This is a genomic window from uncultured Aquimarina sp. (genome assembly GCF_947496855.1).
Lineage (GTDB): Bacteria > Bacteroidota > Bacteroidia > Flavobacteriales > Flavobacteriaceae > Aquimarina.
In genome coordinates, this window is record NZ_CANMED010000006.1 from 346,029 (window position 1) to 403,699 (window position 57,671).

Sequence of the window (57,671 nt, forward strand, 5' to 3'; positions counted from 1 at the left end):
CAGATAAGATACTTCAGATTATTGAAAAGGCACTAAAAGCTAATGTCAAAGAGCCTGAATTTGATAATAGAAAGCAACCTAAAAAAGAAGAGAAGATTGCTCGTACAAATAATTCTTTTGTAAAAGGAATAAGTGATGCATCTAAAAAACTGAATGAATATGTTGCATTGGTAGCTCCCACTCGTATGTCTGTGTTGGTTATTGGCGATAGTGGTACAGGAAAAGAGTATGTGGCGAGCAGTATTCATAAGACAAGTAAAAGAGCAGACAAACCTTTCGTTCCAGTGGATTGCGGAGCGATACCAAAAGAAATTGCGTCAAGTGAGTTTTTTGGACATATCAAAGGGTCTTTTACCGGTGCGGTAAATGACAAAGTAGGTCATTTTGAAGCAGCTAATGGAGGAACTCTGTTTTTAGATGAAATAGGTAATCTTAGTTATGAGTTACAAGTTCAGCTTCTTAGGGCATTACAAGAAAGAAAGATTAAGCCTGTAGGAAGTAATAAAGAAATAGAGGTGGATATTCGTGTTATTGCGGCAACAAACGAAGATCTTAGTAATGCGGTAAAGGAAGGGGAGTTTAGAGAGGATCTATATCACCGATTGAATGAATTTTCGATAAAAGTACCACCATTAAAGGATAGAATTGAAGATTTGATGCTATTTGCAAACTATTTTCTTGAGGAGTCTAATGCAGAGCTGGATAAGAACGTTGTTGGATTTGCTGATGAAGTATTAGACACATTTAAGAAATACGATTGGCCGGGAAACTTAAGAGAGTTGAAAAATATTGTAAAAAGATCAGTATTGCTTTCTCAGAATGATATGATTACGATGGATGAATTACCAAATGATGTTGCTTATGCTTCTCATAATTCAAAACAAACCTATGGCTTATTTAAGAATCAAAATGAACAAGAATTAATTTTGGATGCTTTAGAAAAAGCAAACGGGAATAAGGCAAAGGCAGCAAGGATGCTGGATATAGATAGGAAGACACTTTATAATAAGTTAAAACAATACGATATCAGTCTTTAGTTTTTGACTTTAAGTTTGTCAATTAAACCTTCTATTTTATGTACTCCTTCCTCTGTGAGTGCAATGATTTCTTTACTGTCAAACTCATAGTCATCCTGATGTTCTAGGGTATCTAAAATAGGTATGATTTCTTTTGCTTTTATTTGTTTGAACATGGGTAACATTTTATGAGCCAGTCTTTTAATCTGTTCGAAATTTTGATTATTAATAGCCGATTTTAACTCTTTTATATGATCAACAGTGCTGTTGCAAAAAGTTTCTAAAATTGCATAAAGAGATTCGGTGTCTCCTTGAGCAAAAAGCATCAGATCACTTAAAGAGTAATTAGTTTCTTTTTCATGTTCAGATATAGAATTTTCATAATCAAGGGAGATAGCATCAAGCTTTAAAATACTTGCAATTAAATCTATCAAAGCTTGTGGAGCATATGGTTTACGAAGACTGCCAGAAAAACCCGCTTTTTCGTAATCCGATACGGAAGTATCCGTTCTACCGGACAAGGCAATAATTGGGAGGTCAGAATAGCTTGGATTGTTTTGAATGTTCTTTAGAAGTTCAAACCCATCCATTTTGGGCATTTGTATGTCTGTAAGAATTAGATCATAGCTGTTTTTCTTCAAAAGGTCTAAGGCATCTACACCATTTTCGCAAATATCATATGATAAGCTGATTAAGGATACCACTTCACTAGTTAAATCTAATTGACTAAGATCATCATCTACAATTAGTGCTTTTTTGTTGGAAAAATGTCTAATTTCTAAAGGTTCACTTTCTTCTTCAGTAATTTGTATTTTGGCAAGTTTAATAGGAATACAAAAACTAAAGTTACTACCCTTTTCTGGTTCGCTTTCTAGTTTAATTTTTCCGTCAAGAAGTTTAATTATTTTTTTAGTGATAGCTAACCCTAAACCAAAACCGCCATATTTTTTTTCAGTATCATCATCTCCTTGCGAAAATTCTTCAAAAATAAATTTTTGTTGTTCCTTGGTTATTCCTATACCAGTATCTTTTACAGAAATTAAAAGCTCTTTTTCTGCAAGACCGTTTTGTGTAATCTTACTATCAATTGTAATAGATCCTTGATCTGTAAATTTGTACGCGTTATTTAATAAATTAGTGAGTACTTGTTTGATTCTAAAAGGATCTCCTAAATATTGTTTATTTACCTCTCTGTCTATATTTATAAAGATTTCTAAATTTTTACTATCATTTACAGGAATAACGCTTGTAATGGTATTTTCAATTAGTTTTTTAGGAGAAAACGGTAATTCTTCTATTACCATTCTGCCTGCTTCAAGCTTGGATAAATCAAGTAGATCGTTTACTAAATGGAGGATATAATCTGATGATTTTTTGAGATGACCCAAATAATGTTTTTGCTTATTAGTTAAGCCTGTTTTTTCCAACAAATCAGAATATCCAATAACGGTATTCAAAGGAGAGCGCAGGTCGTGTGTTACTGTGTTTATTAAAGATTCTCTGGTTTTTAATAGTGTTTCTTTGTATGTTTTTTCTGCCTCTAATTCATTTCGATATTTTTGACTCTTTGATACATCTTTGGTGATTAAAAATAGAAAAAGAATAGCTATTAGTAAACTGATAGCAGTAATAATAATGATGAAATTGGCAGTCTTATCAAGAATGCTGTTGGAACGTTCAAGCTTTGCAACATATTCTTTTCTTTCACTATCTTCTATAGCAGCCATTAAATCACGAAGCTGTCTGGTGATAATTTGATCATTTTTTAAAAGTTTATTTTCTCGAGCTTTGATCTGTCTTTGATATCTTCTTTCTTTTTCCTCAGCATCCGAAAGTGCCTGATAAATAGATCTAGCAATAGAATCGATAGTTTGATTAGTTAAACGTTCTTCATTATCTTTTCTAGTATATTCCAACCAAGCTATAATAGCTTCTTTTTTCTGAGGGCTATATTTCCTAAAGCGTTTATTATAATCGGTATAATTTCCAAAATTTTCGTTCTTCTTTAATTGGTCCATTACGTTTTCCTGCAACCCTTTTTCTTTACTTTGCTCATAAATTGCAATAAGTTTCCCAAAGTTTTGGTTTTTATTGTCAATTAAGATTTTAATGCTATCAATTTTTCTGGATTGTAATGTGTCGAGAGACATTGCACTAACTTTATCTATAGTACTTATGATAGAATCAATTTTTGCTTTATAGTTTTTGAACTTTTCTGTATCCGAAGTTTGGATAATATTTCTTGTTAAACTTTCTGCCTCGTAAAGACCTGTTATGGCTTCGCCAACTAAGAAAAGTTTTTCGTTATTATCATTTTTTATTTTAGTGATTTCAGAATAATTACTAAACTGCCTGTAGATTACCCAAAAAGCAATTACTGCAAGTACAATTGCCAGTGTATAACCAGCAATTATTTTTAACGTAATAGAACGTTTTGTGTTTTTCATACTATACTAACTTCAAAAAAACCGAAGCATTGTTTTTATGTCTAAATAAAGTTACAATAAATCAATTAAACATAGTACTTTTGCAGCAAAATCTCAAAGGGGTGCTTTTTTCTTGTTTTGAGTTTTAGATTAAAAGGTTTAAGTAATTCGACTTATAATTGACAATTTAAAACGTATAACTTTAAAAGGCTGAGATCACACCCGATGAACCTGGGCAGGTAATGCTGCCAAGGGACAGCCGTAAGTTAATAATATCTGTTTGATATATTAGCTCAATAGGGAAACAATAAACAATATTATATAGTCAGTATAATATTGAATTAATTTAATTTTAAATCTTAGAATAATTACCCCTTTTATTTGTAATAATTTTTACGAATGAAAAACATATTACTTTGTCTTACCATATTGTTCTTAAGCATATCGTTATCCGCTCAAGAAAAACAAAAAGATTCTATAACGGGTACAATTGAAAAACTAGATGAGGTTTTAGTAAAATCTGTTCGTGTGGAAGCGGATTCTCCTATTACACATTCTAATCTATCTAAAGAGGAATTAGCGACTCGTAATCTTGGTCAAGATATTCCGATTTTGTTAAACTATTTACCAGGTGTTACTACTACTACAGATGGGGGATCAGGAGTAGGATATACCTATATTCGTGTAAGAGGTAGTGATGCATCAAGAGTAAACGTAACTTTGAATGGGATTCCCTTTAATGATGCCGAAAGTCAAGGTACTTTTTGGGTGAATTTACCAGATTTTGCATCTTCAATAGAAAATTTACAACTTCAACGAGGAGTGGGAACTTCAACTAATGGTTCAGGAGCATTTGGGGCAAGTCTTAATCTATTAACCGATGCCGTTTCTGAAGAGGCAAGTGGAGAAATTTCTAATTCATTTGGATCTTATGGCACAAGAAGGCATAATCTTAAATTTAGTACTGGATTACTAAATGATCATATTGAAATTGCAGGACGTTTATCTGCAATTGCGTCTGACGGATATATTGATCGAGCCTCGTCTGATCTGAAATCTTACTTTTTACAAGGTTCTTATGTGGATGATAATACACTAATTAAGGCAGTAACTTTTGGAGGACATGAAATTACTTACCAATCTTGGTTTGGGATTGATCAAGAAACCTTAGAGAGTGATCGTACTTTTAATCCTGCAGGTCTATATACGGATGAGAATGGGAATACTCGGTTTTACGATAATGAAGTAGATAATTATAAGCAGGATCATTATCAACTGCACTGGAATCAAAAATATAATAATAACTGGTCTACTAACATAGGTCTTAATTATACTTACGGTAGAGGTTTTTTCGAGCAGTATAAAGAAGATGAAGATTTTGCAGATTATGATTTTACTCCAATCGTTTTAGGTGGAGAAACTATTAATACTACAGATTTAATACGTCGTAGATGGTTAGACAATGATTTTTATGTAATAAATGCTACCGCTAATTATAAAAACAATAATCTGGATGTTGATTTTGGTGCGTTTTATAGTCTGTATGATGGAGATCATTTTGGAGAAGTAATTTGGGCCCAAAATGCAGGCGGATCGGAGATAAGAGATAATTATTATTTCGGTAATGGAAAGAAAAATGAATTTACAATTTTCGGAAAAACTACATACAGAGTAAATGATAAATGGAGTGCATTTTTGGATTTACAAGGTCGTTTTGTAGGGTATAAAACTTCAGGGTTAACTTCAGATAGAGTTCTTTTAGAAGTTGACGAGAATTATGATTTCTTTAATCCAAAATTAGGAGCAACCTACCAAATTAATAGCTCTAATCAGCTATATGCGTCCTATGCTCGTGCAAATAGAGAACCGAGAAGAAGTGATTTTGAAAATGGAATCAACACCCCAGAAAAACTGAACGACATAGAATTAGGTTGGAGATTTAATAAAAAGAGAACGATTGTAAACGCTAATTTATATTATATGTGGTATAGAGATCAATTAGTGCTTACCGGAGCATTAGATGATGTAGGTGCGCCAATAAGAGCTACAAGCGGTCAAAGCTATCGATTGGGTGTTGAGATTGATGCAGATATTACAATAACAGATAAGTTTATTGTAAAACCTAACATAGCTATTAGTGCTAATAAAAACAAAGACTTTTTTGCCACTGTAGATGGGGTTTTAACTAATCTTGGATCAACTAATATTTCATATTCTCCAAATATTGTTGCAGGAAATATTCTTGTATATCAGCCACAAAAAAACCTTCAATTGTCTTTTCTTTCAAAATTTGTGGGAGAACAACATCTTAGCAATTTAGATAATGATGATCTGAAACTAGATAGTTTCTTTGTTAATGATTTAAATATAGTTTATGAAATAAAAGATATTCCGGTTTTTAAGTCTATTGTATTTACTGGGTTGATAAATAACATATTCGATATTGATTATGAGTCTAATGGGTACTCTTTTTCACTTGGTGATGTGGCAGATAATCAAAGCCCAACAGGACTAAGGACGGAATATTTTACTGGATTTTATCCCCAAGCAGGAATTAATTTTTTGATAGGAGCAACCTTGAAATTTTAATAAAAAAACTAAGAAAGTCTTTATGTCTTAGTGCAGTTTTTCTGAGTTTTTACTATTTTTATAAAATAAACTTTAGGGGTGTCTTCTAATATTGAAGTCTGAGAAATACCCTTTGAACCTGATGCAGTTAATACTGACGAAGGGAAAAGTTAATATCATTTCTTATATAGTTTGTAAGCATTTGATTTTTCTTCTCAAAATAGGTCTTTACCTAAAGTTTATGGATTTAAATCTAAAAAGATGACCATAAACGTTAATAATCAAGAGCAAATTGTTTCAGCCAATAGTTCTATAGAATCTTTATTAGAACACTTATGTCTTTCCAAAGACGGAATTGCTATTGCTGTTAATAATGAAATTATTTCTAAAAGTGAGTGGAGTCAAACCCGTATTCGAGGACAAGATAATATTACCATTATACAAGCTACACAAGGAGGATAAATACAAATAGAAATAAAGCCATTACTAAAAGCTAAAATGATATATTTATGAAGAAAAAAGATACTGCACCACAAGAAGGAAGAATTACAACAACTCCTTTTCCAAGCTCTAAAAAAATCTATGTAAAAGGAAATATCTACCCACAGATTAAAGTTGCAATGAGAGCGATTGAACTGAGTGATACTGTGGATTCTATGACTAGTAAGAAAACATCAAACGAGTCTGTTGTTGTATATGATACTAGTGGGCCATATACAGACCCTAGTAAAGAGATCAATGTACATAAAGGGATTGAACGTATTAGAGAGCAATGGGTTATGGATCGCGGTGATGTAGAAGAGTTGAATAGTTTTTCTTCAGAATATTGTAATCAACGTTTAAATGATGTTAGTTTAGATCATCTTAGGTTTGGTCATTTACAAATGCCGAAGAGAGCTAAAGCGGGGAAGAATGTTTCTCAGATGTATTATGCAAAGCAAGGAATTATTACCCCTGAAATGGAATATGTAGCCATTCGAGAAAATCAAAAAATTGAGGAAGCAACCAGAATAGCCAATCAACATCCAGGTCAGGATTTTGGAGCAAGTATACCAGAAAAGATTACTGCAGAGTTTGTGAGAGAAGAGGTGGCAAGAGGAAGAGCAGTTATACCTTCTAACATAAATCATCCAGAAGCAGAACCAATGATTTTGGGGCGTAATTTCTTAGTAAAGATCAATGCTAATATTGGTAACTCTGCTACGACCTCTAGTATAGAAGAAGAAGTAGAAAAGGCTGTTTGGGCCTGTCGATGGGGAGCGGATAATATAATGGATCTTTCTACGGGTCAGAATATTCATGAAACCCGTGAGTGGATCGTTCGTAATTCTCCAGTTCCAATTGGTACAGTTCCGATTTATCAGGCTTTAGAGAAGGTAAATGGTAAGGCAGAAGATCTTACTTGGGAAATTTTTAGAGATACTTTGATAGAGCAAGCAGAACAAGGAGTTGATTATTTTACAATACATGCGGGGGTTCGCTTAGCATATGTACCAATGACAGCAAAAAGAGTGACAGGAATTGTTTCTCGTGGAGGTTCGATAATGGCAAAATGGTGTTTGGCACATCATAAAGAAAGTTTCCTTTATACACATTTCGAAGAAATTTGTGAGATTATGAAATCTTACGATGTAGCATTTTCGTTGGGAGATGGATTACGTCCAGGAAGTATTGCTGATGCTAATGATGAGGCTCAGTTTGCAGAATTAGAAACGTTAGGAGAACTTACTAAAATTGCGTGGAAACATGATGTTCAGACTTTTATAGAAGGACCAGGTCACGTGCCAATGCATATGATCAAGCAGAATATGGATAAGCAATTAGAAGCTTGTGGAGAAGCACCTTTTTATACTTTAGGCCCATTAACTACGGATATTGCACCAGGATACGATCATATTACTTCAGGAATTGGTGCAGCAATGATTGGTTGGTATGGTACAGCTATGTTATGCTATGTAACTCCTAAAGAACATTTAGGTTTACCTAATAAAGAAGATGTTCGTGTTGGTGTAATAACCTACAAGTTAGCAGCGCATGCTGCTGATTTAGCAAAAGGACATCCAGGAGCGCAGCACAGAGATGATGCATTGAGTAAAGCCCGATTTGAGTTCCGTTGGGAAGATCAATTCAACTTAGCTTTAGATCCAGAAAGAGCAAGAGAGTATCACGATGAAACATTACCTGCAGAAGGAGCGAAAATTGCACATTTTTGCAGTATGTGTGGTCCAAAATTTTGTTCTATGAAAATTTCACAAGAAGTTCGTGATTATGCAGCAAAAAAGGAAATCGAAGATCAAAAAGCAATAGAAACAGGAATGCAGGAAAAAGCAGAAGAGTTTAAAGAAAAAGGAAGCGAAGTATATTTATAGGAATAAGGTTTCTGGTAACAGGTTTCAGTGATTCTGATTCCTATACCTGTTACTAGAAACCTATTACCCAATACCTAAAAAATGATAATAGTTCTTACATCAGAAAAACCAGTGCTAAACGAAGCGGATCAGATTAATTTATTGTTCAAGGCAGGTTTACAAATATTGCATCTTCGTAAACCAACATTTACAAAAGATGGGTACCGTTCCTTATTAGATCAAATAGAAACGAAATATCATAACAGAATTATGACCCATCAGTTTCCAGAGCTAACTCATGAGTATGGGTTGCGTGGAATACATTTACAAGAACAACCACGGATAGATTTAGAAGATGCATTAGATATAACAATTCAGGTGTATAAAAACAAGGGTTTCTCTGTTACAAGTTCTTTCCATTCTAAGTCAGCTATTGTAGCGTGTAAGGCAGATTTCGAATATGTTTTGTTGAGCCCTGTTTTTGGATCAATTTCTAAAGTTGGTTATAAAGGAAAAGGATTTGATGTAAACGACCTAAAACATATTGTGATTGGAATGGGAGGAATTAATGAAGCTACATTGCAGAAAACGTATGATTTAGGGTTTAAAGGAGTTGGAGTTTTAGGAGGTGTTTGGAATACTGAAGACCCTTTAGATAGTTTTATCAAAATAAAAGAAGCTAACAACAAAGTCATAAAGGATATCAACTAAGGTTCTTATGGGAAATCGTCCAAATATACTTACCATAGCAGGCTTTGATCCATCATCAGGAGCCGGATTAACGGCAGATATTAAAACTTTTGAATCTTTAAAATGTTATGGTCTAGCTGTTTGTACAGCAAATACAATTCAGAACGATACTGATTTCGAAGAATGCAATTGGGTGGGTGTTGAGGTAATTAAAAGTCAGATATCTATTCTTTTTAAAAAATTCAATATTGATTATGTGAAGATTGGGATTATACAGAATTGGAGTGTATTAAATGAAATTATTGATTTTTTGTTAGAAAAAAATAAGAATGTAAAAATTATTTTGGATCCTGTGTTAAAATCTAGTTCTGATTTTAATTTTCAAAAACAGTCACTTCAAACGGAATCCAGTAGTAATGTTTTAGATTATAAGTTTGAACAAATACTAGATAAGATATATTTGTTAACTCCTAATTACGATGAAATTGAGATGTTTTATACAGGTAGAACTATAAATGAAACGGTAAGACACATTAGTGCTAAAACTAATGTGCTACTTAAAGGAGGACACCGAAAAGAAATGTTGGGGAAAGATGAATTATTTACCAGTAAAGGGAAATATTTTGTATTAAATCCGAAAAATAAAAATATAACAGAAAAACATGGTAGTGGTTGTATATTATCCTCAGCAATAACTGCACAATTAGCATTAGGTTTTACTTTGTTGAAATCATGTTTTAGGGGGAAACGATACATTGAAAAAGTATTAAGCTCCAATACCACTCTTTTAGGATATCATAGAATATAAGGGTTAAAAAGCACTGATAAAAAAAATTAATAGTTGTTACTGAAAGTTAAAAAACACAATGGATACATTAAAAATAGCAGATAAAGAGTTTTCCTCTAGATTGTTTACTGGAACCGGAAAGTTTAGTTCTTCTGACCTGATGAGAAAAGCATTATTAACTTCAGAAAGTGAGCTGATAACTGTAGCACTTAAGCGGGTTGACGTCACTAACGATAAAGACGATATACTAAATCATTTAGATCATCCCAGAATTAATTTATTACCCAATACTTCAGGGGTTAGAGATGCTAAGGAGGCTATTTTTGCAGCTCAATTAGCAAGAGAAGCATTAGAAACAAATTGGATTAAATTAGAAATTCATCCAGATCCAAAGTATTTATTGCCAGATCCTATTGAGACTCTAAAAGCTACGGAAGAATTGGTAAAAAAAGGATTTGTAGTTATGCCATATATTCATGCTGATCCAGTTTTATGTAAGAGATTAGAAGAAGTAGGTGTTCAATGTGTAATGCCATTGGGAGCACCTATAGGAAGTAATAAAGGTCTGAAAACAATAGATTTCTTAGAGATAATAATTGATCAAAGTAATGTTCCTGTAATTGTAGACGCTGGTATTGGTAGTCCATCTCATGCAGCTCACGCAATGGAAATAGGTGCCGACGCAGTTTTAGTGAATACTGCTATTGCGGTTTCAGAAGATCCAATTGCTATGGCTAAAGCTTTTAAAAAGGCAGTAGAAGCAGGTCGGTTAGCTTATAATGCCAAGTTAGCTCCTGTCAAACAACACGCAGAAGCAAGTAGCCCATTAACTAGTTTTTTGACTGAAAAAATGAAATAATAAATAAGGTCTTTTACCCTCTAGGGTGAAGGTTCGGATAATGGTGATAGACTAAAGTTTCCTCACCTTAATACTTTCTCTAAGTAGAGAAAACTCAATGCGAATACATATGAAATCCTTCAAAAATATATTTGATCAATACAATTGGGATCATATCTTATCCGATATCTTTCATAAAACCGAACATGATGTTCAGAAAGCGTTAAGCGCTAGTAATAGAACTATTGAAGATTTCAAAGCACTAATTTCTCCAGCAGCTAAACCTTTTCTAGAGCAAATGGCTCAATTAAGTTATCAGATTACTAAGAAGCGTTTTGGTAATACTATCCAGATGTATGCTCCGATGTATTTAAGTAATGAATGCCAAAATATTTGTACATATTGTGGGTTTAGTATGACTAATAAAATTCCAAGAAGAACCTTATCAGATGAAGAAATTTTACAGGAAGTGGATTTCCTGAAGTCTAGAGGATACGATCATATTTTATTGGTAACAGGAGAAGCAAATCGAACAGTTGGAGTAGATTATATTAATAATGCCATTAGATTAATTAGATCTAAGTTTGCTAATATTACTATAGAAGTCCAACCAATGGATCAAATAGATTATGAATTATTAATAGATAGTGGTTTATATGCTGTGCTGGTATATCAAGAAACTTATCATAAGGATGAATACAAAAAACATCATCCAAAAGGGAGAAAATCGAATTTTGACTATCGATTAGATACTCCGGATCGATTAGGAAAAGCGGGTATTCATAAAATAGGTTTGGGAGCTCTATTTGGATTGGAGGATTGGAGAGCTGATAGCTTTTTTACTGCCTTACATTTACAATATTTACAAAAAACATATTGGAAGACAAAGTACTCTATATCATTTCCAAGACTTAGACCACATAGTGGTGGACTAGAGCCCAAAGTAGAAATGACAGATTCAGATTTAGTACAATTAATTTGCGCATTCCGTTTATTAGATGAGGATGTAGAATTATCTATGTCTACCAGAGAGAGTGAAGTATTTAGAGAAAATATAGTGAACCTTGGAATTACTTCTATTAGTGCAGAGTCTAAAACAAACCCCGGAGGATATGCAGTAGAATCCCAGTCGTTAGAGCAATTTGAAATTTCTGATGAGCGCTCGACAGAAGAGGTTGTAACGATGTTAAAATCTAAAGGGTTAGAAGTCGTTTGGAAAGATTGGGCTCATAATTGGCAATAAATTGTAATATCTTTATAAGCTAGTTTTGTAATATGCTGAGTAAAGAAGAAAAAATACAGTACAACCGTCATCTTATCCTTGATGAAATTGGAGAAGAAGGACAAAATAAACTAACATCTGCTAAAGTTCTGGTAATTGGTGCAGGAGGCTTAGGTTGTCCAGTTCTACAGTATCTTACAGCAGCGGGTATAGGAACAATTGGGATTATTGATGATGATGTAGTAGATCAAACGAATCTTCAACGGCAGATACTCTATACAATTGATGATATAGGAAGGTCAAAAGCTAAAGTAGCTTCAGAAAAACTATCCAGACTAAATCCTTTTGTGTTTTTTAAAGTATATGAAGAGAAATTAGATAAAGATAATGCTTTAGAACTTTTTTCTGAATATGATATTATTGTGGATGGAAGCGATAATTTTCCAACGAGATACTTGGTAAATGATGCCTGTGTATTAACTGATACACCTTTGGTGTTTGGTTCTATTTTTAAGTTTCAGGGACAAGTTTCTGTGTTGAATTATGAAAATGGTCCTACATATCGTTGTCTATTTCCTAATCCTCCTGCTTCGGGAGCTGTTCCAAATTGTTCAGATATAGGTGTCCTAGGAGTATTGCCAGGAATTATAGGAAGTCTTCAAGCGAATGAAGTTATTAAAATGATTGTTGGAATAGGTGAAGTTTTGAAAGGGAAACTACTCTATTTAGATGCGCTTACCTTACAGCAACAGGTTCTCAGTTTCAAAAAGAATAATGATATAGAAGTAAACCAGTTGGTAAGTGATTATGATTTTTTCTGTGGGATTACATCAAATGCTCTTGAAGAAATTACACCTTCAGAATTAAAACAAAATCTTGAGAGTTATCAAATTCTAGATGTTAGAACATTAGAAGAATATAATAACTTTAATATTGGAGGAATACATATACCTCTAAACATAGTTTCAGACCGATCTATAGAATTAAATAATAACAAACCAATCGTAGTTTGTTGTCAATCAGGTGTACGAAGCAAAAAAGCCATCGAAATTATTTACAAACAAAGAGAAGACTTGCATCTAATAAACCTTAAGGATGGTTTATCGTTATATTAATTAGAAATTACCAAAATATTTCCCTCTCTTCTAATTTGGTATGCTAAAAGAGGAAAGCCGCCTTCTCCACTTGACTGTTGACCAAATGAAGCAATTTGATATTCGTTATCATTTCCACAGTTAGAAGAAGCTATAACTCCTGTGACATTAAGCGCTGAACAACTACTAGGAGTAATATTAGGATCACTTAATTCAAATGCTGAATACAATGTGTCATTTATATTATATACAATAACACCTTTTATACCTACGCCACCCGTAGTGATAACTTTAGCATTTCCGGGAAATTTAAGCTCATTAAATTCTGGTAAATCTAAGTTTACAGTGAAATTAAAACCTATTGATGGTAAGTTAGGATTGTTAATACGATTATCATCACTACTGCAAGAAAGTATGCTTATTGAAAAACAAATTAGTACTATTATTTTTTTCATTATTTTGAATTATTTATAAGAAAAACATGGTTATGTAACCGAAGTATCATTTTTAAAAAGACCAAATTAAGTAAAAATGTGATTCGGTATTATTTTTTATTATATTTGTTTACAGTTAAAGTCCCATAGCCATGGGATTTTTTGTATTTATATAAACGATGAAGTTATGAGCAAAGTATCTTATTACACTGCAGAGGGGCTAAAAAAATTAAGAGACGAATTAAATAACCTTAAAGACATAGAGCGGCCGAAGGCATCACAGGATATCGCGGAAGCTCGTGATAAAGGTGATTTAAGTGAAAATGCTGAGTATGATGCAGCAAAAGAGGCGCAAGGATTATTAGAGATGAGAATTTCTAAATTAGAAGAAACATTGTCGGGAGCGCGCTTAATTGATGAGTCTCAATTGGACACCTCAAAAGCATTAATACATTCAACGGTTAAAATCAAAAACCAAACGAATGGAGCACAGATGACCTATAAATTGGTAGCACAGAGTGAGGCAGATCTTAAAACAGGTAAAATATCTGTAGACTCTCCTATTGGTAAAGGGCTTTTAGGTAAGAGTGTGGGCGAAGTAGCAGAAATTCAGGTTCCTAATGGAATTATGAAATTTGATGTTGTAGAAATTACACGAGAATAAAATATAACTTACAATAACGAAAACCTTTCTTAAAAAAACTAAGAAAGGTTTTTTTATGGTCTTGTTTTTGCCAGAAATACCCTATATTTCGTATCGATAAACCAATCAAAATTTTAACGAATGTCTACCCTGTTCACTAAAATTATAAATGGCGAAATACCCTCATATAAAGTCGCCGAAGACGATAGTTTTTATGCTTTTTTGGATATAAATCCTAATGCTAAAGGACATACTTTATGTATCCCTAAAAAAGAAGAAAACAAAATCTTTGATCTTGATGAAGAAACTTATGTGGAATTGATGCGGTTTTCAAGAAAAGTTGCTAAAGCGTTAGAAAAATCTGTAGCATGCAAGCGCGTAGGTGTTGCTGTGGTAGGTCTCGAAGTTCCTCATGTTCATGTACATTTGATACCACTTAATAACATGAAAGAAATGACATTTCAGCAAAAGGTATCAATGACTGCAGATGAGTTTAAAACATTAGCAACGAAGATTCAATCGAATTTATTAAAATGAAGACGGCTTCTGATTTTAAATTGTCATTACAACTCAGAATTGATTGGAGTGAAATGGATACCTATCAGCACGTAAATAACGTGAATTTCATGAAATATATGCAAAGTGCTCGTGTTCAGTTTTGGGAAGTATCCGGATTGGCTAAATTATATTCTGAAACTAAGAAAGGCCCTATGCTTGTATCCACAAAATGTGATTTTAAGCACCCTTTGTTTTTTCCAGGAAACGTATTGATTAAAACAAAAGTAGGATTTATAAAGAACTCTAGTTTTGGATTATATCACGAGTTGTATAACGATGATGGTGTTTTATGTGCAATTGGAAATGATGTAGCAGTTTGTTTTGATTTTAATACTGATAAAACCTTTATAATCTCTGATGAATTACGAGAAGTAATGAGTCAATATACATAAAGATATATTATGCTTGAAAAAACTCCGGACGAAGAAGAAATATATATAATACTATACTTATAGTAATGATTAAAAAAATTATTAAATAAAATAATCTAGTAAATTTAATATTAGATGGTTTTAAGTCAATTGTTTTTTTGTGATAATTGTATACTCTTTCAATATCATCCGTCCAGCGTCCAGGAAAGATAGTTGTTTCACATTTTCTACAATCCATACTTTCAATAACTTCTTTCTTTGTTTTGATAAAAAGTTTTGATAGTTGTTTTTGTTGCTTAAATGATAGTAAAAGACCTTCTGTAGAATAACATTCAGGACAGTTATTATTAAGCACAGCTTCTTTTAAAACAATATACTCAGTTTTCACGTTGTTTGGTTTTTTTACATATAACGCTTAGAAGATAATTATGTTATAAGAGACTCATCTGATTTATCCAAGGTAATCTGGAAAGTAGTGCCTTTACCCATTTCGGATCTAAGTACTTTAATTTTTCCAGAATGATAGTCTTCAATGATTCTTTTGGCCAACGAAAGTCCAAGTCCCCAACCTCTGGTTTTGGAAGTATAACCGGGTTCAAAAATCTTAGTAAACTTGCTTTTAGGGATTCCTTTTCCGCTATCGGTAATTCTTATAAATACACGTTTAGAGTCCTGAGACAGTTCAATGTTTAGATCTCCTTTTCCACGCATCGCGTCAATTGCATTTTTTACCAAATTTTCTATGGTCCAGCTGTATAGTTGAGAATTTAGATGTACCTGAATAAATTCTTCTGGCAAATTGAGTGAAAAATTAATCAATTTCGAACTTCTAGATTGTAAATAAGTATATGCCTCTTTTGTTTCTTTTACAATATCTACTTCTTCTAATTTAGGAATAGATCCTATTTTAGAAAAACGTTCGGTAATTACTTTTAGTCTGGATATATCTTTTTCTATCTCTACGATGTACTCGGGATTTACGTTTTCTACTTTTAGAATTTCATTCCAGCCAACTAAAGACGATAGCGGAGTTCCAATTTGATGTGCAGTTTCTTTAGCCATACCTGCCCAAAGTTTGTTCTGCTCACTAGCTTTAGAGGTAGTAAAAAAGAAATAAATCACTCCAATTAACAAAAAAATGATTAGCGCAATAGCAATGGGATAGTATTTTAATTTTTGCAGAATAGAAGAATTTCCATAGTAAACGTATTGCACAGTCCCCTTTAGGTCTAAAACTATTGGTTCATTTTCAGACTTCATCTGCTCCAGATAATCTGCTAATTCTTTTTCGGTAATATCGTCAGGTAAATTTAGTGTTGATCCTGAAATATCTATATTACCAGATTGCCCCTTGATAAAATCGCCATTAGAATTAGTAATGATTGTAGGAATGGTATTATTAGTACTATTGATTAGATTGGATAACTCTAGGTAGTCATCCAAATTAATATCATTAGATCCATCTATTCCTGAGCTACTTAATGCCTTGAATGACTGAGCCCATACTTGCATTTTTATGCTTTCATCTTTTTTTAATCGCTGAAGAAATATAGAGGTATTCCATAATATTAGGCCAGTAATTACAAGAACTGCAAAAATTATAAAATAACTAGCCAGATTACGCTCATCAGAAAAATTCATAGAAAATGTGTGTTACCAAACCCTAAATATAAACGTTATAAAACTATTTTATTGTTTCTATTACAAGGTAAGTAAAACCAAACAATAGTGTGTTGATACCTTTAAACTTTAATTATCTTTGTGTAATAGATTTATTTATGTTACGTATAGACCCTTTAGAAGTTTCCACAGGAAAATTACACGGAATGATGTTAGGAGCTATTGGACCAAGACCAATAGCATTTGCTAGCACTATCGATAAGGAAGGTAAACCTAATCTTTCACCTTTCAGTTTTTTTAATGTATTTAGTGCTAATCCACCGATTCTTATTTTTTCTCCAGCTAGAAGAGTTAGAGATAATACTATTAAGCATACACTAGAGAATGCAATAGCCACTAAGGAGGTTGTTATAAATGTTGTTAATTATGATATAGTGCAGCAAATGTCTTTATCTAGCACTGAGTATCCAGAAGGAATTAATGAGTTTGATAAAGCTGGTTTAACTATGGTAGCCTCAGAAAAGATAAAATCTTTTAGAGTTGCTGAAGCTCCAGTGCAATTTGAGTGCAAAGTAAATCAAGTGGTTCCAATGGGAGAAGAAGGAGGAGCCGGAAACCTTATTATTTGCGAGGTATTACTGATGCATGTCAAAGAAGAGGTGCTTGATAACGACGGTAAGATTGATCAATATAAAATTGATCAAGTTGCTCGCATGGGAGGGAACTGGTACACAAGAGCGAATATGGGCATGTTCGAAGTTCCAAAACCATTAAGTGCTATTGGAATTGGTGTCGACTCTTTGCCCGAAAGTGTAAAAAACAGCATGATTTTTACAGGAAATGATCTAGGTAAGTTGGCTAATGTGGAAAGAATACCTACAAATACCGAGGTCCAAGATTTTGTTAATAACAATAGTGATATTAAGGATAAAATTCAGGATGTTAACCTAATAGAAATTCATAAATTTGCACAGCAGTATTTGGATAAGGATGATATTAATACTGCTTGGAATATTTTAGCAGCAATACAATAATTAAAAAGATGGAAGTACAAGGTAAAGTAAAGATGGTCGGTGAAACGCAAACTTTTGGAAACAATGGTTTCAGAAAACGTGAGGTAGTGGTTACTACAGAAGAACAATACCCACAGCATATAATGGTAGAATTTGTTCAGGATAAATGTGACTTATTAAACACCTTTCAGGTGGGTCAGGATGTAAAGATAAGTATTAATTTACGTGGTCGCGAGTGGGTAAATCCACAAGGAGAGACTAAATATTTTAATTCGATCCAAGGATGGAGAATTGAGAATTTACAAGCAGCAGCTCCTTCGGCAGGGGCTCCGATGCCTCCTGCTGATGCATTTGAACCTGCAACAAACCTTACAGAAGAAGATCATGATGATTTACCATTTTAGGTAAATCAATGTTATAGATATTACGCTAGTCCTTTGATAGACTTAGGATGAGACCTGTCGAAGTATAAAGTAAAAAGTCCGATACATTGTATCGGACTTTTCATATTGTGGTTTTAGGTTAACCTTTTAATAAAACTCAAAAAAGCAATGATGAACAAAATTTATCTTAAAAGGTTATAACAAATATTGTGATTTTTTTGGTTAATTCAAACAACTAATTGATATTTAACGTTGTAGAAACATATAGAATTCTGTTTTGTATATACTTAATCATTCCATAGACTTTCCGATAGTTTCTGACGCCAATGAGGATGGGTTGTTGGCACTAGGAGGAGATCTTTCTATTCCTAGATTACTAAATGCATATCATAACGGAATTTTTCCTTGGTATGATGAAGATCAACCTATTTTATGGTTTAGTCCTGATCCAAGAATGGTACTTTTTCCCGGAGATCTTAAAATAAGTAAAAGCATGCGACAGTTGTTTCGTAAAAACCGTTTCGAAATTACTTTTAATAAGGATTTTAAACAAGTTATTGATAACTGTGCTAGTATAAGTCGCTCTGATCAATTTGGTACTTGGATCACATCAGACATGCAAGAAGCATACATACAACTTCATAAAATGGGATATGCTATTTCTGTAGAAGTATGGGAAAACGAAGTAATTGTAGGAGGTTTATATGGAATATGGCTGGAGAATAAGAAGATGTTTTGTGGGGAGAGTATGTTTTCTAAAGTAAGTAATGCTTCTAAATATGGGTTTATTAAATTAGTTGAAAACTTAAAAGAAAAAGGAGTAAAATTGATAGATTGTCAGGTTTACACCGATCATTTGGCTAGTTTAGGAGCAAAAGAAATTTCCAGAGATACTTTTATGGAATTTTTAAAGTAGTTTTATACATAATAAACAAGTTTAGAACAAGCCTCGGAGAATTAGACCCTCAATGAGTGTTAAATTTATCATCAATGATTATTCACAACCTCGAAACCGAAAACTCTATTTTAAATCAATTTATTAGCGAGATAAGAGATAGTGGCATACAAAAAGATACTATGCGTTTTAGAAGAAATATAGAACGTATTGGAGAGGTTTTGGGTTATGAATTAAGCAAAACATTAGAATATACTTCAAAAACGATCAAGACACCTTTAGGGACTAAGGAAATTTCAGTACCAGAGAAAGGGTTGGTACTTTGTTCTATTTTGCGAGCAGGTTTGCCATTACATCAGGGACTTCTTAATTATTTTGATACCGCAGAAAATGCTTTTATTTCAGCATATAGAAATCATCCTAAGGGTAAAGATGATTTTGAAGTCGTTGTCAATTATTTAGCATCACCTTCTTTAGAGAATAAAACACTGTTGTTGGCAGATCCTATGCTTGCCACAGGGAAAACTTTGGAAAATACAATTAATGCTATGAAAAACCATGGAGAACCCAAACAGATTCACATAATTTCTGTGATTGGTTCTGCTGAAGGGGTGGAGTATATTAAGGATGTTTTTCCTGAAAACACCCATCTTTGGATAGCGGCTATTGATAAGGAATTAAGTAACAGAGGTTATATAATCCCTGGCCTTGGAGATTCGGGTGATTTGTCTTTTGGAAAAAAATTATGACATAAAGAGTTATCCTGTATAGTTTTGAGATAATTTTTTAAGAACCTCAATGGTTTTTTCACCATCTTTTTTATGAACAAATATATGATCATGATAATATCCTGCAATCACGTTGCAACTGATTTCATTTACTGCTAGTTCTGTAGAGAATATTGCAGTAAGACCAACCGCATCAAGTGAAGAATGTATTTTTAATGTTATCCAAGATGCAATATATTCATATTTCAAGTTAAGGTTATCGGCTTTTGTGCGTTCTAGAATAATTGTAATACCTTCTTTTTCTTTAAATTCACATATAATATCTTTCCTGGGTATAGTATCTGATGTTTTAACTGTAGTAAAGACATATTCTCCAAGCTGTAACTCTGGAGTCATTTTTTGGATTAGAGTTGCCAAATTCTTTTCGCCAGCCATATTTACACTTCTTTATACCTGAAACAATTTACCGTATGATCGTTTACCATACCAATAGCTTGCATAAATGCATAGATTACTGTAGATCCCACGAATTTAAAACCTCTTTTTTTTAAATCTTTACTAAGTAAATCTGATATTTCTGTAGTTGCAGGACAATCTTTATGATGTTTCCAAGTATTTACAATAGGTTTTCCATTCACAAAATTCCAGATATAAGAGTCAAAACTTCCAAATTCTTCTTGAATTTTCATAAAATTTTGTGCGTTGCTGATCGCAGAATTAACTTTGAGTTTATTTCTGATGATACCAGCGTTTTGTAACAATTCTTCTTTCTTGGTATCATTGTATTGGGCAACAATTTTGTAATCAAAATTATCAAAAGCTAGTCTAAAGTTTTCTCGTTTTCTAAGAATTGTAATCCAACTCAATCCAGCCTGAAAAGTTTCCAAAATGAGGAATTCAAACAAAAGACGCTCATCATGCAATGGCACTCCCCATTCATTATCGTGGTAAGATTCATATAAAGAATCACCAATACACCATCCACATTTATGTTTTTCCATAAAAGTAATTTCTAGTAGATTTACTTTTTAAAAATAAACTATTTTGATGTATCTATAGGATTCGAGTGTAGTTTGTTTTTATATTTTTCATTTATTTTCCTGATCCAATAAGCTATATAGATTCCTCCTGCAATTCCCGGAATGAACCAGCCATAAAAACTAGGAAAAAATTGATTCACAACTACAAATGCAGTTGCAGCAGAAATATAACCACCAATCATATTTCCAAGATGGAGCTTTAACCACTTGCTTTTTAGTTTTTCAGGATAAGTATATAACCTTAAGTTTATCAAGGAAAATATAAATCCTATAACTCCAAAGACGAGGAGTACTATATTGATAATAGGATAATTTATTAAAGCATATATAATCATGCCTATAGAAGTAAATAGCATAATTGAAGAAATGAGTTTATCAATTTTTAGATTGGGATTGTTTTTTTTGAAATGTAGAGCTCTATATCCGGTAATAATAAAATAAGAGCTAAATATACCTATAGCAAACAGAAAAGGGCTCTCATGGTTTGGTAGAAAAGCTATTATCATCGCGGAGACTGCAGAAGAAAGCATCGTATAGTAGAACAGTACCCCGGCTTTTTTATGAGTATTGTTTCCTTTTTTAACAATTAAAGATACCAGCCCGGATAGTAAAGCTATTCCTCCTAATCCAGCGTGTATATAAATGAATACAGTAATAATTGATTCCATAAATTATAGTGTGTGTGATATTTACATCAAAGATGTGTGTTATAATTTCGCAACTAAATATAATCTTACTAAAATGAAGAAAATAGTAGATGAATTGTATTTTTGATATTTTATTTCCTTATTCACTTGAACATAGAGATATGTAAGTTTTAAGAATATATATCGTCCTATACAATGAGATATAAATAAAATTATGGAAACAACTACGATGACTATAAATGAATTAATAGAAAAAGGAATAAGTAATTCATATTCCTATAAAGAATATAGAAATACTGTAAGTAACTTAGTATCTGAAGGAAAATCTACAGGAAATGAACAATCAGAATCGCTTACCAACTATAGTATGCTGAATGATCGCAGAATGAAACGTTTGGATAAAACGTTAAAAATTAATGAATCTATTGCAGAAAATTTTTCTAGTGCGACTACTAGTATTACGTGGTTAGTATTAACAGAAGGTTGGTGTGGTGATGCTGCACAGTCGTTACCAGTTATTAACAAGCTTTCTGAAATGAATGAAGGTATTGATTTAAGAATTTTATCCAGAGATTTGCATGATGAGTTGATGAATAATTTTCTTACGAATGGAGGAAAGGCAATTCCAAAATTAATAGCATATAATAAAGAAACTCAGGAAGTAGTGAATACTTGGGGACCAAGACCTTCTATTGCTACGAAAATGGTAAACGACTATAAAGAAGCACATGGTGGTTTAGATGCAGAGTTCAAACAAGATCTACAGGTTTGGTATAATAAAGATAAAGGAAATAATATCGCTGAAGACCTGGTAAAACTAATATAAAGTTAACCTCCGTAATTAAAATAATACGTGATATAACCTTTTTGTTCTTTTAGTTCCGAAGACGAAAATAATGCATCTTGTGCATAGTCTAAAGCATTATCAAAAAGGCACTCGTTTCTGGTTGAGGATTTCTTTTTGTCAATCTTAGCATCAATGACATAACCATTCTGATTTACTTCGATTTTCACCACTACTTTTCCGCTTCCGTTACAGGTGTAAATAGGATTTGGGATATCTTTCTTCTCTCTTCCTTTTAATGTAAAAGTAACAGAGCTATTTCTATTATTAACTTCTTCAGGTATTGGTTTTTCTTCTTTTTTATCCTCTGGGACTTCTTCGGTAGTAATGTCTTCGTTGATAGCTTCTTGACCTTCTGTTAGTTGTTCGTTGTTAGAGGTTTCTTCTGTTGTTTCTTCTGTCTCTGTAAGAGATTTTATTCTTTGTTCAAAATCTTCTGAATCCTCAAAATCTTCATTAAATGCGTCATGAGTTCTTTTAGAAGCAATCAATTCACGTTCTTCTTCTGGTGTCGCTTCGGGTTCTTCTTCCCTAGTAAGTTCCTCCATGAGTTCTTCCGGAATTTCCATCATAATCTCGGATTGCTGTTTTTTCTTGTTCACCATATTGATATTATAGAGTGACAACACAAAAATACCCATTAGCATGGATGTAATAATTAAAGCCTTATGTTTTTCTATAAATTCCATAGGTATCTATAACTTCTTTTTTTCTACAATATTTTATGTAGTTTCGATTTCGGTGTGCAACTGATTTTCAAATACTTCCGGACTAATTGCATCGTCCACAGAGAATTCTCCTATTTTCGTTCTTCTTAAAACACTTAAGTGACCTCCACTCTGTAATGCTTTGCCAAAATCATGTGCTAATGATCTAATGTAAGTTCCTTTTTCACAAACTACTCTAAAATCAACTTCAGGTAATTCGACTCTAGTAATTTCGAACGTTGAAATGGTGATTTTTCTTACAGATATTTCTACCTCTTCGCCTTGACGAGCATATTCGTATAATCGTTTTCCATTTTTTTTTAAAGCTGAAAAAATAGGAGGATATTGTTCAATCTCACCAATAAATTGCTTGGTGGTTGTTTTTATAACCTCTTCAGAAATATGATCAATAGGAAAAGTCTCATCGATTTCTGTTTCTAGATCATATGAAGGAGTAGTTGCTCCTAATGTAATGGTTCCTGTATATTCTTTAATCTGTCCCATAAATTCTTGTATACGTTTTGTGAATTTACCGGTACAGATAATAAGCAATCCAGAAGCAAGAGGGTCTAATGTTCCTGCATGTCCTACTTTTATTTTTTTTATTGCAAAATTTCTACGAATGAGCCAACGTAGTTTGTTAACAACCTGAAAGGATGTCCATTGTAGAGGTTTATCGATCAAAAGAATTTGACCGTCTTTATAATCTTGTTCGGTTAGCATTATTGGGGACTATTTAATAAAACCAAAGATGATGGCAATAACGCCAACAACAATACAATATAAGGCAAAATATGATAATTTACTCTTTTTTACTAAGGAAATCATCCAAGTACAGGCAAAAAGACCTGAAATAAATGCAGCAATAAACCCCAGAATCAAAGGTGTACCGCTTCCTGTAGAAATAGTAAAGTCTCCACTTAAAAGGTCTTTACCAATTTTACCAAAAATTAAAGGAATTACCATTAGGAATGAAAAACGGGCCGCTTTGGTCTTGTCATTTCCTAGTAGTACAGATGTAGAAATAGTAGCACCACTTCTCGAAATTCCGGGTAACATAGCTATTGCTTGAGCAATTCCGATAACAAATGCATTAGAAGTCGTAACTATTTTTGCTGTATTTTTTGCTTTGTCCGCTAGCCATAGTAAAACAGCAGTTATAATTAGCATAAAACCTACAAACATGATGTTTCCACCAAAAAGTTGCTCTAATTGTTCTTCAAAAAATAAACCAATAAGAACAGCAGGAATCATGGAAACGATAATTCTTAAAGAGAACATGGTTTCATCATTTTTTTTGAATTTCAGAAGCCCTTTAATAATCTCCCAGATATCTTTTCTGAAGACTACTATAGTGCTAAGTGCTGTTGCAAAATGTAAAATAACTGTAAAAAGTAGTGATTCTTCAGGTACACTTTTGTCCCCTAGAATAGCTTTTCCTAGCTCTAGATGACCACTAGAGGAAACTGGCAAAAACTCTGTAAGTCCTTGAATAATACCTAAAATAATTGCATCAATAATCTCCATAAAGAAGTATTTCTAAAATTCGATGCAAATATATAATTACCAGAAGATAAATTGTTTAATTACTGATTTTTCTTCCTATCTGGGTTTAATAAAATAGCATATACTTCTATTCCAAAACCGATTAAAACAACTGTAGGTGCTAATCTAATCCTTCTAAAATTATAGATATCGGGATTAAAGACATTAGGATCATCACTTCCTCCTCCTGCCATAAGGATAAAACCGAATGCTATCACAGCAATACCTATCGCCATTACAACATAGTTCTTTTTTCCAAAAACGAAATCTGGTTTGTGCGGTATGTTATTATTGGATTGTTTGTTCATGAATGTCGTTGTTAATTTCATTAAATATAACGCGATCTCCAACAATTAATTTTGAGACATGTCCCAAAATCTTGTCGCGTGTAAATATAGTCCATCTATGTATAGGATACAAAGCAACTTTTTTATTTAGTATTTCTTTAGTTAGCTCATCTATAGTTAATCCGTATTGTAATCCACGATTAATATAATAGTAATGACTATCATTTTCTAACGTTATTACAATGTCAAAACCACTACCCTCTTCTATTTTTATTACTTTTCCAGTAATTTCTATTACTTCGTCTGGTTGTACATTGCGTACAGGCTTAAAAGTCTGAATCATTATCCACATAAAAATAACAAATGATACAAAGGATATAGAAAAGAATATTTTACCAGTTTTTTGCATAATCATTAAAGTTAAGAAGTTGCGACCTTCTTTTTTAATATTCTAAGTGTTATTAAAATAATTCCTACTATGATAAAAGGAATGCTTAACCATTGTCCCATATTTAATGTCATAGTATCTTCAAAAGCTACTTGATTTTCTTTAGAGAATTCAATAATGAATCTTGCCGAGAACATTAAAATTAAAAATATGCCAAAAATGACGCCGTTTTGCTCAAAGAAAATCTTCTTTTTGTTTAGATACCAGAGTGTAATAAAAATAGTTAGAAAAGAAAAGGCTTCATATAATTGAGTTGGATGTCTGGCGATTAGATCATCCTTTACGAAAACTATTCCATAATTACTATTTGTAGGCTTTCCGTAGATTTCAGAATTCATAAAATTTCCAAAACGAATAAAGGCACACCCAATTGGGATGACAATACTCACTTTGTCCATAATCCATAAGAAGGGAGTCTTGGTCTTTATAACAAACAATGTGATAGCAATTAAAATTCCGATAGCACCACCGTGACTAGCCAGACCTGCAAAACCGGTAAATGTCCAACCATCAGAAGATATTTTAAAAGGTAAGAAAATTTCTAACAGATGATTTGAGAAGTATGCAAAATCATAAAATAAACAATGCCCTAATCTTGCTCCAACCAAAGTGCCAATAAATATGTAATTGGTAAGAGTATCCAGATTTTTTAATGAAATATTTTCTGAAAGAAATATCTTTTTTAGAATGGTATAACTTAACAATAATCCGATGACAAAAAATAACCCGTAATATTTTATTGGAAAAATACCAAAGAGAGTAATGATTTCTGGATCTACGTTCCAATGCAGTGGTTCCATAAATCCTAGTAATACAATTCGTCAGTTCTGAGATTCAGAAAACGTTGCGTGGCAAAAAATGTGCTTATCCACGTGATCAAAATACCAACTCCAAAAACTCCTCCAAACAAACCAATCAGCAGTATTTTATCACTAAGTAACGCTAATTCTGGGAAAGCTTTATCTAGGTAGTATAAAACGACTCCAACTCCAATTAGAGCGACAACTGCTCCGATCATTCCTAGGCGAACACTTTTCCAAACAAAAGGTCTGCGAATAAATCTTTTGGTTGCGCCTACCATTTGCATAGTTTTAATTATAAAACGTTTAGAGTATACAGAAAGCCGGATGGAGCTATTAATCAGAAGTACGGCGATAAAAGTAAAAATCCCACTAATCAGCAGCACCCAAAAACTTATTTTTTTAATATTATCGTTTAATAAAGAGATCAAAGGCTTGTCATAGGCTACTTCATCTACAAAATCTTTTTTGGTAATAGAGGCTGTGATTTCATCAATCTTTACTTGATCTACAAAATCAGCTTTTAGATATACGTCGATCGAATTCTGAAGCGGATTGTATCCAAGGAAATCCATGAAATTTTCACCGATATCTTTACTATGTTCTTCTGCAGCTTCATCTTTGGATATATAAGTAGTGGATTTGGTATATTCTGCCAGTGCTAAGCTTTTTTCTATTTGTTTAATCTCCACTTCTTTGGCAGTATCTTTTAGGTAAATAGTAAGTGCAATTTTTTCTTTGAAATGATCAGCAACTTTTTTTGTATTTAATACCAAGAGTCCAAGTAAACCTAATAAAAAAAGTACCAGAGAAATACTAATAATCACAGAGAAATAAGAGGAAATTAGTCTGCGTTTCTGATATTTTTCAAAAGATGAACTCATAAAAATTTATTTTGCAGGTAAAAATAATAAAGTTAATGAGACTTTTAATTCTAAAATGTATCTCATTTTAGAATTAATTCGGCTAATTAATTCCGCTGTAAAGCAGGATCTGTTTATTATGACGTTTTAATTAACTTTGATCTATAAGCGTAACGTATAATAAGGGTTAAAATTTTTCGAAATCATAATAAAGATTATATTTCGTAAAAATGAATTTTGGAATTAACTAAAATTCTAAGGCCGGAGCAATTTAATTATCTAAAAAGAATATGCATACAGTTGTTATAGGTATTGGTGGGGTCGGAGGATATTTTGGAGGAAAGATTGCTAACTCTGGCCAAAAAGTATCTTTAGTTGCTAGAGGAGAACATCTAGAGGTTATTCGTCAAAAAGGATTAAAAGTCAGAAGTATTGAAGGGGATTTTGTCACCAGACCTTTTTTAGTTACTGATGATATCCATAAAGTTAAAAAAGCAGATTTGATTTTAATCTGCACCAAATCCTGGCAGATCCAAGAAGCTACTGAATTTATCAAACCAATCCTAAAAGAGGATACTATTGTCATTCCGCTACAGAATGGTGCAGATAATGCAGAGAAAGTAATGTCTGTGATTGATAAAAAACATGTGCTCGGAGGATTATGTAAAATTTACAGTAAAATAGAAGCTCCAGGCATTATTTCGCATTTTGGTCATACACCAGAAGTTATTTTTGGAGAACTGAATAAAAATAAATCTGATCGTTTACAAAGTGTAAAAACTGTTTTTGATAAAGCTGGATTTAAAAATAAAATCTCTGGGAATATCCAAGTAGATATCTGGAGTAAATTTATGTTTATCGCTACCGTTAGCGGTTTGGGAGCACTCACCAGAGCAACAATAGGAGAAATGTATGAGAATCTGGAGCTTAGAGAGGTACTTAGAGCTACTGCGACAGAAATATATGAGATATCCTTAGCTAAAGCGATTGAGATGCCTTCTAGTATTGTCGATGGAATAATGACTTTTATAAACAAACAACCTTTTGATGCAACCACTTCGACTCAAAGAGACATTATGGAAGGCAGACCTTCGGAATTGGACAATTTTAATGGGTTTGTTGTAAAAGAAGGTAAAAAACTGGGGGTGGATACACCTACAAACACATTTATTTATAGTTGTTTACAACCGATGGAGGCAAAAGCTAGAATGCCTAAAAACTAAAGTAAAAAAGTATACTAAACTCGCATAAAATCGTAAATTTGCGGTCTTAATTTCAGATGATGAATTACGATTTTAATACGATTGAAGCCAGATGGCAAGCCTATTGGGCAGAGAATGGAACGTTTAAAGCTGAAAACAACAGCGATAAACCAAAATACTATGTACTAGACATGTTTCCTTATCCTTCGGGAGCAGGATTACACGTTGGGCATCCTTTAGGATATATTGCCAGTGATATTTATGCTAGATATAAACGCCATAAAGGTTTTAATGTATTGCATCCACAAGGATATGATTCATTCGGCCTACCAGCAGAGCAGTATGCTATCCAAACAGGACAACATCCTGCAATCACTACCAAAGAAAATATTGCTAGATATCGCCAGCAATTAGATAAGATTGGGTTTTCTTTTGATTGGAGTCGTGAAGTAAAAACCAGTGATTCTAAATTTTATAAATGGACGCAGTGGATCTTTACAGAACTTTTCAGTTCTTGGTATGATAATGATGCGGATAAAGCAAGACCAATTAGCGAATTAGAGAAATTGTTCTCTGAGGAAGGTAATGCAAAAGTAAATACTGTTTGTGATGAGGATATAATTCCATTTAGTGCTGATGATTGGAATGGATTTTCATTAAAAGAGAAACAAGAAGTATTATTAAAATATAGACTAACCTATTTAGCAGAAACAGAAGTAAACTGGTGTCCACAATTAGGAACAGTGTTAGCCAACGATGAAATCGTAAACGGAGTTTCGGAACGTGGTGGTTATCCAGTCATTCGTAAAAAAATGACACAATGGAGTATGCGTATTTCTGCGTATGCCCAACGTCTAATCGATGGGTTAAATACTATTGATTGGCCGCAGCCGCTAAAAGATTCACAAACCAATTGGATTGGTCGTTCCGAAGGGGCAAGTGTGACTTTTAAGGTGAAAGATCATGATGAGGTTATCGATGTATTTACTACACGTCCTGACACTGTTTTTGGGGTGAGTTTTATGACATTAGCCCCAGAACATGAGTTAGTCGCTAAAATCACTACACCAGAACAAAAAGAAGCAATTGATACATATATAGAAGTAACAGCAAAACGTAGTGAACGTGATCGTATGGCTGATGTAAAAACCATTAGTGGTGTGTTTACAGGAGCGTATGCTGAGCATCCGTTTACTAAGGAACCAGTTCCAATCTGGATTGGAGATTATGTCTTAGCTGGGTATGGTACTGGAGCTGTAATGGCAGTACCTTGTGGAGACCAACGTGATTATGATTTTGCAAAACATTTTGGGATTGCTATTCCTAATATTTTTGAAGGTGTAGATATCTCCTCAGCAGCTTTTGCGGATAAAGACAATACAATTATAGCCAATTCAGATTTCCTGAATGGTTTGAAATATAAAAAGGCAGTAAAAACTGCTATTTATGAGTTAGAGAAACTAGGGCAAGGAAAAGGTAAAATCAATTATAGATTACGAGATGCCGTATTTAGTCGTCAACGATATTGGGGAGAACCATTTCCGGTATATTATGTTGATGGAATGCCGCAGATGATCGATCTGAAACATTTGCCAATCGAATTACCGGAAGTAGAAAAATATTTACCAACCGAAACTGGTGAACCGCCATTAGGTCGTGCCGATGTTTGGGCTTGGGACACCCTAAAGGGTGAGTTGGCAAGGAATGAGGATATTGATAATGTAAATATTCATCCATTAGAATTAAATACCATGCCAGGTTGGGCAGGAAGCTCGTATTACTTTAATAGGTATATGGACCCTACTAATGAAGATGAGGTTTTTTCACAAGATGCTATTAACTACTGGAAAGAAGTAGATCTATATATAGGAGGAAGCGAACATGCAACGGGTCATTTATTATACGCACGTTTTTGGCAGAAATTTTTATTTGACAGAGGAGTTGTTCCTGTAGATGAATTCGCTAAAAAATTGATCAATCAAGGAATGATTTTGGGTACTAGCGCTATTGTTTATAGAGTTAGTGGTGCAAATAAATACGTTTCCAAAGGATTGAAAGCTCGGTACGATGTAGAAGAACTTCGAGTAGATGTAAATATGATAAATGCTTCAGATGAATTACTACCTGAAGATTTAAGAAATTGGCAGCCGCAGTTTAAGGATGCTGAGTTTGAGCTTGAAGATGGTAAATACATTGTTGGGAGAGAAGTAGAAAAAATGTCTAAACGTTGGTTTAACGTTGTAAACCCTGACGGTATCTGTGATCAATATGGAGCAGACAGTTTGCGTCTCTACGAAATGTTCTTAGGGCCACTAGAGCAAGCTAAACCTTGGAATACGGCAGGAATTACAGGTGTTCATAGTTTCCTAAAAAAACTTTGGAAACTGTATCATAATGGAGATGTTTTCAGCGTAAGCGATACAGAGCCGACAAAAGATAACCTAAAGACCTTACATAAGACTATCAAAAAGGTAGAAGAAGATATAGAGAACTTCTCTTTTAATACTTCGGTAAGTACTTTTATGATTGCAGTTAATGAATTAACTGCTCAGAAATGTAATTCTAGAGCTATTCTAGAGCCTTTATTAGTATTGGTTTCGCCATATGCTCCTCATATTGCAGAAGAGTTATGGAGCAAATTAGGACATAACGAATCTATTGCTACAGCGGTATTTCCAATTTTTGAAGAGAAGTATTTGGTAGAAAGTACAAAGCAATATCCAATCTCCTTTAATGGTAAGATGCGTTTTATGATGGAATTATCATTAGACCTGAGTAAAGAAGATATTGAAGCAGCAGTAATGGCACACGAAAAAACACAACAGCAACTCGCTGGAAGAGAGCCAAAAAAGGTGATTGTAGTACCTGGTAAGATCGTGAATGTGGTTGGGTAAACGAAACATTGTATAATAAAAAGTCGTCAAATCGAGTGATCCCAATTTTGATTGGGATTGTATCGAGATTAGGCTTTTGATGAAAAACAACTGATTTTCGATACATCCGCCCTAGGCGGACACTCAAACTGACGCTGTTTTTTTTAGGTGGATATTTTTCTTAAAATAATATATGATCGACTCAATAGAAGTTCTAGGATTAATAGCGGCCACATTAACTACGGCTGCCTTTTTACCGCAAGTATATAAAACTTGGAAGACAAAATCAGCAGAGAGTTTGTCGCTATCTATGTTATTAATTTTTGAGAGTGGAGTGCTTTGCTGGTTGATTTATGGTTATTTGATAGATAGTCTACCTGTGATTTTAGCAAACTTTGTTACGGCTATATCTGGATTTTTACTGCTTTATTTTAAATTTCGCTATAAAAACTAGAATAAAATGCTAATTCTAGTTGTTTTTTAACAAGTTTCGTGGCATTTGTTTAAATTATGGATAAGATATTTTTTGCGTACATTTTATTGTTTTATTTCAAGAAAACATTTATTTTCGACCAAAAAATAAGAATATGATAATTGGTGTTCCTAAGGAGATCAAGAATAACGAGAACAGAGTAGGTGTAACACCTGCTGGAACAATGGCACTCGTTAGTCATGGCCACACTGTTTTCATTCAGCAAAATGCTGGTCTTCAGAGTGGTTTTAGTGATGAAGAATATATAGGTGCTGGCGCAAATGTCCTTCCTACTATAGAGGAGGTGTATGCAACCGCCGAAATGATTATTAAGGTGAAGGAGCCTATAGAGCCAGAGTATAAATTGATTAAGAAAGATCAATTACTATTCACTTATTTTCATTTTGCTTCAAGCGAGCCTTTGACAAAAGCAATGATCGACAGTGGATCGGTTTGTATTTCTTATGAAACGGTAGAAGATCCAGATCGTAGTTTGCCATTACTTACACCGATGAGTGAAGTTGCTGGACGTATGTCAATACAACAAGGAGCTAAATATTTAGAGAAACCGTTAAAGGGAAGAGGAATTCTTCTTGGAGGTGTTCCTGGAGTTGCTCCTGCTAAAGTATTAGTACTTGGTGGTGGTGTTGTTGGTACTCAGGCTGCAAAAATGGCAGCAGGGATGGGAGCTGATGTTACGATTCTTGATATTAGTATGAAGAGATTACGTTATCTTGACGATGTAATGCCTGCTAATGTAAATACTGAATTTTCTAATGAATATACCATTCGTGAACATATAAAAAAATCTGATTTAATTATCGGAGGTGTTTTGATACCAGGAGCAAAAGCACCTAAGCTTATTACTCGTGATATGCTGAAGGATATGCGCACTGGAACGGTATTGGTAGATGTTGCAGTGGATCAAGGAGGTTGTTTTGAGACAACAAAACCAACTACACATCAAGATCCAGTTTATATTATTGATGATGTCGTGCACTATTCTGTTGCAAATATGCCAGGAGCAGTGCCATATACGTCAACTTTGGCACTTACTAATGTTACTTTGTCATATGCGATTCAATTAGCAAATAAAGGTTGGAAAGCAGCTTGTGCGGATAATGAACCACTTAAAAAAGGATTGAATGTAATCAATGGTGATGTAGTGTATGCTGCTATTTCAGAAGCTTTTAACCTTCCTTTGGAAGATGTAAATAACTATTTAAGTTAAACTCGACTTATTGGCTAACTCAAGTTTATTTAACTGAAAACCTCGTCTTTATGGCGAGGTTTTTGCATTTATTATTGTAACTTTAATAATAAAAAAAGTTTTTAATTATGATGGGATATTATGTCATAGCGGGAATTATCTTTTTAGTAAGTTCATTCGTGAGTAACAAATTAAAAAGTAAATTCAAGCATTATTCTAATGTGCGCTTACAGAATGGAATGAGTGGAGCTGAGATTGCTACAAAGATGTTAGAGGATAATGGGATACGAGATGTGAAAGTGATTTCAACACCGGGAATGCTAACTGATCACTATAATCCAAGAAATAAAACAGTGAATTTAAGTGAAGGAGTATATAATCAAAGAAATGCAGCTGCAGCGGCTGTTGCGGCTCATGAAGTTGGTCACGCGGTTCAGCATGCAACCGCTTATAGTTGGTTAACTCTTAGGTCTAAGATTGTCCCAGCCGTAGGGATTTCTAGTAAATTGTCCAATATTGTAATAATGGTGGGCTTAGGATTATCAGTAGCAGGTAGTTTATTGGGGAATTTAGTTTTCCTAGTCGGAATAATACTATTTGCTGTTACAACTTTATTTACTTTCATAACACTTCCTGTAGAATACGATGCTAGTAATAGAGCTTTAGCTTGGTTAGAAAATGCTAATATGGTAACAAGTAACGAGTATGATGGAGCAAAAGATGCTTTAAAATGGGCTGCAAGAACTTATTTAGTAGCTGCCTTAGGTTCTTTAGCTACATTGCTTTACTTTATTTCTATGTTTCTAGGAAGAAGAAATTGATAGCAACAAATAATAGACAGGTTAAATTTTAATCTGTCTATTAATTTGTTGATCTAGGGAAATAAATGTTTCAGTTCTGGAAACCCCTTCAATTGCCTGAATTTCTTTATTCAATACATTCATTAAATGTTCATTATCTCTACATAGAATTTTAATGAATATAGACCAATTTCCTGTGGTATAATGACATTCTATAACTTCTGGGATATCTTTTAATTGTTTAACAGCTTTAGGGTTGCTAACGGCTTTATCTAGATAAACTCCAACAAAGGCCATGGTTTTATATCCTAATACTTTTGGGTCAATAATGAATTTGGATCCAGCAATAAGGCCAGAAGTCTCTAATTTTCTTAATCTTTGGTGAATCGCAGCACCAGAAATCCCAATCTTTCTTGCAATTTCTAAGATAGGTCTTCGTGCATCTTCCATGAGGTTGCGAAGAATTTCCTTGTCAATCCCATCTATTTTTACGCTACCATATTGACCTTTCATACAAAGACAGATTACAGTTAATAATCAAAAATAGAGGTTAATGTTTAGAATCGAAGCTTTTTTTCAGATTATCCTTTTACACCGTCAGGATTGTATCCTAAATACTCACATTCTTTTTCTTTAAATACAATACCATATTCCTCTAATTCCTTAAGGATAGGAGTGTATATTTCTTCTCTAATAGGTATCTGCACTCCAGTAGATGTAATTTCCTTATTTAGGATTCTTAATGCGGCCATGGCAACTGGTAATCCTACAGTTCTGGCCATAGCAGTGTATTTTTGGTCTTTGCCAATACATACCATTGTTGCATCTATCTGTTTATGTTCTCCATTAAGTTCATAACCAAACTTATGATACATAACGATCATATCTTTGTCTCCGTTATCTAACGTCCATTTGTCCATCAGTATCTTCTGTAAGGCCTGAGCAGGGGTTGCGTTTGGAATCCCCACCTTTTTGTCAGTATTAAAAATATCCAGCTCTATCAGTTTGTCCCATATAATGTCGTCTTGATCAATTTTTAGATAATGACGAAGCTTTAACTCTACAGAATCTGTTGGGGAATAAGCAAGAAATGAGTTTGTGAAATCACGGTAACTCATATGTTCAGAATTTTCTAATGTATAATCATCAGCAGTCATGCCTAATTGTACAAAAATGTTCCAGGCTTTGGAAAATCCAACTCTTCTTATGGTTCCTCGATAAAGAGTTAAAATATCATCTAGTCCATAGATGCTTTGATATTTTAATGAGTTCCTATTGGCATATGCCTCAAATCGACCATATTCATCTACTTCCAGAAATTCGGTTCTTCTAAATAGTTTATGATAAGGGATATATTTGTAGGTTCCTTCTTGTAAAAATTCTGCAGCACCACCTTGTCCAGCAACTACAACATTTCTAGGATTCCAGGTAAATTTATAACGCCATAGATTGTTGTCACTTTCCGGAGCTACCAATCCTCCTGTGAAAGATTCAAATAAGATAATTTTCCCTCCTTTGTTGCGTATCCTGTCTATAGCCTGCATCGCACTCATATGATCAATACCAGGATCGACGCCAATCTCATTCATAAAAATGAGCCCTTTCTTTTTCACTTCTTCGTGGAGTTCTTGCATCTCTTTACTAACATAAGAGGCAGTTACCAAGGATTTTTCTAATCTAAGACAGTCGTTAGCCACCTCGATATGAAACCTGGCGGGAAGCATGGATACTACAATGTCAGCATTTTTAATTGTGTCTTCTCTGGAATTTTTGTCAAAAACGTCTAATTTGATAGCATTAGTGCTAGGATGATTTGCTGCAAGTGTTAGAGCATTTTCAATGGAAATATCTCCTATCGTAATGTGTAAATTTTCAGATTTAGATTTGTCTTGAAAATATTTAATTAAAACCGCAGTGGATTTACCTGCACCAATGACCAGTATCTTTCGCATGCTTAATGATTATTTTAATAACTTTGATGCGAATGTAGTAAATACATCAAAAAGTAAGTTCTCAATTTTGGCGTATTCGTTATAATTTGAAACAAAATATGTCTAAAATTGATTTTTTGTTTAAAAACATGGTCAATTATTATTAAAATAAGAATGAATAAAACGATTTTGATTACAGGGGCAGTTGCAGCATTATTGGCTGTACTACTAGGAGCATTTGGGGCACATGGGTTAGAGAAACTTGTAGATAAAACGAGTATCGACTCTTTCCAGACAGGTGTTCGGTATCAGATGTATCACGCAATAGTTTGTATTATTTTGGGAAACATGACTGTTATAAAAGATGTTGTCAAAAAACGCATTTTTTATTTCTTCTTGAGTGGAATGATCCTTTTTTCAGGGTCAATTTACGTTTTGGTAGTTGATGAAGTATTAGGGATTTCTTTTAAGAATATTGGTTTTGTAACACCTTTGGGAGGTTTTATGTTAATTTTAGGATGGATTTTCTTCATAATTTCACTTGTTAAGATTAAGTGATTTTTTTAACCGTTAGTGTAATATTTATTTATAATTTTGTCAAACATAACAAACACAACATATTTTTATGGAACCACTGTATCCAATTACGAAAACGATTTCGTTAAAGCATTACGGTATTGAAAATGCTACAATACGCTACCAATTATCTCCAGATGAACTTCAGGACGAAACGGTACAAAAAGGACAAGGGAAAATCACAAAATCAGGAACACTTGCTGTAAATACGGGTGAGTTCACTGGTCGTTCACCAATGGATCGTTTTATTGTAAAAGATCAAATTACAGAAGATAAAGTTTGGTGGGGTGATATCAACATTCCTTTTGAGTCTGATGCGTTTGATGCATTATACGACAAGGTTACCTCATATCTTTCAGGTAAAGAGATATTTGTTAGAGATAGTTACGCTTGTGCGGATGCAGATTATAAACTAAACATACGAGTGATCAATGAGTATCCTTGGTCTAATATGTTTGCTTATAATATGTTCCTAAGGCCAACAAAAGAGGAACTAAAAGATTTTGATCCAGAATGGACAGTTATTAATGCTCCCGGTTTTATGGCCGATGCAGCAGTAGATGGTACACGTCAACATAATTTTGCGATACTTAACTTTACGAAAAAAATAGCGCTTATCGGAGGAACCGGTTATACGGGAGAAATCAAAAAAGGGATTTTTTCTGCGTTAAATTTTATATTACCAGTTTATAAGGAAACGCTTCCAATGCATTGTTCTGCTAATGTTGGAGAAGATGGAGATACAGCAATATTTTTTGGACTTTCTGGAACTGGAAAAACAACATTATCTACTGATCCTAACAGAAAATTAATTGGTGATGACGAACACGGTTGGACCAAAGAAAATACGATCTTTAATTTTGAAGGTGGTTGCTATGCGAAGGTTATCGATCTGTCTGCAGAAAAAGAACCAGAAATATACGGAGCTATTAAAAAAGGAGCAATTCTTGAAAATGTAATTTTTGGGGATGATGGGGAAGTAGATTATGCAGATACATCAATTACTCAGAATACACGAGTAAGTTATCCAATTTATCATATTGAGAATATCCAAGAGTCTTCTATTGGTGAAAATCCAAAGAATATTTTCTTTTTAACAGCAGATGCTTTTGGAGTTATGCCACCTATTTCTAAATTGACTCCAAGTCAAGCAGCATATCATTTTATGTCAGGATATACAGCTAAGGTTGCAGGAACTGAGGCTGGAGTTGTAGAGCCAACTCCTTCATTCTCGGCTTGTTTTGGTGCTCCGTTTATGCCATTACACCCAGCTAAATATGCTGAGATGTTAATCAAAAAAATGAAAGATACCGGAGTAAATGTTTGGTTAGTAAATACTGGATGGACTGGTGGACCATATGGAATTGGAACTAGAATCAAACTAAAATATACACGTGCTATGATCCAGGCGGTGCTTAATGGTGATTTAGGATTGTATTCTTACGATAATTATCACATTCATTCAGTATTTGGAGTAGCACAACCAAGAGAATGTCCTGGAGTTCCTTCTAGTGTTTTAAGCCCAAGAACAACTTGGAATAACGATGAAGAATATTATAAAACAGCATTTAAATTAACGAATGCATTCAGAGAGAATTTTAAAAAATTCGAATCCTATGCTAATGAGGAAATCCGTAGAGGAGGTCCACAACGTTATGCTTTTTAATAGATAAGATAATAAGAAACAAAAAACGCCTGAAATTTATATTTCAGGCGTTTTTTTTATTTTTAATATTTTCAAAAAAATAATAGTAAGTTATTTTTTATTTGCTTCTTTAATGTATTTCTGAAGTGCCATTGTCATAGAAGGAGTTTCAGGAGTTGGAGCTTGAATATTTACTACCAAATCGTGTTCTTCTGCAGCTTTTACTGTAGAGTTTCCAAAAACAGCAATACGAGTATCCTTTTGCTGAAAGTCCGGAAAATTCTCGAATAATGACTTTATTCCTGAAGGACTAAAAAACACTAAGATATCGTAAAATACATCCCTTAAATTAGAAAGATCACTTACTACGGTTTTATAGAAAATCGCTTGCTTCCACTCTAATTTTAAGGTATTCAGTGTGTCAGGAATTTCAGGCTTTAATTTATCAGAAGAAGGTAGTAAAAACTTTTCATTTTTATACTTTTTAACTAATGGCATTAATTCCTGAAATGTGCGTTTTCCAACATAAATCTTTCTCTTTCTGTATACTACGTACTTCTGTAGGTAGTATGCAACAGCTTCGCTTTGACAAAAATATTTAAGCGAATCAGGAACTTTAAAACGCATTTCATCTGCGATTCTAAAAAAATGATCCACAGAATTTCTACTTGTAAGAATAATAGCAGTGTATTGAGATAAATCCACTTTTTGTTGCCTCACTTCCTTAGCATCTACGCCCTCTACGTGAATAAACGGTATAAAGTCAATTTTTACCTTTTCTTTCTCCTCAAGTTCGAAATAAGGTGAATTTTCTACTTTAGGCTCTGGTTGCGAGACCAAAATCGTTTTCACTTTCATATATAGTCTTTATTTGTAAACGTATCCCTAAATCATATAATTAGCTTGTACAGCATAAAATAGGGTGCGATTTCAAGTGCGCAAAGATACAAAATAAAATAAAGCGAATGGTTTAAAATGATGTTTTCGTTTTTCTTGTAAACAGAAAAAAGGATGATTAAGTTTAAAATCAGCAAAGAAGCTATCAATATAATCAAAACAATTTTTGACGGTTTCGTAGTATAAATGAATAATAAGTTAAGAGGTAATAATATTACACCTAAAAAATTGCGATATGACAACTTATAAAATAAATAATCTTCTATTAAAATTTCTATTGAAAAAATAGCGGAAATTATTTTTTCTACTAAAATTTTACATATTAAAACAAATAAATAAAGGGAAGCTATTTTTAAATACAATATCACGTCAACCGTATCGGATTGCCATTGCAAAACATCTAGACACAGGTATATGAACAATGAAACAGAAAGGACCTGAACTAAAATTAGAACACCATTAAAAAAGGTAGATAACTTGTTTCCTTTTTGATTTAGAACAACATATTTGTTCGTGTTAAAAAGCATCACAAATTCTGAAAATCGAGCAGAATTCATGAGTTTAGCTGTTGCTAAAAGCACAAAACACATTAGGATTACTATAGTAATCCAATCGGTAGATATGATTTCTCTTGTGATAACCTCCATACTTTGAAAAAGATAAAATTAAGTCATACTTATTACATAATAAAATAAAGTATCGGAAATAAGATGCAACACTAATTTAAATACCAAGTATATATACATAAACCGTAATATTAGAGTAAAAAACTGAAAATATTCTAGCGATTATTTAGTTATATTTGCCTGAAAACACTTTAAATGGTAGATGGATTAGTAATTATACCTACCTATAATGAAATCGAAAATGTAGAGCGTATTATCAAAAATGTGCTTGCTCTTCAGCGTAATTTTGATATTCTGGTGGTAGATGATAATTCTCCAGACGGAACAGCAGCAAAGATTAAAGAACTGCAGAAGGAGTATCCCGAACATCTTTTTTTAGTAGAACGAAAAGGAAAGCTAGGGTTAGGGACAGCATACATAACCGGTTTTAAATGGGCGTTAGAGCGATCATATGAATATATTTTTGAAATGGATGCGGATTTTTCACATAATCCTAATGATCTGATAAGGTTATATAATGCTTGTGCTAAAGGAACATCAGATGTGGCGATAGGATCAAGATATGTTACAGGAGTAAATGTAGTAAACTGGCCAATGAGCAGGGTATTACTATCTTGGTTAGCATCTAAATATGTTCGTTTTATCACAGGAATGGATGTTCATGATACTACAGCAGGATTTATCTGTTACAAGAGAGAGGTTTTAGAGAAAATTAATCTTGATAAGATTAAGTTCGTAGGATATGCTTTTCAGATTGAAATGAAATTTAAAGCATATTTATCGAAATTTAAAATAAAAGAAGTTCCAGTGGTGTTTACTGATAGGACACGGGGAACTTCTAAAATGAGTAAAGGAATTATTTCTGAAGCAGTTTTTGGCGTGCTAAGAATGAAATTGGAGAGTTTGTTTAATAGTTATGAAATATGATCATGAATAAAGTATTGATTAAGAATACTAACATCGTTAATGAAGGAAAGACTTTTAATGGGGATGTATATATAGAGAATGGTTTTTTTAAAGAAATCGCTTCACAGATAAGTGCCAAATCTCCTGATGTACAAGTTTTTGATGCTGAAGGGAAATATCTTTTACCAGGTGTTATTGATGATCAGGTTCATTTTAGAGAGCCAGGTCTGACGCATAAAGCTACTATAGAAACAGAATCTAGAGCTGCAGTAGCTGGTGGAATTACTTCTTTTATTGAAATGCCTAATACAAATCCACAGGCAACTACTATAGAAAAGCTAGAGGAAAAGTTCGAAATAGCTGCTAAAACCAGTTATGCCAACTATTCTTTCATGTTTGGAGGAACTAACGATAACCTAGAAGAAATATTGAAGGTGGATCGGAATAAGGTTGCAGGGCTTAAGTTGTTTTTAGGTTCTTCTACAGGAAATATGCTGGTGGATAACTTAGAAGTATTAGAAAAGATTTTTTCATCTACAGATTTGTTAATTTCAGTGCATTGTGAAGATGAAGAGACAATAAAAAAGAATACTGCAAAATATAAAGAACAGTACGGTGAAGATATTCCTATTGAGATGCATCCAATTATTAGAAGCGAAGATGCTTGTTATATTTCTTCGTCTAATGCAGTAGCACTTGCTAAAAAGACAGGTGCCAGACTACATGTTTTCCATCTTTCAACGGCAAAGGAATTGAAATTATTTACAAATAAGATTCCGTTAAAAGATAAAAAGATCACTGCAGAAGTTTGTATACATCACCTCTGGTTTTCTGATGAGGATTATAAAGAAAAAGGGACTTTGATAAAATGGAATCCGGCGGTAAAAACATCAAAAGATAGAGATGCATTGTTTGAAGCTTTGCTTAAAGATAAATTAGATGTAATTGCTACAGATCACGCGCCGCATACGAAAGAAGAAAAAGATAATGTATATACAAAAGCACCTTCAGGAGGTCCTTTAGTGCAACATGCATTACCTGCAATGTTAGAGTTTTATCATAGGGGTAAAATTTCATTAGAAAAAATTGTAGAAAAAATGTGCCATAATCCTGCAATTTTATTTCAGGTGGAAAAGAGAGGATATATAAAAGAAGGCTATTGTGCGGATGCAGTTTTAGTGGATCTTAATGCACCTTGGACTGTTAATACAGATAATATAGCATATAAGTGTGGATGGTCTCCATTTGAAGGGACTACCTTTAAATCAAGAATTACACATACTTTTGTAAACGGCAGTCTGGTGTATAAGAATTTTAAATTCTATGATGTTAAGAATGCGCAACGATTAACTTTTGATCGATAAAATAAGCACTAAGAAATTTTGAATATTGAAATTTCTAATGTGAGAATACAGTGGTTATACTCGTTCTCAACTTTATAATTAATTGATAAAATTTAAATGTGAAAAAAGGAATAGTACTTAGTTTTTTTTCTTTAGTTCTTATAGTTTTTTCCTGTCAGAGTCTAGATAGAACACAAAAGCCGGAGAATCTGCTATCAGAAGATAAAATGATAGAGATACTTAGCGATATTGCTTTTGTGAAAGCTGCAAAAGGAAGTTATAAAAAGGTTTTTGATATTGAAAAAATAAACCCTGAATCATATATCTTAAAAAAACACGGTGTAGATAGTTTAGTGTTTGCTGAAAATAATAATTGGTATATAAATCAATTGGATGAATACGAAGAGATTTTTATAAAGGTAAAAAGTAACCTGGAGAAATCGAAGGTAAAATTTGAGAAACTAAAAAAAGAAGAAGATTCGATAAATAAGATAAAGGATTCTATTGTAAGAGCGAAAAAAGGTATTAAAGTCGAAAAAAAATTACCGGGTGATTTACATGAGCTAGAATCTATTGATGAAGAACTACTAATCGAGAAAGAGATAGAAAACGCCATTAAGAAAAGAAAGAAACCTATTCCTCTTTCAGGAAAAAAGAAGCAGTAGTTTCAATTGATTTTGTAACAGGTGTAAAACTATAAATAAGTTCTTTTTTTATCTTTTCATTTTCATAAAAAGAATTAGTGAAAGCACTTTTTATAGAGGATTTGAATATTGATTGTTTAGTTCGGAAAAAGAAATGACTAAACTGTTGTAGATAGTATGCTACTTTCATTAAAAAAGGTGAAATTTTCTTTTTGGGGATAGGTTTGTTAAGAGCTTCAGCGATTAAGGTAAATGCATTTTTGAAACTTAGGTTTTCACTCACCAAGATGTATCTCTCATTTTTTATTTCGCTATTCATAAGGCGGTGCATAATTTTTACTACATCATCAACGGCTACATATCCAGTAGTTCCGGGAGTGTAATATTTCAGGCCTTTATGAATTTTTTTAAATAGATATCCACTACCTGAATTAAAAAAACCAGGACCGATAATGATTCCAGGATTTACAATTACAGCGTTAAGTCCCTCTTGAGTTCCACGCCATACTTCCATCTCTGCACCATACTTGGTAATGGCATAGACAGAATCAGACACCTCTGGATTCCATTCTGCAGTTTCGTTAATTGGATTTTGAGAAGTGTTTTCACTTAAGGTTGCAATTGAACTTACGTAACAAAGCTTTTGTATCTTATTGATCAGTGATAAGTTTACAATATTTGCAGTTCCTTCTATATTTATTTTACGTAACTTTTTGTAATGCGATGGATTGAAAGATATCATAGCTGCGCAGTGATACACCTGAGTAACTCCTTCAAAAGCAACAGTTAATGCAGTAATGTCATTAAGATCTCCTTGTATCCATTCAATAGCATCAAAAGCATTATGATCTTCTGGTTTAGAGCATTTCAAAAAAACTGTTTTTGCGTATTCCTTTTTAACAGTTGTTCTATATAAAGCACGTATCTGATGTTTTTCTGCCACCAGTTTTATTAATAAATGTGTACCTACTAAACCTGTTGCTCCAGTAACTAATATCATAGTATTTATTCTATCACACTAATGTAAACAATTAGGAATAAATATTTTGTTTTACTTATTTAAAAAGAAGCTTTCCTTTTTCTAAGCCAAACTATACTCAAAAATAGTATGATAAACACTGCCAATCCAGTTGCCCAATACCAGGAATAATCATTGCTAAACTGAATTGGAGAAACATCGCCTAACAAATAAAAACCTCCCCAATAAAAAGGGTTTGTACGATTAATGTTAGCGGTGTTTAAATATTGTAACTTTGCCTTTTGTAGCGCTTTTGCTTTATTCATGCCAGCTTTTAAGTTGGTATAGAAATACTTCATCAATTCTGGAGTAGTTTGATCCGATACTTCCCAACTACTTAATAATAGACTTTTAGTTCCCGCATATTGAAATGCAGTTCCTAAACTCATAACACCTTCTCCTTTTGCAATTTTACCTGTACCAGTATTGCAAGCACTTAATACTGTTAACTCTGAAGGGATGTCTAAAGCAAATAATTCGTGACTATACAATAGATTATCTTCTATGGTATCCTTATTTTGAGTGAAAAATAATTTAGAATTTTCTGGTCGTTCATTATCTACCTCACCGTGTAATGCTAGATGTAGAATATTGTACTGGCTAGCATTTTTCTTAAAGTTAGCCTCTACAGCTTCTGATCCGTAGAAATAGTTTCCGTCTATAATATTTGCGATTGCTTTGATTTCTTTGCGAGTTCCAGGGAGGTCATCTCCAGTATCTCTTAGCGTAGCCATACTAAGAGTCTCACTTGTTACAATGTTTGTGCTGTCCGAAAATGAAAATGCTAGACATTCCTTTAATTTATTAGATTTTTCACTGCTTAGGAGAGGGGTAAATAAAAGGTTAGCAGAATTGGCGTAGCTAATCGTATAATCTTTTAATAAATAAGATAGTTTTTTAGGGTTGTTGGAGCTATCATCTTTAGTAAGTAGTAAATCAAAATTAAGATGCCATAATGGGCCATCCGGGCTGATAATCAAATTATCACCAACGATTTGATCTTTGATAGGACTGATCAATTGCTGGTATAGTTCAAGCGCATTACTTTTATAGCTAGCAGTATTTTTATCTGTAATTGATGTTCTTAATTCTTCAATGTTCTCTGTAAGTTTTAGAGTAGTGAGTTTTTTTACATCAATTTTACTTTTTGAAATGGTAAAGGCATAGGTAGCACTATCAGCTGTAAAAAATTCCAAAAAGGTAGTTTTATTATCCAGTTTTTGTTGAATATCATTAACAGAAATAATCTCGTTTTGATGTTTTAGTTGATAATAGTTAGGATAGTTTTTCTCTAAAGCTTCTGTTAAGGAATCTTTCCTTCTAGACAGATTAAATAACTTATTTTCATAGTTCGAAATACTGCCAGAATCTATTTTTTGCGAAGAACGTTCTTTAGTGATTTGCGATTGATAAAAAGCGTGATCAATTCTCAACTTTTTTTCTAATGACACAAGGTTCGAAGGTAAACCTGCAAAGTTTTTTGCATTTGTATCGTTTAATAACCCTTTTAGGGTATTAGCCTTGCTCTTTTCTGAAAACAGAAATGCTTGATGTATTGCATCTTTATGTTGATTGTGATTATGAAGAAGTAATTTAGAATCAATAGCACCTTGATAAATCTCCTTAACTTTGTTAGCAAAAGTTACTCGATCTTTATAATTTGTTAAGGTTTCTCTAATACTATTTGTTAAGGTATCTGCTTTTTGATAAATGCGGATACTATTTTTAAGGCTTTGGACGCTGTCTTTATTTGGAAAGTAATTCTGAAAGGTTTTAGCTTTGAATAGTAAGGTTTCTAAAGCAATATTCGAGTCAAAAAAATGTAAATTTCTACTTTCAGAAATAGAATTTGTTTTTAAGGCGTGTTCGTAATACGTTATGGCTTCTGAAAATTCTTTTGTTTTATTTAAAGTGTTTCCAATATAATTATAAATGTTTGCGACCATTCCGTAATTAATAGTGGATTGATTTAAATTTATACGTACTGCTTTTTTGTAGTTTATTAATGCTTTTTCATATTCTTTTTTTCCATCAAAACTAATACCAATAAGAAAATAAGAATTAGCAATATATTGATGATCTTCTCCAAGCTCATTTAGCCTTATGTTTAAAGCTTTGTTATAAAAATCAAGAGATTTATCATAATCTTTTAAATCATAATAAATGAGTCCAATATTATAATAAGAATTGGATACCCTTATATGCTTATTACCATATAATTTTATATATATCTGTAAAGCTTCTCTGTATTTTGTTAAAGCCTCTTTGTATTGTTTGTTTCCGCGTAGGGCGACGCCAATATTATTTAGATTAGTAGCTACTTCTAGGTTGTTTGAGCCGAAGGTTTCGATAGAAATAATTAATGATTGTTTAAAATATTCTAATGCTTTAGTGTGTTGTTTTTTTGCAATGTAAATTCTTCCAATTTCGTTTAAACTATATGATAGATTTGAATTCTTTTTTTTGTGGCGTTTTTTTATAGATAAGCTTTTTTTATGATATTCTATTGATTTGTCGTATTCTCCTTTAGCATATGAAATGAATCCTAAATTGGTTAATGTAGAAGAAAAACTTATATGATTTTCAGGTAAGATTTTCTTTTTTATTTCATAGGACTTTTGATAATAACTTAGAGCAGTTTCTATATCAGACTTTTTTATTTCGTGATAGTTTCCAATATATTCATAAGAAACTGTTTTTTCGATAGAGTTTTCAGGAAGGTACTTTTTGCATATGTCAAGACTTTTTTTTGCAGCGAAATATGATGAATCTAGTTTTTGGAGTTGAAACTGAATATAGGCTATTTCATTATAGCAATTAGCTACTGTTTTCCATGCTTTCGCATTTTTATATAAGGGTAGTGCCTTTTTAAAATATACAATAGAATTATCTAATTTTCTATCAACTAAAAGAGAATCTGCTTTTTTAAAATACTCAGAAGCTAAAATCGTATCATTTACACTTTGTGCATCGATATAGTTGAAAGAGATTGTTAAAATAAAAAACACACATTTTGTTATATTGAAATAATATTCGAAACGTTTCATAGGGGAATTCTATATTTATTAATAACAAAGAACGTAAAAATGTTACTTTTACATCGTAAAAGAAAATTCACAAATTTAAGGTAACAGATTACTGTTTGGTGATATTAACTTATGAATAACCCCAAAGAACGTAAGATTTTAGAAGGAATTGCAGATGGAGATACTGTAGTTATAAAAGCTTTCTATAAAAAGAATTACAATTATATAAGAGGTTATATTCTTCAGAATTCTGGGGAAGAGGAGGATGCAGAAGATGTGTTTCAGGATGCGTTGGTCGTTATGTATGAAAAACTAAGGTCAGATACACTGGATATTAATGTTTCGATACGAACTTATTTTTATGCCGTTTGTAAGAATATTTGGAGAAGTCGATTACGCAAGAAAAAAAAGCTAATCTTTGATAATGAGTTAATAGAAGCTAATGAAGAATCAGAAGAGTATATTATAGAAGATATAGAAAAAAAAGAAAGGGAGCATGTGTATCGCAAATACTTCCTTACATTAAGTGATGCATGTAAAAAGGTGTTAGGTTTGGTTTTTGCTGGCAATAACATGAAAGAAATAGCTCGTATTACTGGATATGCAGAAGGGTATGCGCGAAAAAAGAAATTTGAGTGTAAAAAATCTTTATTCGATAAGGTAGAAAAAGATCCTATGTATCAGGAGTTAAAAATAACTTCTGAAAAAGAAGTATAATATGGAAAGAACTCAGGAATTATTTGAAAAAATAGAAGGGTATCTTGCACAGACATTATCCAAGGAAGAATTGCTTGCTTTTGAAAAAGAAATAGCTGAAGATTCCGAACTTAAACATGAACTAGAAAAGCAACGTGAGCTACATCAAGTATTGAGAGATAGGGATACACTTGATTTTAAAGAGAAATTACAAAAAATCAGTGCAGAAGTAAAAGAAGAACAATCTAAAAGTAATATCTATTTTTCATATTGGAAAATTGCAGCCTCTATTGTTATTATCCTCGGCCTAGGAACATTGTTATGGAATAACTTAAGTAAAACAGATAGCTTCTCGGATTTGTATGCTTCGTATTATACACTGTATCCGGCAGAAGATAGTACGAGAGGCGATACTGCAAACGAATGGGGTGACGTTGTCAAAAATTATACTAAAGGTAATTATGATGCAGTAATCTCCAAACTTGAGAAAACTACTTCGCTTATTACATCAGAACAGTTTAGATTGTATCTAGGTAATAGTTATCTTAATACGGGAAAAGAACAAGAAGCATTATTACAATTTCAGATGATAAGCGATACCAGCAGGTACGGTGAAGCTGCTAATTGGTATCGTGCACTTACACATCTTAAGCTGGGGGATATCAAAAAATCTTCAGAGATACTCAATAAAATCATTAATTATAATGGAATCTACAAAGAAAAAGCAATGCAATTAAAAGCGGAGCTGAAGGAGTGATAAAAGACTATGTTGAGAAAACGATTTTTCAGTTATTCATAGTGCTATATAATCCATATTTTTATCTTTGCCGCGTCTAATTGAATTATATTACAATGGCTGTAAATTTTATAGAAGAACTACGCTGGAGAGGGATGTTGCATGATGCTATGCCTGGTACAGAAGAATACCTAATGGAACAAATGAGAGCGGCATATGTAGGCTTTGATCCTACTGCAGACTCTTTACATATAGGGAATCTAGTACCTATTATGTTATTAGCACATTATCAACGTGCTGGTCATAAGCCTTTTGCTTTAGTTGGTGGTGCCACCGGAATGATTGGAGATCCATCTGGTAAATCAGCTGAACGAAATCTTCTAGACGAAAAAACCTTACGACACAATCAGGAAGCTATCAAATCACAGTTGGCGCAGTTTTTAGATTTTGAAAGCTCTGCTGCTAACGCTGCTGTGTTAGTGAATAATTATGATTGGATGAAAGATTTTTCATTTCTTGATTTTATTAGGGATGTAGGTAAGCATATTACAGTAAACTATATGATGGCTAAGGATTCTGTGAAAAATAGAATTTCTTCGGAGTCTTCTGATGGAATGTCTTTTACAGAGTTTACCTACCAATTGGTGCAGGGATATGATTTCTTACATTTATATAGAGAGCACGATTGCACGTTACAGATGGGTGGTAGTGATCAATGGGGAAACATCACTACAGGTACTGAGTTGATAAGGCGTATTGGTGGAGGAAAAGGATATGCATTGACCTGCCCGTTAATTACGAAGTCTGATGGGTCTAAGTTCGGTAAATCTGAAGGAGGAAATGTTTGGTTAGATGCTAAAAGAACATCACCATATAAATTTTATCAATACTGGTTAAATACGAGTGATGAGGATGCTGAGAAGTATATTAGGATTTTTACTTTTTTGAATAAAGAAGAAATCGAAAGTCTAATTGCTGCACATGCAGAAGCTCCGCATCAGAGAATTCTTCAGAAAAAATTGGCAGAAGAGATTACTATTATGGTACACTCTCAGCAAGATCTGGATAATGCCATCAAAGCATCTAATATATTATTCGGAAAGTCTACTTCCGAAGACTTAAAAGATTTAGATGAAGCTACATTTCTGGATGTTTTTGAAGGAGTGCCTCAAGCTGAAATTTCTAAAGATTCGATCAATGTTGGATTAGATATTATAGGAGCGTTAGCAGAGCACACAGAATTCCTGAAGTCTAATGGAGAAGCAAGAAGAGCTCTAAAGGAGAATTCTATCTCTGTAAATAAAGAAAAGGTAAAAGAAGGGTATGCTATTACTTCTAATGATTTGATTAATGATCAATTTGTTTTATTGCAAAGAGGAAAGAAAAACTATTTTGTAATCAGAGTTGTATAGCGTATTCTAAGATTTGATAATATTATAAAAGGCGCATACATTATCTTTATGTATACGCCTTTTTCTATATTATGAGGCGAAACTTAGTTATAAATCTTATTAACTACTCTTACATCTCTGTTGCTCAATCCATTTCTTTGAACATTAAAGGTGTTACCGTTTTTTCGTACAATAGTCGGTTGACCATTCTTAGAAAAAAAGAAAGAACCATACATCATTACTGATCCTAAGTCAAAATTAGTAGTTTTTACATTAGAGGCTGCTTCTTTTCTAAAATTGCCTTCTCTACCAGGAGTAATATTCTGAAAGTTTATAGTTACATTTTGATCTCGTCTTGGATGCGATTGTTCATGGAACATACCTACGGCATGACCGATTTCATGGATTGTGTTACCTGTAGAACAACCACTGCCAACAGATATAATCTGGCGACCTCCTATTTTACCAATATAAGAATAGCACCCTCCATCATTTGTAAAATAAACATAATTACGTTGATTGGTTCTCTTTACAAAACGAACTTTAGTTTTGTTTTTCCAGTGGTTCATTGCGTTAGTTACACGGCTTTTGTTAGGTAACCTACTATCTACTACATAAGGGACAACATAGGTGTTTCCTGATTTTGGCCATCTTCTAGAAGAGTTATTAAGAATAGTTCCCTTTTCAATACTATTGGTTTCTTCTACTTGTTCTGGTGATAAGATCATATCTCCTAAAATTAAGTTCCCATCTACTTGACTGAACTCAGTATCAGTGCCGAAAAAAGGTTTAATAACTGTCTGCTCATTAGAAGTAAAAGGATACTTTTCTGATGAGGTGTCAGATTTTGAAAATTCTTGTGTCACTTCTTCTGATACAGAATCGTTTTGGCAATTTACAAATAACATTGCCGATACTCCGAAAGCGGTTACGCTTAAAAACTTTTTGATTTTCATTGTGTTAAAATTTAAGTTGGACTTCTATAACGTAAAATTCAGTCTTAATATTTTAATCCTGTAGAGTATTTAATAATAGTATTTTATCAGATTACAATACTATAATAGCCTAGAAAAAACAAAGCCTGCAAGAATTTCTTCTTAGCAGGCTTTGTCAACTAACCAATCAATTATTGAAAAAAACTTAGCATTCTATATGTGTATCGAAGTATTCGATTATTTTTTTATTTTTATTTTTTGCCAATTCACATCAGCTTTATTTTTTAATGTTACGGCTCCTTCATCATTCCACTTGGTTAAAGTGTTTATTCCCCAAGAGTTATAGAATAGATACAATTTGCCATCTCTTATTTCATATGTTTCAGGATCAATATCTACTTTTTCAGCTTTGGCTCCAACGGCATAAGCACAGTAACCTCCATATTGAGGGATAAACTTTTCTGGGTTATTTTTAAATTTTTCCAGATTTGCTTGACTTGCAAATTTATATTTCACCTTATCACGTGTAGCTATAAATTTGCTTTCTCCTTTTATGGTTTTATTGTTAAAGTACTCAGTAACATCATATCCTTCAGCTACAAACCCTTTCTTAACATTATAATCAATCTGCTGTGCAGTTATAATAGCACTTAATCCTAAAAACAGTAAGAGAATGAACTTTTTCATTTTGTGTAATTGTTTTTCCTATTGTTACACCCATTCAGTCGTAAAAAAATAAGAACATTACAGTTTTAACATAATTATAAGTTTTTAGAAGATATATGAAGTATCTAACATTCTTTTAGTCTAAAAATTACTTACACTTATAAATACGATATTTAAAACTAAAAGTTGCAAAAAAAATAAAGTCTGCCAGAATTTATTCTTTGCAGACTTTACCAATCAATTATTGAAAAAAAACGTAATCTTATATATGGGCATCGATGGGATTGCTTTTAAATTTTTCTAAGTTAGCCTGACTTGGAAACTTTAATTTTACATTGTCATGAGTAGTTATGTAACTGCTTTTTCCCTCTACCGCTTTGTTATCGAAATATTCGGTAACATCGTATCCTTCTGCAACATATCCATCATCAGTATTGTAATCTATTTGTTGTGCATTTAGTGTTAGTGTAAATATAAGTAGTAGTGTTGTTATTAATTTATTCATTGTAATGATTGTTTATTGTGATAATGGGGAATTAGATCGTAAAAAGAAGAGAACCTTACGGAATTGATAAACTAAGAGGGAGTAATTGTGAAAGAAAGGTACTTATAAAACCATTAAATTACATCCTCTAATATCACTATGGTCAAATCTACCAAGAATTTCAAAACTACCATTATCGTGTGTTTTGCCAAGATCTTGTGTAGCAATAAATGAACAAGAATTTATGTTTGCCAGATCAATAATATTGACACCTCCAGTTTTATTAACGGGTAGTAGAGTTAAAGCATCTTCAGTATCACGAGTTGAAACTTTCATCCAAGGAGGGCAATAAAAAATTCCATCTGCTTTAGAATACGCTTGAGACAATAATTCAGTCATGCCGTATTCACTATGAATTTTCGGTACACCAAAACCCTTTTTAAGAATCTCGTGTAGTTGTCCTCGTATCATTTCTTTTCTTCTGCCTTTCATTCCTCCAGTTTCCATAATGATCGTATCATCATTTAGTTGGATATCATAGTTTTCGATAAGATCTAATAACGCAAAAGAAACTCCTATAAGTAATACTTTTTCACCTTGTTTGGTTAGTTGTTTTAGCATTGTTACCAACTTTTCTGTTTGGTCAAGATAGAATCCACTTTTTGGTTGCTGACTTTCTTTAATTAGTTTGTCTGCCATATAAACCAAGGAAGAGCCTTCGCGATCTAAATAGGATGGTAAAAGAGCTAAAATTGTATAATCTTTTATATTTCCATAAAAATATTGAAATCCCTTTCTAAAGCTACTTTCATAAATATTTAAATTAGTCACATAATGTTTACTAGTGATGCTTCCTGTGGTTCCGCTACTGGTAAAGATTTGTTGAATGTTAGATGAAGAGGTAACGATTTTTTCTCGCTTGAAAAATTCAATGGGCAGAAATGGAATATTACGGCTATTTTTTACAGAACTTTTAGTAATTCCTAAAAGGTTACAAAATCGCTGGTATATTCCACAATTAACATACTGATAATGAAAAACTCTCAATGCAGCTTTTTCAAAATCTTGATCATTTTGAATTCTAAAAATAGTCTCAGCTAACATACGAGTCGATAGGGTGTTTTGTTTAAAACAAAGGTATAAAAAAACACTCTGTATGAATAGAGTGTTTTTTATATATTATTTTGATTTTTGGTTAGATTACCAATAGTACATTTGTATTGAATTAATAGAAATTAATCATTGATTAAACTCTATTGTCTTACCAGTTTTTTAGCGGTGGTGAAATCACCAATTTTCATTCTAAGAACATATACTCCTGGAGGTAGTGCAGAAATGTTTAATTTTTCTGTAGTAATAACTTTATATAGTACTGTTTTGCCTAAAACGTTAAAAACTCTACAGGTAATTGACTTTCCAGATTTAGACGTTATATTAAGAATATCGCCAGAAACAGGATTAGGAAATACTTGAATTTTTTCTTCTTGATCAGCAGTATTAAAGGATGATTGAGCCTGTACTCCAGTAGAAAAGAAGAGGCTAAAAAAACCAATAAATATGAGTAGTAAGTAGATTTTTTTCATAAAACTTTATTTTGGGACTATAAAAGTACAATATTTTATTAATAATTGAGTTTGGGAGTTCATTTTTTTAATGTTAAATCTCTACTAATAATAAATTTGCTTTCATGTGTACGGTTTTACCTTTTAGTGGTTAAGGTTTTTTGTTTGTTTTGCAGTTTCGTAAAAAAAACGGATATTTACATTGTTATGAAGTTATAAAGAATTATGTACGTCTTTTTGGAAATATCGACCTCGGTATTAGTAAGCTAGAGAAACTTCTCTAGCATTCTCCATTTATTTCTTTTTTTTTAAACGTAATTCTTTTTCTTATGATACAAAATAAACTCACCCTTACCAAACTATTTTCTTATTTTAAAATAGCTATTACAGGCAAAGAACAACAATTTACTTCTGGTAGTATTCGTAGAGCTGTATTTATGCTTGCAATTCCTATGATCTTAGAAATGATCATGGAATCTATTTTTGCATTGGTAGATATCTATTGGGTTTCCAGTCTTGGCGAAAATGCCATTGCTACGGTAGGGTTAACAGAATCGGTAATCACTTTAATTTATGCAGTAGCCATTGGACTCAGTATGGGAGTAACTGCTATCGTAGCTCGTAGAGTTGGTGAAGAAGATATCGAGGGAGCTTCCCAGGCGTCGGTACAGGCCATATTTTTAGGAATTTTGGTGGCGATAATCATCAGTGTAGTCGGAATACTTTTTCCAAAAGAGATTTTGGCACTTATGGGAGGCGAACCTGATTTAATCGCAGAAGGATATGGATATACGCAGGTGTTACTGGGTGGAAACATCACTATAATGTTGTTGTTTTTAATAAATGCTGTTTTCCGAGGGGCAGGTGATGCTTCTGTGGCGATGAAAGTATTGATTTTTTCTAACCTTTTAAATATTATTCTCGATCCGCTTTTTATTTTTGGTTTTGGACCAATTCCAAGTTTTGGTGTGCAGGGAGCTGCTATTGCAACAACAATTGGGAGAGGTAGTGCAGTCTTGTTACAATTAGCGATTCTTTTCTTTGGATGGAGTAAAATTAAAGTATCTTTTAAAGATATTGTTTTACGCTCTAAAGTGATGATTAATTTGATTAAAGTGTCTCTTGGGGGAATTGGTCAATTTATTATCGGGACATCCAGCTGGGTGTTTTTAATGAGAATCATGGCAGAATTTGGTAGCGAAGTGTTAGCGGGATACACAATTGCAATCAGAGTATTGATGTTTACACTAATGCCATCTTGGGGGATGAGTAATGCTGCTGCAACACTTGTAGGGCAAAATCTTGGAGCTGGTAAGCCTGAACGGGCAGAAAAATCTGTATGGAAAACCGCAAAGTATAATGCATATTTTATGATTTTCGTATCCATACTTTACTTAATTTTTGCCGAAGGTATTATCAGAATTTTTAGTACAGAACCTGAAGTTGTAAAATATGGAGCATTGAGTTTGCGTGTAATCGCTGCCGGATATGTGTTTTATGCATATGGGATGGTTGTTATTCAATCCTTTAATGGAGCAGGAGATACGAAGACACCAACCGTTATTAACTTTTTTTGTTTCTGGGTATTCCAGTTGCCCTTCGCATATTTGGCAGCAATCGTTTTTGATTGGGGAGCAATGGGTGTATTTTTAGCAATTACTTTTGCCGAAATTTTAATTGCAGTTGTTGGCATTCTATGGTTTAGAAAAGGGAATTGGAAATCGGTGAAAGTGTAAGTAAGATATGAGGAGTTTTTTGTGGATCTTACTTTTATGAAAAGCTTTATAAAGGCTCTCTCCCTTTGGTGAAAGGGGAGAATGAATTTTGATGCTTTGGGCATCAAAAGAAAGATGGCTTTTATTACATGCAACGTTTAAGCATTTCTTCACACTCTTCGTCTTTATACTTTTCTTAGGGAAAGTATAAATCCACCTCCCTTTGTCTAAAATGAGGAACTGTTCTCGACTATGCTTTATACCATAAAAAAACCGGAAATCAGACCTGATTTCCGGTTAAAGTATTAGAATAGCTATGGTTTTTACATCTCTAATTTTTCACAATTTTATAAGTATCTGTACCATTTTTGATAATATAAAAACCTTTAGGCAGATTTTGAATAAAAGCTTTTTCTTCTTCTTTATTTGCAACTTTTCTTTCTATAACAAGTGTGCCTTGAGAATTGTAAACAGTTAACTCAAATTGAGTATTTGTATTCTTTTGTCTAGAAATAGGAAAAGGTGAAATGATAGATGTTATATTTTCTTCAGTATATGTAATCGGGATTGCCAAAAGGTTATCAGCTTCACCAGTTGTACCTTCGTTATTTGAGTTATCTGTGTCAATATCTACCAAAATAAAATAATTTCCATTAGCAAGACCTCCATTATTATTAATGTCCCATCCATTGATTGTTGTTTGGATACCATAAGAACTATTTACATTACGACTAGGCATATTAATAGTTTTTAAGAGTTTGTCACTACTACCAATTGTATTGTTCAGAGAAAAGTAGAATTTGACTTTTGCACTATTAGAGGTAGCGTTACCAATATTCCTAATTTCCAATCTATTAAAGCCAATGCTGCCAACACCACCATTTGCAATTAAATGACGTTTCCCGCTATTAAAGAATAAATCAAGCCAAGGAAAGCAAGTTGTACATTGAGAAAAAACTTGAGACGCGTCTAAATCGACAGCCAAATTTGGATTTCCAAGGGGACATCCATTATTAGATGCAGGTCCAGCTTCATTAGGGCAATCATCCTGAGTGTTGGATATTCCGTCACCATCATTATCACCGTCAGGTATTGTATATAGGTAGGTTTGAGAGTTTCCTTGATATTCTACTACTAAATAGAATTTTTTTGAAGTACTGGTGGTGAAACTTCTGCCATTCCAATTGTAAGCAATACTTACCCACATAGACTTTGTAGTGTAAGAATTAAATGAAAGATTATCATCACCTTCTCTATTCCATCTAATCAGGCCTATAAGATTATTTGATGTTACTGATTCTGCATAAGCCTTTAACTTGATCTCATTGTAGCCATAGTTTCCTTGTATGTCAAATTTATAATCAAAACGTTGACCACTATTCCAGGTAAAACTTTGATTAAGAGGTGAGGTTACTTGAAAATTTTGAATATCTATTTGCGAATTAGCCTGGATTGATAACAGTAAAAACATTAAAATTGATAAGAGTTTAATTTTTTTCATGATAAAAGTTTTAAAAGTTAATTTATTAAAGTGTTTTGATTTTGAAATGTGTTAACTCTGATTGTAGGCTTATTTTACTATTTTAATGAAAGTTAATTTCAGGTTATGATAAGTTGTTTTTTAATAGAAAAGAGTATATACTTTTTTTATAAAGTTATCTTTAAAACAACCAAGTGGGGAAAAATCACCTTTACCAAATGATTATAATACGATTATGCGAGTGTAAAGTGCTATTATTATATAAGGGAGATGGATATCAAAACATCAAATTGTTATCGGTTCTTATTATAACAATATTAGTATTTATCTAAGTGATTTTGACTTTTAGAAAAGGGAGGTGTAGAGAGTAAAAGTTTCTAGTCTAAATCAAAAAACACCCTCAATCGAGGGTGTTTCAATAATATTATTATAAAATACTATTTACTTATTTTATATGTTCTTGAATCACTTTTGATAATATAAAAACCTTTAGGTAAATTTTGAATAAAAGTATGTTCTTCTTTCTCAGAATTCACCTGCTTTTTACTAATCAATTGCCCCTGTATTGAATATACTGAAACATTATAAGGTCTGTAAGAAGTATTCTTTTGTAACGAATCTAAAACTAAAATTGGTTTTGAAATACGCGTAGGATCTCCCGCTCTAACCTGAAAAGGAAGACTAAATTCTGTGCTATATTCCGAATTTCCTTCTAAGTTATCCTCAATTCTTACTTGTAAGGTATAATTACCTGCCGGTATGTCTCCATCAAAATAACTTCCTTTATCATCAAAATAGAATGAAATAAAAGGTCGATTTTGTCCTGAGTTTAACGGGTCTAATCTGAATACATTGTTTTTTGGTTTATAAAATGAAACATTAGGATCGTCATTTGCCCAAAGATATACATGTATAAATTTAGTTTCTGATGGTATATCTCCTAAGTTTTTTACGGATACTTTAAAATCCATTCCGTTACTAAAGATACTTTTGTGTATATAATGACCACCAACTACACAACCAACTACAGGAGCATTACAATCACTTTTAAAATTAGATTTTTCTAATGTTTCGAATTGGAGATCAGATTCATTTCTACAAGGAGTGTCTACAAAGGAAGCTGGTCTACCATTAGTTAGTTGACTAATAGAAGTAATTCTTTGGTTAAGACGCGTTATTTCTTCATAATTTCTATATGTGGTATTACCAAGACGAACCGTGAAAGTATATAGCTGTCCTATTTGTAATGGATCATTACTTCTTAGTACAAATGTCCTAGTATCTACTGGTTGATTACTACAAAATGAAGTAATAGCAGCTTGTCTATCATTATATGGATGAATTCTTGTAGAATAGCTTCTGTATTTATCGGAAATAACTCTTTTTACTCCTTTGTATTCTAAAACCAAAAACAAGGGACTATTAAGATTCGCTCCATTAGTTCTTGTAACAGTACTCCAATTGTTCATTGTTGTCCATTGACCGAAATTTAACTCTTCATCTTCTGAATTTATGAGACCACTAGTAATAAGATTTTCAGGATTTTCATTAGTTTGATAAATCTTCATGGTAATATCTTCATCAAATTTTCCAACGATATCGAAATCATAAAATATTCTTTGTCCTTTAGTTAAAATACTGCTTGAATTAGCGGTAAATTTTAAGTTTCTTATTTTAAGACTTGGTTTATAAAATAATTTCTTTTGTTCTCCTTTATATTCTAATACTAGGGTAACACCTTTATCCTTTATATAAAATGGAGTTTTATTAAGGCCAATAGTACTATACCAAAATTTTTTAGTAAACGAATCAAATATAAAAGTATCGCCGTCATCGTTCCAATTAATGGAAGCTATTAGGTTTTGATTATTTATAATTGTTCCTTCATATAACTTTAATCTAATATTTCGATTGTAAGTCCCCCTTATTTTAAAAGCGAAATCAATTCGACCTCCAGGGTTATATAATTTCCCACTATCATAAATTACGGATAGATCCTTAACATCAAGTTGTGCTTGCATA

The 57,671-nt window shown here is 32.8% G+C and carries 58 protein-coding genes and 1 riboswitch (2 of these 59 cut by a window edge); of the genes, 31 read left to right on the plus strand and 27 right to left on the minus strand.

Going from position 1 to position 57,671, the window contains the following annotated elements; all coding sequences use genetic code 11:
- Positions 1-1,037, plus strand: the 3' portion of a protein-coding gene (locus tag Q0921_RS18925; RefSeq protein WP_299259647.1) for a sigma-54 dependent transcriptional regulator. Its footprint begins 316 nt before the window's first position; only the last 1,037 of its 1,353 coding nucleotides appear in the window; the start codon falls outside the window, past its left edge; it ends in the stop codon at positions 1,035-1,037.
- Here Q0921_RS18925 and Q0921_RS18930 read toward each other — a convergent pair.
- Positions 1,034-3,463, minus strand: a complete 2,430-nt coding sequence (locus Q0921_RS18930) for a hybrid sensor histidine kinase/response regulator (protein WP_299259648.1) — start codon at positions 3,461-3,463, stop codon at positions 1,034-1,036. The genes Q0921_RS18925 and Q0921_RS18930 overlap by 4 nt on opposite strands.
- A 378-nt stretch (positions 3,464-3,841) precedes the next feature.
- Between Q0921_RS18930 and Q0921_RS18935 the strand changes: the two genes are divergently transcribed.
- The 8 genes from Q0921_RS18935 (at position 3,842) to moeB (ending at position 13,010) form a co-directional block, all read left to right on the plus strand.
- Positions 3,842-6,031, plus strand: a complete 2,190-nt coding sequence (locus Q0921_RS18935; protein WP_299259650.1) for a TonB-dependent receptor — start codon at positions 3,842-3,844, stop codon at positions 6,029-6,031.
- Positions 6,032-6,095: 64 nt separating this feature from the next.
- Positions 6,096-6,193, plus strand: a riboswitch (TPP riboswitch).
- Between the two features lie 78 nt (positions 6,194-6,271).
- The gene (thiS, locus tag Q0921_RS18940; RefSeq protein WP_299259652.1) at positions 6,272-6,472 is read left to right on the plus strand and encodes a sulfur carrier protein ThiS; all 201 of its coding nucleotides are present in this window, start codon (positions 6,272-6,274) and stop codon (positions 6,470-6,472) included.
- A gap of 47 nt (positions 6,473-6,519) precedes the next feature.
- Entirely contained in the window at positions 6,520-8,379 is a 1,860-nt protein-coding gene (thiC, locus tag Q0921_RS18945; RefSeq protein ID WP_299259654.1) for a phosphomethylpyrimidine synthase ThiC, read from the plus strand.
- An 81-nt stretch (positions 8,380-8,460) separates the two neighbouring features.
- A complete protein-coding gene (locus tag Q0921_RS18950) occupies positions 8,461-9,069 on the plus strand; it encodes a thiamine phosphate synthase (RefSeq protein WP_299259656.1) in 609 nt (202 codons plus the stop codon).
- A gap of 7 nt (positions 9,070-9,076) precedes the next feature.
- A complete protein-coding gene (locus Q0921_RS18955; protein WP_299259658.1) occupies positions 9,077-9,856 on the plus strand; it encodes a hydroxymethylpyrimidine/phosphomethylpyrimidine kinase in 780 nt (259 codons plus the stop codon).
- A 58-nt stretch (positions 9,857-9,914) separates the two neighbouring features.
- Positions 9,915-10,694, plus strand: a complete 780-nt coding sequence (locus tag Q0921_RS18960; protein ID WP_299259660.1) for a thiazole synthase — start codon at positions 9,915-9,917, stop codon at positions 10,692-10,694.
- A gap of 109 nt (positions 10,695-10,803) precedes the next feature.
- A complete protein-coding gene (gene thiH / locus Q0921_RS18965; protein WP_299259662.1) occupies positions 10,804-11,916 on the plus strand; it encodes a 2-iminoacetate synthase ThiH in 1,113 nt (370 codons plus the stop codon).
- A 32-nt stretch (positions 11,917-11,948) separates the two neighbouring features.
- A complete protein-coding gene (gene moeB, locus Q0921_RS18970) occupies positions 11,949-13,010 on the plus strand; it encodes a molybdopterin-synthase adenylyltransferase MoeB (RefSeq protein ID WP_299259664.1) in 1,062 nt (353 codons plus the stop codon).
- Here the strand turns inward: moeB and Q0921_RS18975 are convergent.
- Complete coding sequence (locus Q0921_RS18975) at positions 13,007-13,444, minus strand: hypothetical protein (RefSeq protein ID WP_299259666.1); 438 nt, start codon at positions 13,442-13,444, stop codon at positions 13,007-13,009. The two genes, moeB and Q0921_RS18975, sit on opposite strands and share 4 nt — an antisense overlap.
- A gap of 166 nt (positions 13,445-13,610) precedes the next feature.
- Here Q0921_RS18975 and greA point away from each other — a divergent pair, with 166 nt between their 5' ends.
- The 3 genes from greA (at position 13,611) to Q0921_RS18990 (ending at position 15,016) form a co-directional block, all read left to right on the plus strand.
- Positions 13,611-14,087 (plus strand): transcription elongation factor GreA, encoded by a 477-nt coding sequence (greA, locus tag Q0921_RS18980; RefSeq protein WP_299259668.1) that lies wholly within the window; start codon positions 13,611-13,613, stop codon positions 14,085-14,087.
- 120 nt (positions 14,088-14,207) lie between these two features.
- A complete protein-coding gene (locus Q0921_RS18985) occupies positions 14,208-14,603 on the plus strand; it encodes an HIT family protein (protein ID WP_299259670.1) in 396 nt (131 codons plus the stop codon).
- A complete protein-coding gene (locus Q0921_RS18990) occupies positions 14,600-15,016 on the plus strand; it encodes a thioesterase family protein (RefSeq protein WP_299259672.1) in 417 nt (138 codons plus the stop codon). Before Q0921_RS18985 ends, Q0921_RS18990 begins: the two co-directional genes overlap by 4 nt.
- A gap of 7 nt (positions 15,017-15,023) precedes the next feature.
- Here the strand turns inward: Q0921_RS18990 and Q0921_RS18995 are convergent, their stop codons facing one another.
- The gene (locus Q0921_RS18995) at positions 15,024-15,383 is read right to left on the minus strand and encodes a hypothetical protein (protein WP_299259673.1); all 360 of its coding nucleotides are present in this window, start codon (positions 15,381-15,383) and stop codon (positions 15,024-15,026) included.
- A gap of 38 nt (positions 15,384-15,421) precedes the next feature.
- On the minus strand, positions 15,422-16,636 hold the full coding sequence (locus Q0921_RS19000; protein ID WP_299259674.1) for a HAMP domain-containing sensor histidine kinase: 1,215 nt from the start codon (positions 16,634-16,636) through the stop codon (positions 15,422-15,424).
- Between the two features lie 137 nt (positions 16,637-16,773).
- Between Q0921_RS19000 and Q0921_RS19005 the strand changes: the two genes are divergently transcribed.
- The 4 genes from Q0921_RS19005 to upp all read left to right on the plus strand — a co-directional run bounded on the left by Q0921_RS19005 (position 16,774) and on the right by upp (position 19,655).
- Positions 16,774-17,649, plus strand: coding sequence for a flavin reductase family protein (locus Q0921_RS19005; protein WP_299259675.1), 876 nt, complete (start codon positions 16,774-16,776; stop codon positions 17,647-17,649).
- An 8-nt stretch (positions 17,650-17,657) separates the two neighbouring features.
- The gene (locus Q0921_RS19010; RefSeq protein WP_299259677.1) at positions 17,658-18,032 is read left to right on the plus strand and encodes a DUF3127 domain-containing protein; all 375 of its coding nucleotides are present in this window, start codon (positions 17,658-17,660) and stop codon (positions 18,030-18,032) included.
- A gap of 256 nt (positions 18,033-18,288) precedes the next feature.
- On the plus strand, positions 18,289-18,927 hold the full coding sequence (gene aat / locus Q0921_RS19015; RefSeq protein WP_299259679.1) for a leucyl/phenylalanyl-tRNA--protein transferase: 639 nt from the start codon (positions 18,289-18,291) through the stop codon (positions 18,925-18,927).
- Positions 18,928-19,001: 74 nt separating this feature from the next.
- Complete coding sequence (gene upp / locus Q0921_RS19020; protein ID WP_299259681.1) at positions 19,002-19,655, plus strand: uracil phosphoribosyltransferase; 654 nt, start codon at positions 19,002-19,004, stop codon at positions 19,653-19,655.
- A gap of 9 nt (positions 19,656-19,664) precedes the next feature.
- On the opposite strand, the gene Q0921_RS19025 is transcribed toward upp, so the two are convergent.
- From Q0921_RS19025 to Q0921_RS19035, 3 genes are read right to left on the minus strand one after another with little or no spacing between them, the layout of a single operon-like run.
- On the minus strand, positions 19,665-20,069 hold the full coding sequence (locus tag Q0921_RS19025) for an ACT domain-containing protein (protein WP_299259683.1): 405 nt from the start codon (positions 20,067-20,069) through the stop codon (positions 19,665-19,667).
- 2 nt (positions 20,070-20,071) lie between these two features.
- Entirely contained in the window at positions 20,072-20,635 is a 564-nt protein-coding gene (locus Q0921_RS19030; protein WP_299259685.1) for a DNA-3-methyladenine glycosylase I, read from the minus strand.
- 38 nt (positions 20,636-20,673) lie between these two features.
- Positions 20,674-21,342: a DUF2306 domain-containing protein gene (locus Q0921_RS19035; protein WP_299259687.1), complete on the minus strand. Its 669-nt coding sequence runs from the start codon at positions 21,340-21,342 to the stop codon at positions 20,674-20,676.
- A gap of 193 nt (positions 21,343-21,535) precedes the next feature.
- Between Q0921_RS19035 and Q0921_RS19040 the strand changes: the two genes are divergently transcribed.
- Positions 21,536-22,147, plus strand: coding sequence for a thioredoxin family protein (locus Q0921_RS19040; protein ID WP_299259689.1), 612 nt, complete (start codon positions 21,536-21,538; stop codon positions 22,145-22,147).
- Between the two features lie 2 nt (positions 22,148-22,149).
- Here the strand turns inward: Q0921_RS19040 and Q0921_RS19045 are convergent, their stop codons facing one another.
- The 7 genes from Q0921_RS19045 to Q0921_RS19075 all read right to left on the minus strand — a co-directional run bounded on the left by Q0921_RS19045 (position 22,150) and on the right by Q0921_RS19075 (position 26,836).
- Positions 22,150-22,854 (minus strand): hypothetical protein, encoded by a 705-nt coding sequence (locus Q0921_RS19045; RefSeq protein WP_299259691.1) that lies wholly within the window; start codon positions 22,852-22,854, stop codon positions 22,150-22,152.
- A gap of 33 nt (positions 22,855-22,887) precedes the next feature.
- A complete protein-coding gene (gene truB / locus Q0921_RS19050) occupies positions 22,888-23,595 on the minus strand; it encodes a tRNA pseudouridine(55) synthase TruB (protein ID WP_299259693.1) in 708 nt (235 codons plus the stop codon).
- 9 nt (positions 23,596-23,604) lie between these two features.
- Positions 23,605-24,399, minus strand: coding sequence for an undecaprenyl-diphosphate phosphatase (locus Q0921_RS19055; protein WP_299259695.1), 795 nt, complete (start codon positions 24,397-24,399; stop codon positions 23,605-23,607).
- Positions 24,400-24,458: 59 nt separating this feature from the next.
- Complete coding sequence (locus Q0921_RS19060) at positions 24,459-24,725, minus strand: DUF3098 domain-containing protein (RefSeq protein ID WP_299259697.1); 267 nt, start codon at positions 24,723-24,725, stop codon at positions 24,459-24,461.
- Complete coding sequence (locus Q0921_RS19065) at positions 24,706-25,056, minus strand: hypothetical protein (protein WP_299259698.1); 351 nt, start codon at positions 25,054-25,056, stop codon at positions 24,706-24,708. The genes Q0921_RS19060 and Q0921_RS19065 overlap by 20 nt, the downstream gene beginning before the upstream one ends.
- Before the next feature lie 68 nt (positions 25,057-25,124).
- Entirely contained in the window at positions 25,125-25,952 is an 828-nt protein-coding gene (gene lgt, locus Q0921_RS19070) for a prolipoprotein diacylglyceryl transferase (protein ID WP_299259699.1), read from the minus strand.
- 5 nt (positions 25,953-25,957) lie between these two features.
- Positions 25,958-26,836 (minus strand): permease-like cell division protein FtsX, encoded by an 879-nt coding sequence (locus Q0921_RS19075; protein WP_299259701.1) that lies wholly within the window; start codon positions 26,834-26,836, stop codon positions 25,958-25,960.
- 269 nt (positions 26,837-27,105) lie between these two features.
- Between Q0921_RS19075 and Q0921_RS19080 the strand changes: the two genes are divergently transcribed.
- From Q0921_RS19080 to Q0921_RS19100, 5 genes are all read left to right on the plus strand, one after another.
- Entirely contained in the window at positions 27,106-28,038 is a 933-nt protein-coding gene (locus Q0921_RS19080) for a 2-dehydropantoate 2-reductase (protein ID WP_299259702.1), read from the plus strand.
- 59 nt (positions 28,039-28,097) lie between these two features.
- Entirely contained in the window at positions 28,098-30,911 is a 2,814-nt protein-coding gene (gene leuS, locus Q0921_RS19085) for a leucine--tRNA ligase (protein WP_299259704.1), read from the plus strand.
- A gap of 172 nt (positions 30,912-31,083) precedes the next feature.
- Positions 31,084-31,344, plus strand: a complete 261-nt coding sequence (locus tag Q0921_RS19090; protein ID WP_299259706.1) for a SemiSWEET family sugar transporter — start codon at positions 31,084-31,086, stop codon at positions 31,342-31,344.
- Between the two features lie 133 nt (positions 31,345-31,477).
- Positions 31,478-32,593: an alanine dehydrogenase gene (gene ald, locus Q0921_RS19095; protein WP_299259708.1), complete on the plus strand. Its 1,116-nt coding sequence runs from the start codon at positions 31,478-31,480 to the stop codon at positions 32,591-32,593.
- Positions 32,594-32,700: 107 nt separating this feature from the next.
- On the plus strand, positions 32,701-33,393 hold the full coding sequence (locus Q0921_RS19100; RefSeq protein ID WP_299259710.1) for a zinc metallopeptidase: 693 nt from the start codon (positions 32,701-32,703) through the stop codon (positions 33,391-33,393).
- A gap of 21 nt (positions 33,394-33,414) precedes the next feature.
- On the opposite strand, the gene Q0921_RS19105 is transcribed toward Q0921_RS19100, so the two are convergent.
- Positions 33,415-33,885, minus strand: coding sequence for an Lrp/AsnC ligand binding domain-containing protein (locus Q0921_RS19105; RefSeq protein ID WP_299259712.1), 471 nt, complete (start codon positions 33,883-33,885; stop codon positions 33,415-33,417).
- Positions 33,886-33,953: 68 nt separating this feature from the next.
- Entirely contained in the window at positions 33,954-35,324 is a 1,371-nt protein-coding gene (locus Q0921_RS19110; protein ID WP_299259714.1) for a saccharopine dehydrogenase family protein, read from the minus strand.
- Between the two features lie 153 nt (positions 35,325-35,477).
- On the opposite strand from Q0921_RS19110, the gene Q0921_RS19115 reads away from it, so the two are divergent.
- Both Q0921_RS19115 and pckA read left to right on the plus strand, forming a co-directional pair.
- Positions 35,478-35,861 carry a DUF423 domain-containing protein gene (locus tag Q0921_RS19115; RefSeq protein WP_299259716.1) on the plus strand — a complete coding sequence of 128 codons (384 nt, stop codon included), beginning with the start codon at positions 35,478-35,480 and terminating at the stop codon, positions 35,859-35,861.
- 67 nt (positions 35,862-35,928) lie between these two features.
- A complete protein-coding gene (gene pckA, locus Q0921_RS19120; protein ID WP_299259718.1) occupies positions 35,929-37,545 on the plus strand; it encodes a phosphoenolpyruvate carboxykinase (ATP) in 1,617 nt (538 codons plus the stop codon).
- 90 nt (positions 37,546-37,635) lie between these two features.
- On the opposite strand, the gene Q0921_RS19125 is transcribed toward pckA, so the two are convergent.
- On the minus strand, positions 37,636-38,382 hold the full coding sequence (locus tag Q0921_RS19125; protein ID WP_299259721.1) for a uroporphyrinogen-III synthase: 747 nt from the start codon (positions 38,380-38,382) through the stop codon (positions 37,636-37,638).
- A 32-nt stretch (positions 38,383-38,414) separates the two neighbouring features.
- Positions 38,415-39,068, minus strand: a complete 654-nt coding sequence (locus Q0921_RS25090) for a DUF4271 domain-containing protein (protein ID WP_367183350.1) — start codon at positions 39,066-39,068, stop codon at positions 38,415-38,417.
- Between the two features lie 174 nt (positions 39,069-39,242).
- On the opposite strand from Q0921_RS25090, the gene Q0921_RS19130 reads away from it, so the two are divergent.
- The 3 genes from Q0921_RS19130 to Q0921_RS19140 all read left to right on the plus strand — a co-directional run bounded on the left by Q0921_RS19130 (position 39,243) and on the right by Q0921_RS19140 (position 41,961).
- Positions 39,243-39,974 (plus strand): polyprenol monophosphomannose synthase, encoded by a 732-nt coding sequence (locus tag Q0921_RS19130; protein WP_299259723.1) that lies wholly within the window; start codon positions 39,243-39,245, stop codon positions 39,972-39,974.
- Positions 39,975-39,976: 2 nt separating this feature from the next.
- On the plus strand, positions 39,977-41,317 hold the full coding sequence (locus tag Q0921_RS19135) for a dihydroorotase (RefSeq protein WP_299259725.1): 1,341 nt from the start codon (positions 39,977-39,979) through the stop codon (positions 41,315-41,317).
- A 98-nt stretch (positions 41,318-41,415) separates the two neighbouring features.
- On the plus strand, positions 41,416-41,961 hold the full coding sequence (locus tag Q0921_RS19140; protein WP_299259727.1) for a DUF4296 domain-containing protein: 546 nt from the start codon (positions 41,416-41,418) through the stop codon (positions 41,959-41,961).
- Here the strand turns inward: Q0921_RS19140 and Q0921_RS19145 are convergent.
- Positions 41,930-42,940: an NAD-dependent epimerase/dehydratase family protein gene (locus Q0921_RS19145; RefSeq protein WP_299259729.1), complete on the minus strand. Its 1,011-nt coding sequence runs from the start codon at positions 42,938-42,940 to the stop codon at positions 41,930-41,932. The two genes, Q0921_RS19140 and Q0921_RS19145, sit on opposite strands and share 32 nt — an antisense overlap.
- 59 nt (positions 42,941-42,999) lie before the next feature.
- Positions 43,000-46,005, minus strand: a complete 3,006-nt coding sequence (locus Q0921_RS19150) for a tetratricopeptide repeat protein (RefSeq protein WP_299259731.1) — start codon at positions 46,003-46,005, stop codon at positions 43,000-43,002.
- A 111-nt stretch (positions 46,006-46,116) separates the two neighbouring features.
- Between Q0921_RS19150 and Q0921_RS19155 the strand changes: the two genes are divergently transcribed.
- The 3 genes from Q0921_RS19155 to tyrS all read left to right on the plus strand — a co-directional run bounded on the left by Q0921_RS19155 (position 46,117) and on the right by tyrS (position 48,828).
- A complete protein-coding gene (locus Q0921_RS19155; protein ID WP_299259733.1) occupies positions 46,117-46,701 on the plus strand; it encodes a sigma-70 family RNA polymerase sigma factor in 585 nt (194 codons plus the stop codon).
- Between the two features lies 1 nt (position 46,702).
- The gene (locus Q0921_RS19160) at positions 46,703-47,437 is read left to right on the plus strand and encodes a hypothetical protein (protein WP_299259735.1); all 735 of its coding nucleotides are present in this window, start codon (positions 46,703-46,705) and stop codon (positions 47,435-47,437) included.
- 95 nt (positions 47,438-47,532) lie between these two features.
- Entirely contained in the window at positions 47,533-48,828 is a 1,296-nt protein-coding gene (gene tyrS / locus Q0921_RS19165; protein ID WP_299259737.1) for a tyrosine--tRNA ligase, read from the plus strand.
- An 83-nt stretch (positions 48,829-48,911) separates the two neighbouring features.
- On the opposite strand, the gene Q0921_RS19170 is transcribed toward tyrS, so the two are convergent.
- The 5 genes from Q0921_RS19170 to Q0921_RS19190 form a co-directional block, all read right to left on the minus strand.
- Complete coding sequence (locus tag Q0921_RS19170; protein ID WP_299259739.1) at positions 48,912-49,763, minus strand: M12 family metallopeptidase; 852 nt, start codon at positions 49,761-49,763, stop codon at positions 48,912-48,914.
- Between the two features lie 216 nt (positions 49,764-49,979).
- Positions 49,980-50,429, minus strand: coding sequence for a YHS domain-containing (seleno)protein (locus Q0921_RS19175; RefSeq protein ID WP_299259741.1), 450 nt, complete (start codon positions 50,427-50,429; stop codon positions 49,980-49,982).
- Positions 50,430-50,670: 241 nt separating this feature from the next.
- Complete coding sequence (locus Q0921_RS19180; protein WP_299259743.1) at positions 50,671-50,913, minus strand: hypothetical protein; 243 nt, start codon at positions 50,911-50,913, stop codon at positions 50,671-50,673.
- Positions 50,914-51,015: 102 nt separating this feature from the next.
- Entirely contained in the window at positions 51,016-51,996 is a 981-nt protein-coding gene (locus Q0921_RS19185; protein ID WP_299259745.1) for an acyl transferase, read from the minus strand.
- A gap of 149 nt (positions 51,997-52,145) precedes the next feature.
- Positions 52,146-52,475 (minus strand): T9SS type A sorting domain-containing protein, encoded by a 330-nt coding sequence (locus Q0921_RS19190; protein WP_299259747.1) that lies wholly within the window; start codon positions 52,473-52,475, stop codon positions 52,146-52,148.
- A 308-nt stretch (positions 52,476-52,783) separates the two neighbouring features.
- Here Q0921_RS19190 and Q0921_RS19195 point away from each other — a divergent pair, with 308 nt between their 5' ends.
- Positions 52,784-54,190 carry an MATE family efflux transporter gene (locus Q0921_RS19195; protein WP_299259749.1) on the plus strand — a complete coding sequence of 469 codons (1,407 nt, stop codon included), beginning with the start codon at positions 52,784-52,786 and terminating at the stop codon, positions 54,188-54,190.
- Positions 54,191-54,500: 310 nt separating this feature from the next.
- On the opposite strand, the gene Q0921_RS19200 is transcribed toward Q0921_RS19195, so the two are convergent.
- Together Q0921_RS19200 and Q0921_RS19205 are read right to left on the minus strand one after the other, a co-directional pair.
- Positions 54,501-55,670 (minus strand): T9SS type A sorting domain-containing protein, encoded by a 1,170-nt coding sequence (locus Q0921_RS19200; RefSeq protein WP_299259751.1) that lies wholly within the window; start codon positions 55,668-55,670, stop codon positions 54,501-54,503.
- A gap of 416 nt (positions 55,671-56,086) precedes the next feature.
- A protein-coding gene (locus tag Q0921_RS19205; RefSeq protein WP_299259752.1) for a T9SS type A sorting domain-containing protein crosses the window boundary here: on the minus strand, positions 56,087-57,671 show its 3' portion. Its footprint extends 44 nt past the window's final position; 1,585 of the gene's 1,629 nt are visible here — the last part of the coding sequence; its start codon lies off the right edge, out of view — the gene reads right to left on this strand; its stop codon occupies positions 56,087-56,089.

What these genes read in the sequence shown, in the direction of transcription:
- thiC (WP_299259654.1), top strand. Translation starts at nt 6,520, where the DNA reads ATGAAGAAAAAAGATACTGCACCACAAGAAGGAAGAATTACAACAACT.
- tyrS (WP_299259737.1), top strand. Translation starts at nt 47,533, where the DNA reads ATGGCTGTAAATTTTATAGAAGAACTACGCTGGAGAGGGATGTTGCAT.
- Q0921_RS18985 (WP_299259670.1), top strand. Translation starts at nt 14,208, where the DNA reads ATGTCTACCCTGTTCACTAAAATTATAAATGGCGAAATACCCTCATAT.
- Q0921_RS19055 (WP_299259695.1), bottom strand. Translation starts at nt 24,399, where the DNA reads ATGGAGATTATTGATGCAATTATTTTAGGTATTATTCAAGGACTTACA.
- Q0921_RS19160 (WP_299259735.1), top strand. Translation starts at nt 46,703, where the DNA reads ATGGAAAGAACTCAGGAATTATTTGAAAAAATAGAAGGGTATCTTGCA.
- pckA (WP_299259718.1), top strand. Translation starts at nt 35,929, where the DNA reads ATGGAACCACTGTATCCAATTACGAAAACGATTTCGTTAAAGCATTAC.
- lgt (WP_299259699.1), bottom strand. Translation starts at nt 25,952, where the DNA reads ATGGAACCACTGCATTGGAACGTAGATCCAGAAATCATTACTCTCTTT.
- Q0921_RS19060 (WP_299259697.1), bottom strand. Translation starts at nt 24,725, where the DNA reads ATGAACAAACAATCCAATAATAACATACCGCACAAACCAGATTTCGTT.
- Q0921_RS19100 (WP_299259710.1), top strand. Translation starts at nt 32,701, where the DNA reads ATGATGGGATATTATGTCATAGCGGGAATTATCTTTTTAGTAAGTTCA.
- Q0921_RS19190 (WP_299259747.1), bottom strand. Translation starts at nt 52,475, where the DNA reads ATGAAAAAAATCTACTTACTACTCATATTTATTGGTTTTTTTAGCCTC.
- Q0921_RS19025 (WP_299259683.1), bottom strand. Translation starts at nt 20,069, where the DNA reads ATGGCTGGCGAAAAGAATTTGGCAACTCTAATCCAAAAAATGACTCCA.
- Q0921_RS25090 (WP_367183350.1), bottom strand. Translation starts at nt 39,068, where the DNA reads ATGGAGGTTATCACAAGAGAAATCATATCTACCGATTGGATTACTATA.
- Q0921_RS18935 (WP_299259650.1), top strand. Translation starts at nt 3,842, where the DNA reads ATGAAAAACATATTACTTTGTCTTACCATATTGTTCTTAAGCATATCG.
- Q0921_RS19150 (WP_299259731.1), bottom strand. Translation starts at nt 46,005, where the DNA reads ATGAAACGTTTCGAATATTATTTCAATATAACAAAATGTGTGTTTTTT.
- Q0921_RS18960 (WP_299259660.1), top strand. Translation starts at nt 9,915, where the DNA reads ATGGATACATTAAAAATAGCAGATAAAGAGTTTTCCTCTAGATTGTTT.
- truB (WP_299259693.1), bottom strand. Translation starts at nt 23,595, where the DNA reads ATGCTAACCGAACAAGATTATAAAGACGGTCAAATTCTTTTGATCGAT.
- Q0921_RS18975 (WP_299259666.1), bottom strand. Translation starts at nt 13,444, where the DNA reads ATGAAAAAAATAATAGTACTAATTTGTTTTTCAATAAGCATACTTTCT.
- Q0921_RS18950 (WP_299259656.1), top strand. Translation starts at nt 8,461, where the DNA reads ATGATAATAGTTCTTACATCAGAAAAACCAGTGCTAAACGAAGCGGAT.
- Q0921_RS18990 (WP_299259672.1), top strand. Translation starts at nt 14,600, where the DNA reads ATGAAGACGGCTTCTGATTTTAAATTGTCATTACAACTCAGAATTGAT.
- Q0921_RS19180 (WP_299259743.1), bottom strand. Translation starts at nt 50,913, where the DNA reads ATGAATAAATTAATAACAACACTACTACTTATATTTACACTAACACTA.
- Q0921_RS19030 (WP_299259685.1), bottom strand. Translation starts at nt 20,635, where the DNA reads ATGGAAAAACATAAATGTGGATGGTGTATTGGTGATTCTTTATATGAA.
- Q0921_RS18955 (WP_299259658.1), top strand. Translation starts at nt 9,077, where the DNA reads ATGGGAAATCGTCCAAATATACTTACCATAGCAGGCTTTGATCCATCA.
- Q0921_RS19145 (WP_299259729.1), bottom strand. Translation starts at nt 42,940, where the DNA reads ATGATATTAGTTACTGGAGCAACAGGTTTAGTAGGTACACATTTATTA.
- Q0921_RS19195 (WP_299259749.1), top strand. Translation starts at nt 52,784, where the DNA reads ATGATACAAAATAAACTCACCCTTACCAAACTATTTTCTTATTTTAAA.
- Q0921_RS19110 (WP_299259714.1), bottom strand. Translation starts at nt 35,324, where the DNA reads ATGCGAAAGATACTGGTCATTGGTGCAGGTAAATCCACTGCGGTTTTA.
- ald (WP_299259708.1), top strand. Translation starts at nt 31,478, where the DNA reads ATGATAATTGGTGTTCCTAAGGAGATCAAGAATAACGAGAACAGAGTA.
- greA (WP_299259668.1), top strand. Translation starts at nt 13,611, where the DNA reads ATGAGCAAAGTATCTTATTACACTGCAGAGGGGCTAAAAAAATTAAGA.
- upp (WP_299259681.1), top strand. Translation starts at nt 19,002, where the DNA reads ATGATTATTCACAACCTCGAAACCGAAAACTCTATTTTAAATCAATTT.
- Q0921_RS19075 (WP_299259701.1), bottom strand. Translation starts at nt 26,836, where the DNA reads ATGAGTTCATCTTTTGAAAAATATCAGAAACGCAGACTAATTTCCTCT.
- Q0921_RS19175 (WP_299259741.1), bottom strand. Translation starts at nt 50,429, where the DNA reads ATGAAAAAGTTCATTCTCTTACTGTTTTTAGGATTAAGTGCTATTATA.
- Q0921_RS19000 (WP_299259674.1), bottom strand. Translation starts at nt 16,636, where the DNA reads ATGAATTTTTCTGATGAGCGTAATCTGGCTAGTTATTTTATAATTTTT.
- Q0921_RS19170 (WP_299259739.1), bottom strand. Translation starts at nt 49,763, where the DNA reads ATGAAAATCAAAAAGTTTTTAAGCGTAACCGCTTTCGGAGTATCGGCA.
- Q0921_RS19010 (WP_299259677.1), top strand. Translation starts at nt 17,658, where the DNA reads ATGGAAGTACAAGGTAAAGTAAAGATGGTCGGTGAAACGCAAACTTTT.
- Q0921_RS18930 (WP_299259648.1), bottom strand. Translation starts at nt 3,463, where the DNA reads ATGAAAAACACAAAACGTTCTATTACGTTAAAAATAATTGCTGGTTAT.
- Q0921_RS19005 (WP_299259675.1), top strand. Translation starts at nt 16,774, where the DNA reads ATGTTACGTATAGACCCTTTAGAAGTTTCCACAGGAAAATTACACGGA.
- moeB (WP_299259664.1), top strand. Translation starts at nt 11,949, where the DNA reads ATGCTGAGTAAAGAAGAAAAAATACAGTACAACCGTCATCTTATCCTT.
- Q0921_RS19105 (WP_299259712.1), bottom strand. Translation starts at nt 33,885, where the DNA reads ATGAAAGGTCAATATGGTAGCGTAAAAATAGATGGGATTGACAAGGAA.
- Q0921_RS19125 (WP_299259721.1), bottom strand. Translation starts at nt 38,382, where the DNA reads ATGAAAGTGAAAACGATTTTGGTCTCGCAACCAGAGCCTAAAGTAGAA.
- Q0921_RS19115 (WP_299259716.1), top strand. Translation starts at nt 35,478, where the DNA reads ATGAATAAAACGATTTTGATTACAGGGGCAGTTGCAGCATTATTGGCT.
- Q0921_RS19130 (WP_299259723.1), top strand. Translation starts at nt 39,243, where the DNA reads ATGGTAGATGGATTAGTAATTATACCTACCTATAATGAAATCGAAAAT.
- Q0921_RS19040 (WP_299259689.1), top strand. Translation starts at nt 21,536, where the DNA reads ATGGAAACAACTACGATGACTATAAATGAATTAATAGAAAAAGGAATA.
- thiS (WP_299259652.1), top strand. Translation starts at nt 6,272, where the DNA reads ATGACCATAAACGTTAATAATCAAGAGCAAATTGTTTCAGCCAATAGT.
- Q0921_RS19135 (WP_299259725.1), top strand. Translation starts at nt 39,977, where the DNA reads ATGAATAAAGTATTGATTAAGAATACTAACATCGTTAATGAAGGAAAG.
- Q0921_RS19045 (WP_299259691.1), bottom strand. Translation starts at nt 22,854, where the DNA reads ATGGAATTTATAGAAAAACATAAGGCTTTAATTATTACATCCATGCTA.
- Q0921_RS19200 (WP_299259751.1), bottom strand. Translation starts at nt 55,670, where the DNA reads ATGAAAAAAATTAAACTCTTATCAATTTTAATGTTTTTACTGTTATCA.
- thiH (WP_299259662.1), top strand. Translation starts at nt 10,804, where the DNA reads ATGAAATCCTTCAAAAATATATTTGATCAATACAATTGGGATCATATC.
- Q0921_RS19185 (WP_299259745.1), bottom strand. Translation starts at nt 51,996, where the DNA reads ATGTTAGCTGAGACTATTTTTAGAATTCAAAATGATCAAGATTTTGAA.
- Q0921_RS19065 (WP_299259698.1), bottom strand. Translation starts at nt 25,056, where the DNA reads ATGTGGATAATGATTCAGACTTTTAAGCCTGTACGCAATGTACAACCA.
- Q0921_RS19090 (WP_299259706.1), top strand. Translation starts at nt 31,084, where the DNA reads ATGATCGACTCAATAGAAGTTCTAGGATTAATAGCGGCCACATTAACT.
- leuS (WP_299259704.1), top strand. Translation starts at nt 28,098, where the DNA reads ATGAATTACGATTTTAATACGATTGAAGCCAGATGGCAAGCCTATTGG.
- Q0921_RS19080 (WP_299259702.1), top strand. Translation starts at nt 27,106, where the DNA reads ATGCATACAGTTGTTATAGGTATTGGTGGGGTCGGAGGATATTTTGGA.
- Q0921_RS19155 (WP_299259733.1), top strand. Translation starts at nt 46,117, where the DNA reads ATGAATAACCCCAAAGAACGTAAGATTTTAGAAGGAATTGCAGATGGA.
- Q0921_RS19035 (WP_299259687.1), bottom strand. Translation starts at nt 21,342, where the DNA reads ATGGAATCAATTATTACTGTATTCATTTATATACACGCTGGATTAGGA.